The following is a 55,820-nucleotide window of genomic DNA, read 5'->3' as shown; positions in this document are numbered from 1 at the left end:
TGGCGAGGAGTGTCCTGATCGCAACACACATCCGCCCACCCGGTCAGGTACGGCATGATGGAGTAGATGTCCACGAACGCCCAACGGTTTCGCTCCGGCGGCCCGACCTTGAGCACACGCCTGGTCATGGCCGGTGCGTTCGTCGGTGCGCTGCTGGTCCTGACCCTGAGCATGGTTTTCTCCTGGCCGGTCGCCGGTGGCGGTGGCGGCGGCAGGTCGACCGCGACCGACGACGACGCGGCCGCCAACCTGGCCGCCGCGTTCGAGGCGCCCGCGGGCAGCTGCCTGACCTGGAAGCCGGACGGCTCGGACATGAAGCCGGTCGGATGTGATCAGCCCCACCTTTTCGAGGTGACCGGCGACGTCGACATCTCGGGTGAGTACAACGACAGCGCGCCGTCACCGAGTGAAGAGGTGTGGCGTGACATCGCCAAGCAGAAGTGCACCACCGGCGCGGCCGGGTATCTCGGCGGCAAGCTCGACCCGTTCGGCAAGTACAGCGTCGGCGCGCTGAAGCCGAGCGACGAACAGTGGCGGGACGGCGACCGGAAGCTCCGCTGCGGCCTGCAGCGCGCCACGCCGTCCGGCAAGACGCTGGTGGCGACCACCGGCTCGGCCAAGAACCAGGACCAGTCCGACATCTACGACGTGGGCACCTGCCTGGCGCTGGTCGAGAAGAACGTCGGCGACCCGGTGCCCTGCGAGAAGGAGCACGCGTACGAGATCGTCGGCGTGATCGACCTGTCGCAGACGTTCACCGACGGCACGTTCCCCTCCGAGGAGCAGCAGCAGACCGCGATGCTCGACCAGTGCCCGAAGCTGGCCGCGGAGTACTCCGGCAACCTGGACCTGGCCGCCCAGGGTCTCTCGCTGACCTGGGACACGCGCAAGCAGGAAAGCTGGGACGCGGGCTCGCACCGTGCGGTCTGCAAGGTCGGCGCGCCCCTCAAGGACAACTCCGGCCTCGCGCCGATCAGCGGCAGCGTCAAGGGCGCGGGCCAGACCGGCCAGCCCGCCACCCCGCCGCCGAGCGGCAGCACCACCCCGACCTCCACGCCCGGCGGGTGACCTGGTGCCGGTGGAGATGTCACGGGCAAGGTTCGAGGAACTCGTCAGCGACGCGTTGGACCTGGTGCCCCGCGAGTTCGCCAGGGCCATGGACAACGTCGTGGTGCTGGTGGAGGAGTACAACGAAGAGGCGCCGTCGATCCTCGGCCTGTACCACGGGATCGCGCTGACCGAGCGGACCTCCAGCTACGGCGGCGTCCTGCCGGACCGGATCAGCATCTACCGCCAGCCGATCCTGGAGATCTGCGAGACGGAGGACGACGTGGTCGAGGAGGTGGCTGTGACCGTGGTCCACGAGATCGCCCACCACTTCGGCATCGACGACCACCGCCTGCACGAACTCGGCTGGGGTTAACCCTTGGCCCGGGGGACCACCTGGTCGGCCACGTAGCGCGCGATCTCCAAGGCGCTCGTCGCGGCGGGTGACGGCGCGTTGAGCACGTGCACCTGGTGTGGCGCGGTCTCGATGAGGAAGTCGTCCACCAACGACCCGTCCGGCAACAAGGCCTGCGCACGGACACCTGCCGTGCAGCGGACCAGATCCTCGGCCTGCACCGCGGGGACGAGCCGCGCGAGGCTCGCGGCGAAACGCTTGCGCGACAACGACCGCAACACTTCGTCGACACCGGTGCGACCGAATTTCCTTGCCAGCCGCCAGGAACCAGCGAACCGCGCAGTGTCGAGCAGGTCACCGACGGACACGTCACGCCAGCGGTATCCTTCGCGCCGCAACGCAAGCACGGCATTCGGTCCGGCGTGCACACTGCCGTCGAGCATCCGCGTCAGATGCACACCGAGGAACGGCAACGCGGCATCAGGCACCGGGTAGATCAACCCGCGGACGAGGTGCCGTCGCTCCGGCTTGAGCTCGTAGTACTCGCCCCGGAACGGCACGATCCGCGCCCGTGGCGTCAAACCCGCCAACCGGGCGACCCGATCGCTGTGCAGCCCGGCGCAGTTCACCAACGCGTCGGCACGCAGAACCTCCTGGCCCGTGGCGATCTCCACGCCGCCGTTCCGGCCGGGGCGGATGCCCAGGGCCGGAGTGGACAGTCGGAGGTCCGCGCAGGCGAGCTGCTTGACCAAGGCCTCGCAGACACCGGGGAAGTCGATGATCGCCGTGCTGTGCACACGAAGCGCGGCGACACAGGACACTTCGGGCTCGTACTCGCGCGCCTCGGCGGGCGAGATCAGATCCGCCGGAACACCGTTGGCCTTGGCCCGTGATTCCAATGTGTACAGTGCGGGCAGTTCGTCCTCGGACGTGGCGACCACGAGTTTGCCGCACACCTCGACGCCGACACCGTGATCACGGGCGAACGCGATGACGGACTTGTTGCCCGCCACCGACATCCGGGCCTTGAACGAGCCGGGCTTGTAGTACAGCCCGGCGTGCACGACGTTGCTGTTGTGGCCCGTTTGATGGGCCGCCCAACGGTTTTCCTTCTCCAGGACCGTGACCCGGTTGCCGCGCGTGGTCAGCTCGCGCGCGACCGCCAGCCCGACGATCCCGCCCCCGATGACGACTACGTGGCGCGCCACTAGGCGACGCTGGCGACCGGACGAGCGCCCTTACGGTGCCGCATCCGGACCGTCACCAGACCGAGGCCCATCTTCCACACGTCGCTGATCCGGATACGGCTGCCGTGCGCCCCGTGCGACTCACGCAGGCGGACGGGGACCTCGATGGTCTTGATGCCGCTGCGTTCGGCCAAGTAGGTCAGCTCGGTGGTGAGCAGGAAGCCCTCTTCGGTCAGCCGCGGCCCGACCGAACGCACCCAGTCGCCGTCGATGGCGAACGTGCCCTGCGGGTCGCGCGTGCGCATTCCGAGAACGATGAAGCGCAATGTGAGGAAACCCCAGGTGAGAACGGCACGCAGGACACCGCGGCCGACCTCGGACTCCGGGTGGGCCTTCGAGCCGATCACCATCTTGTGCTGGTGGTGGTCGATCTTGTCGGCCTTGTCCAGGTCGTCGAACCCGAACGGCAGGTCGTCCGCGCCGAAGAAGACCCGCGCCCCGCGGCTCTCCGCCACGCCGTGGCGCAGCGCGTTGCCCAGGCCCTTCTTGCTGGTCAGCACCCGCAGCTCGACGCCGTCGGTCTGCCAGTTGGCCTCGATCTTGTGCAGCATGTCCAGCGTGCCGTCGGTCGAGCCGTTCTCCACCACGAGAACCTCGGAGTTCGTCCCCGCGAGCCGGTCACGCAGCTCCTTCAGGGTGCCCTCGATCGTGGCGGTGCTGTTGTGTGCGGGGACGATGTAGGTGAGTGACACCGGGTGGTCGGTGGCCATCGTGAACTCCCTGACGAACTGCTCGGTTGAGGGCGACACGCACAGTACCGAACAAGCCGGGACCCCGTTCCCCGGGATGACCTCTGGCCCCGGCCGTACGAACGGTCCGTTCGCGAATCCAGTTGTCCACAACTGGCCGGTAACCCTTCTGACCTGCCCTTTTCCCGGTAGACTGGGTCCGGGGTCGCCCCCCAGGGACGGGTGGGGGCCTGTTGTTTGTGCTTGGGGTGTGGTGCGGTCCTTCAGGTTGCTGGGTTTCCAAAGGTGTTTCGCCGACGGGCAGGCCGCCAAGGGGTGGCACAAGGATCTCGCCACTTGCCGCTTTTCGCCACCTGTGCTGGTCGGTGTCGGGGTGCCCTCATCTGCTTGCGCACGGCGGAATGATGGGACCTCTGGGTAGGCGAAGGCGCCCGGGACTTCGCGTCCCGGGCGCCTTGAGGTGGACTCTCAGTGGTGGCCGTTGGTGGCCGACAGAGAGGCCTGCTCGATCGCCAGGTGGGCGGGGAGGATCGCCTCCCGCTCCTTGATCACGTCGGCCGCTCCCGCTCCCGCCTCCAGCAGGTTCAGGAAGTGGTCCAGCTGCGCCGCCAGCGGCTCGCCGCCGGGCATCAGGGTCGGGATCTCGATGATCGTCTGCTGCTTGTAGCCGACGCCGTCACGGGCCGGTTCGTGCTCGACGTGGCGGTAGACCGTGATGTCGCGGCGGAGGAGGTCGATCTCCGTCAGGCGGTCGATCTCCAGCACGTGCAGCTGGCGGACCTTGCGCTGGCTGATGCGGCTCGCCGAGATGGTCGCCAGCGCGCCGTTCGGGAACGACATCGTGGCGTCCGCGCTGTCCTCGGAGTTGTTCTGGCGGGACTCCTGGTGGAAGTAGCCGAACGAGCCCTTCACCGCGCTGGGCACCTCGCCGAGGAAGCGGATCGCCAGGTCGACGTCGTGGATCAGCAGGTCCGTCGCCACGCCCGTCTTGATCCGGGGCACGAACGGCGAGTGCCGGACCGCGTGGATCTGGGCGATGTCGCTGACGAACTGGCGCGCCGTCATCACCGCCGGGTTGAAGCGCTCGAGGAAACCGCACACGAGCGGCAAACCGCGCGTTTCGGACTCCTTCACCAGTTCCTCCGACTGGGCGAAGGTCGGCGTGAGCGGCTTCTCCACCAGCAGCGGCTTGCCGAGCTCCATCACGCGCTTGGCGATGTCGTAGTGCGCCTCGGTCGCCGCGGCGATCACGACCGCGTCGATGCCGTCGAGCGAGTCCAGCTCGGGGACCCATTCGACGTCCCACTTCTCGGCGACCGCGCGACCGGTCTCCTCGTTCTTCTCGATCAGCCGGACGAAGTCCGCGCGGGGCGACTGAGCCAGCACACGGGCGTGCAGCGAGCCCATCCGGCCGGAGCCGACCAGTGCGATACGGGGCGAGGCCGTCATGCGCCCAGCACCTCCCTGATCGTCTCGACGATGGTGTCCACATCGGAGTCGGTGAGCTTCGGGTGCACCGGCAGCGACAGGACTTCCCGCGCGACGCGGGTGGCGACCGGCACGTCCTCGAGCGCCGCCGTGATCTTCGGGTTGTCCCGGTAGCAGTCGTAGTCGAACACGACCTTCGGGTAGTAGATCCCGTTGCCCACGCCCTTCTCCGTCAGCTTCGCGGAGAACTCCTCGCGGCTGATCGGCGCGTCCTCGGTGATCCGCACCGTGTACTGGTGCCACACGTGGGTACGTCCAGGAAGGACGGCGGGCAGCTCCAGCCCTGGCAGCCCGGCCAGGCCCTTGGACAGCGCCTCGGCGTTGCGCTGGCGTGCCTCGGTGATCCGCGGCAGCTTCTCCAGCTGCGGGATGCCGACGGCAGCGTGCAGGTCGGTCAGCCGGTAGTTGTGGCCGGCCATCTCGTACTGGTAGCGGGCGCGCATGCCCTGGTTACGCAGCACGCGCAGACGGTCGGCCAGCGCGGCGTCGTTCGTGGTGATCACGCCGCCCTCGGCGGTGGTGATGTTCTTCGTCGCGTACAGCGAGAAGCAGCCGAGGCCGTAGCTACCGGCCGGCTTGCCGTCCAGCGTCGCGCCGACGGCCTGGGCGGAGTCCTCCACCACAGCCAGGCCGTGCTCGGCGGCCAACGGCATGAGCCTGGTCATGTCGGCCATCTGGCCGTACAGGTGCACCGGCATCAGGACCTTGGTACGCGGGCTCAGCGCGGCGGCCACGGCGTCCGGGTCGATGGCGAAGTCGTCGTCGCGGATGTCGGCGAACCGCACCGAGGCGCCGGCCTCCAGGATCGCGTTCAGCGTCGCGACGAAGGTGAACGGTGAGGTGATCACCTCGTCACCCGGCTGCAGGTCCAGTACCTCGATGGATGCGACCAGCGCGGTCGTGCCACTGTTCACGCCGACCGCGTGCTCGACGCCCGCGACCTCTGCGAACGCGTCCTCGAAACGCTTGACCATCGGGCCTTGCGCGATGACGCCGGAGCGAAGGACTTCCAGTACGTATGGCTCGGCGTCGGCGACGTCGACCACGGTGATAGGGATCATTCTCCATCTTCCGATTGAGGCTGGTCGTCCCCGGTCTGGTGGACGTGCCTGAGCGGACTTCGTGGGCAGGCTACCCGTCCACGGGGCAAGATCCTTTTGCGGGATCAGCCGGTGGGGGCGATGATCGACCCGGTGGCGTTGCGGGGCGGTTCGAAGCCCGCCTGTACCCTTGAGCCGCCTAGCCGATGCCCGACGGTCATCAGTCAACCTTTCCGGCCGTGCGAGCGTCCTCTACCAAGTCCACACAGGCGCGTTTCCAGGCCCAACGCCGTCGTCGAGCAAGGCGCCAACCCAGCACGGAGACCATATGACGAGCATCGAGGACGATGCCAAGAAACAGGACGAGGAAGCTCCGGTGACCCCGCCTGCCAAGACCACGAAGCAGATCTTCATCGCGTGGGCGCGGCGTGTCCTCGTCGTCGTGGTGATCGGCTTCGCCGGTTGGCAGGTCGCCAAGAGCTGGAACGAGGTCTGGGCCACGCTCAAGACGCTGTCGTGGAGCGCGGTGCTGATCAGCGAGCTGTTCGTGCTCGCCGGCATCTTCCTGGGCGCGTACGCGTGGCAGATCATGGTCGACGACCTGGGCAAGCCGATCGGCTTCCTGCGCGGCTCGCAGTTCTACCTGGTCGGTTCGCTGGGCAAGTACGTCCCCGGCTCGGTGTGGGCGTACCTGCTGCAGATGGAGCTGGGCCGCAAGGCCGGTGTGCCGCGTGCCCGGATCTTCGTGGGCACGCTGATCTCGCTGGGTGTCTCGGTCGTGGCGATGTCGCTGCTGGGCCTGCTGTCGCTGCCGAGCGTCCTCGACCACGCGCCGAATGCCGTATGGCTGTTCGCCCTTTTGCCGATCGGCGTCATCGCGCTGCACCCCAAGGTGCTGACGTGGGGCACCTCACTGGTGCTGAAGCTGCTGCGTAAGGCGCCGCTGGACCACGAGCTGCGCTACAGCGTCATCGGCAAGCTGCTGGGTGTCCAGGTTGCCTCGTATGTCTGTTATGGCACGCATCTGTGGGTGCTGGCCGAATCGGCCGGTTCGCCCACCTTCCGCGACTGGCTGCTGACCATCGGCGCCATCTCGGTCGGCCTGCTCGGCGGCATCTTCGTGTTCATCCTGCCGTCCGGCGCGGGTGTCCGGGACGCCATCCTGGTCGGCGTACTGGCCAGCACGCTGCCCGCTTCGCAGGCGCTGGCGTTCGCGCTGGTCTCCCGTCTGATGTTCATCGTCGGCGAGGTGCTGTCGGCAGGCATCGGCTGGGTGCTGCCGAAGCTCAAGAGGCAGCCCGCCGAGGTCGCGGCCGAGTCCTGAGCCACCCGGGACCCCGGCGGCCCTGGCAGCCGGGGTCCCGGCGTGTCTGCCAGGCACAATGGCCGGTCCAGGAGTGATCCAGGCCGCGCCGCGGCGTCCGGTACAGTGACTTTCCGGTCCCGCCTCCAGCGCGCGGGTCCACACGTTGCCTTCGCCGCGCCACGGACGCGTTCTGGGGTTGCGCGGCGGGAACGTGCGTGACGACCAATACCCGGGGCAGGACTGACATCCAGTGGCGAACCGAATCCATTCCACGGCGATCATCGGTGCGGGCGTAGAGCTCGGCGACGACAACGTCATCGGCCCGTACACGGTCATCGTCGGCCCGGCCAGGATCGGCGACGGCAACTGGATCGGCCCGCACGTGAGCATCGGCGGTCCCGCCGAGTACCTGCGCGGCCCGCACCCGGTCGGCTGGGAGGGCGAAGCCGAAGGCCCCGGTGTGGTGATCGGCAACGGCAACAAGATCCGTGAGTTCGTCACCGTGAACCAGGGCGTGCACGAGCCGACCAAGCTCGGTGACGACTGCTACGTGATGGGCCGCGCGCACGTCGCCCACGACTGCACGATCGACGACGGTGTGATCCTCACCAGCGCCGTGCAGGTCGCCGGGCACTGCCACGTCTGGGCGGGGTCCAACCTGGGCCTCGGCACCGTCGTGCACCAGCGCACCACGATCGGCCCCGGCGCGATGGTCGGGATGGGCTCGGTGGTCCGCAAGGAGGTGGGCGCGTTCACCATCACCCTGGGCAACCCGGCCCGCACCTCGGGCATCAACGTGGTGGGCCTGCAGCGCAGGGGATGTGACGAAGAGGCCATCGCGGCACTGCAAGGTTTCCTCACCGGCAAGGACGACGACGTGCCCGCCGGTCTGCCGGACGAGGTGGCGGCCCTGCTCAAGGCATGGGCCGGCCGGACACCCCAGGACTAAGGAGAGTCATGTCACTCAACGACCGGCTGCGCACCGTCTTCATCGAGACGATGCAGCTCGACGCCGACTTCGACGTCGAGAACCTCAAGTACCGCGACATCGAGGAGTGGGACTCGGTCGGGCACATGGCGCTCGTCGCGGCCATCGAGGACGAGTTCGACGTGCAGTTCGACACCGACCAGGTGATCGACATGAGCAGCTTCAAGGTCGCCGCCGACATGCTCAACGACATGGGGGCGAAGTAGTTTTGACCACCGGCACGCCGCTCGCGCAACGGGTTGCCCTGGTCACGGGCGGGACCAGGGGGATCGGCCTGGCCACCGCCAAGGTGCTGGCGCAGGCCGGGGCCACCGTGGTGCTCACAGGCCGGGACGAGGCCGTCGCCAAGCAGGTCGCCGAGGAGTTCGGCGGTACCGGGCTGGGGCTGGACGTCGCCGACGCCGACGCCGTGGGTTCGCTGGTCCGTTCGGTGGCCAAGGAGCACGGCAGGCTGGACATCATGGTCGCCAACGCGGGGATCATGGAGGGCGGCCTGCTCGGCATGGTCAAGGCTGAGGCCGTCGACCGCACCCTGGGCGTCAACGTGGCCGGCACGCTGCACTCCGTCCAGGCCGCGGCGCGCGTGATGATGCGCAAGCGCACGGGCTCGATCGTGGTGCTCGCCTCGATCGCCGGTGAGCAGGGCAGCGCGGGTCAGACCGTGTACGCGGCGTCGAAGGCGGCGGTGAGCAGCATCGCCAAGTCCGCGGCCAAGGAACTCGGCAGGCACGGGATCAGGGTGAACGCGGTCGCGCCCGGCGTGATCGAGACCCAGCTGACCGCCGAGCTGAGCGAGGAGGTCCTGGCCGACCGGGCCAAGCAGACCCCGCTCGGCCGGCTCGGCCGCCCGGAGGAGGTCGCCGCGGTGATCCGGTTCCTGGTCAGCGACGAGGCGTCCTTCATCACCGGGCAGGTGCTCGGTGTCGACGGCGGGCTCGTGCTGTGAACTCGCTGGTCCACTCCCAGGCGCGGCTGATCGACGCGCTGGACGGTTCGGTGCTCGCCGGCGCCGAACTGTCCGCGCGGGTGACGGCGGCCGCGGACGAGTTGTCCGCGCTGCCGGACGGCGTGCTGTTCGCCCGGATGTCCCAGGACGTCCCGAGCGTGCTGCGCTACCTCGGCGCTTTCGAGTCCGGCCGGGCGATCGCGATGATCGACCCCGCGCTGGACGCGGACGTGCTGGCCGGGCTCGTCGCCCGGTTCCGTCCGGCCGCTGTGCTCGGCGCGGAAGGGGATGCCCCTGAGGGGTATCGCCTGACGGGCACCTCCTGGGAGCGGATCTCCCCGGAAGGCGTGAAACCGCATCCGGACCTGGCGGTGTTGCTGCCGACGAGCGGCTCCACGGGCAACCCGAAACTGGTGCGGTTGAGCCGTTCGGCGGTCCTGCACAACGCCGAGTCGATCGCCCGGGTGCTCGGGATCGACGCGGACGAGGTCACCGCGACCAACCTGCCGTTGCACTACAGCTACGGGCTCTCCGTGCTGAACAGCCACCTGCTGCGCGGCGCGACCGTCGTGGTGGAGGCCAACGGCGTCATGGCGCGTCCTTTCTGGACGACCGTGGAGACGTACCGGGTCACGTCGTTGCCCGGCGTGCCGTACCACTACGAGATGTTGCGGCGCCTGCGGTTCGACCCGGCGAAGTACCCGAGCCTGCGCACGTTGACGCAGGCGGGCGGAAAGCTGCGGGTCGAGCTGGTCACCGAGTTCAACGACAAGATGCGGGCCGTCGGCGGGCGGATGTTCGTGATGTACGGCCAGACCGAGGCCGCGCCGCGGATGTCCACAGTGCCCGCGGAGCGGCTCGCGGACAAGCTCGGCTCGGCCGGGCCCGCGCTCCCCGGCGGATCGTTCAGCATCCGGGCCGAGGACGGCTCCGAGATCACGACGCCCGGTGTGGACGGTGAAGTCGTCTACCGCGGCCCGAACGTGATGATGGGCTACGCCGAGAACGAGGCCGAACTGGCGGGCGGCGACGAGGTCGGTGGCGTGCTGGTCACCGGCGACCTCGGGCACCTCGACGAGGACGGGTACCTCTACATCACCGGCCGGTTGAAGCGGATCGGCAAGGTGTTCGGGAATAGGGTCAACCTGGACGACCTTGAACAGGTCGTGAAGGGATACGGCCCGGCCGCCGCGGTACCCGCGGGCGACAAGGTGGTCGTCTGGCTGCAGGACGCCGACGCCGAGGCCTGCAAGGCCGCGGCCAGGACGCTGTCCGAGCGGCTGCACCTGCATGTCACCGGCTTCGACGTACGGCAGGCCGGCGACTTCCCCCTGCTGCCCAGCGGCAAGATCGACTATCGGTCCCTGGAGGCCCGGGTATGACCGCCCTGTTCGAGCTCAGCCAAGCCCAGCGTGAAGCCACTCTGCTGCCACAGCTGACCGAATTGACCGAGCACCACCGTGCCCACTGCGAGCCGTACGAGCGGATCCTCGGCGCGCTCGGCATCGAGCGCGGCCGTCAGTTCGGCGCCATCGCGGACCTGCCGTGGCTGCCGGTGCGGATGTTCAAGAACCACGACCTGAAGAGCGTGCCGGACGACGAGGTCTTCAAGGTCCTCACGTCCTCGGGCACGACCGGGTCGGGTGCCTCCCGGATCTACCTGGACAAGGAAGCGGCGGGCGCGCAGACCAGGCAGCTCGGCGCCACGTTGCAGACCGTGCTGGGCGGCAAGCGGCTGCCGATGCTGATGGTCGACACGGTCTCGATCATCAAGAATCGCCGGTCCTTCTCCGCCCGCGGCGCGGGTGTGCTGGGCATGGCGACGTTCGGCCGCAACCACGTCTACGCGCTGGACGAGAACGACCAGCCGGACGTCGAGGCGGTCAAGGGCTTCCTGGCCAAGCACGGCAACGAGCCGTTCCTGATCTTCGGCTTCACCTTCATGGTCTGGCTGTACCTCTACGAGGTCGCCAAGGAACACAACCTGGACCTGTCCAACGGGATTCTGATCCACTCCGGCGGCTGGAAGAAGCTGATCGACCGCGCGGTCGACAACACCGAGTTCCGCCGCCGGTTCGCCGAGGACACCGGGCTGACCCGGATTCACAACTACTACGGCATGATCGAGCAGATCGGCACCGTCTTCCTGGAGGGACCGTCCGGGAACTCGTTGTACTGCCCCGATTTCGCCGATGTGGTGATCCGCAACCCGGAGACGTGGGAAGAGCAGCCGATCGGCGAGCCCGGCGTGATCGAGGTGATCAGCACGTTGCCTCGCTCCTACCCGGGGCACGTCCTGCTGACCGAGGATCTCGGTGTGCTGCACGGCATCGACGACGGCGACTGGCCGGGCAAGCGGTTCTCGGTGCTGGGGCGGCTGCCCCGCGCCGAGGCACGGGGTTGCTCGGACACCTTCTCGGGAGGTCAGGCAGCGTGAAGTTGCGGCAGCGTTTCCCCGCGGGCGCGGACATCGAGGCCGACGCCCTGCTGGCCGAGCTGACCGGCGAGCCGGACGGCGGTCCGTTGAAGGTCGGCGACGAGCGGATCATCAGCTTCCTCACCACGTTCGCGCGCAAGCTGCTGGCACCCGCGGTGGCCCGGCGTTACCCCGAGCTCGCGTCGCTCGGGTTCTTCCTGCGCAAGGCCGAGATCGCGAAGGCGTTGGCGCGCCTGAGCGACGGCGACGCGTCCACTTTGCGCTTCCCGCGTGGCCTGGTGTTCCACATCCCACCGGCCAATGTGGACACGATCTTCGTGTACTCGTGGGCGCTGTCGGCGTTGGCGGGCAACCGGAACGTCGTGCGGATCTCGCCGCGTTCGGCCGGTGCCGCCGAGGCTGTCGTGGACGCCCTGAACGAGGCGCTGGCCGACGCGCACCCAGCCGTGGTGCAGACGCAGCGGATGGTCACGTACGACCGCGACGACGCCGTCACGGCAGCCTTCTCGGCCGCGTCGGACCTGCGCGTGATCTGGGGCGGCGACCGTTCGGTGAACGAGGTGCGCAAGCTGGCGCTGGCGCCGCACGCGCGTGATCTGACGTTCCCGGACCGTGCGTCCTTCGCTGTGATCTCTGTGGACGGTTGGCAGGCGGCTTCGGCTGAGGCGCGCAAGGAAGCCGTTGTCGGCTTCTACAACGACTCGTACTGGTTCGACCAGGCCGCGTGTTCGTCACCGCGCGTGGTGTTCTGGGTCGGCGACTCGGATGCGGCCGCGCGCGGCCGGGAAGAGTTCCGTCAGTTGCTGGCCGAGGTGCTGGCGGCGCGCGGCGAGGTCATCGAGCCCGCGATGGCCGTGCAGAAGCGCGTGTCGACCTATGGCGCGGCGGCGGACGGCCTGGCGACGTCGATCCGTTTCGACGGCAACGCACTGGCCACCATGGAGCTTGCCGAACCGACGACGCTGGTGCGGGAATGGCTGGGGACCGGCACTTTCCCGCAGGTGACGGTCGACCGGCTGGCTGATCTGGTGCCGGCGATCCAGCGCAAGGACCAGACGCTCAGCGTGTTCGGGTTCTCCCGGGACGAACTGGTCGGCCTGGTGAAGGCCTTGGCAGGGCGGGGAATCGACCGTGTCGTGCCGTTCGGCTCGGCGCTGACGTTCTCGGCCATCTGGGACGGTTTCGACCTGCTGCACGAGTTCACGCGGCTGACCACCGTTTCGGTGTAGGTCGACCGCGGCTCAGAACCAGCGCTCCAGCACCTGCGCCACGCCGTCCTCGGAGTTGGCCGCGGTGACCTCGTCGGCGACGGCCAGCACCTCGGGGTGCGCGTTGCTCATCGCGACACCGTGGCCTGCCCAGCTGAGCATCGGGATGTCGTTCGGCATGTCGCCGAACGCCACCACATCGGCCTGGGCGATGTCGAACAACTCGGCGGCCTCGGCCAGACCGGTCGCCTTCGTGACGTCCTTCTGCGCGATCTCCAACAGGCCCCGGCTCGTCGAGAACGTCATCGACACGACGTCCTTGAGCAACGGCACGGCCGCGGCCGCCATTTGTTCGCTGGTCATGTCCGGGTGCCGGACGAGCAGTTTCACCGCCGGGTGGCCGAGCACTTCCGCGCGCGGCTTGGAAAGCTTTTCCGCGTCGCCCCAGGGATTGATGTAGTCACGTTCACCGACGAAGGACTCGAGGCTGCCGTTCGGGCTGTACCGCTCAGCGGCAAGCGCCATGCCGGGAAGCGTTTCGTCGAGGACACGCGCGACATCGTTGAGCAGGATCGGGTCCAGCGTGTGCGCGGAGATCACCCGGTCCGCCGCGATGTCGTAGAGCACCGCGCCGTTCGCGCAGACCGCGTACCCCTTGAGGCCCGCCTGTTCGGCCACGGGCGGAATCCACCGTGGCGGACGGCCGCTGACCAGCAGGAACGGGGTTCCGGACGCGATCACCCTGCCGAGCACGTCCTGGGTGCGCCGGGTGATCCTTTCGGCGACGTCCAGCAGGGTCCCGTCCACGTCCGAGGCGATCAGCAGGGGTTTCTCCACACGATCCATCCTGCCTGATCCACGGCCGGGCTCCGAAGGTTGTGATCGCCGTCATCTTGAGCGCCCGAATGGCCGTAAGCCGGGCGTCGGACAGCCGAAGGCGCTACGGTCGATCATCGTGCGAGTAGGTATCGAAATCCTCCCCGAGCACCGTTGGTGGGCCGCCGAGCCCAAGTGGCGTGCCGCGGAGGAATACGGCTTCGACCACGCATGGACCTACGACCACCTGGGCTGGCGCACACTCGTGGACGGGCCGTGGTTCGGTGCCATGCCGACGCTGACCGCGGCCGCGATGGTGACCACCAACCTCCGCCTCGGCACGTGGGTCGCCTCACCGAACTTCCGTCACCCGGTGCCGTTCGCCCGGGAACTCACGGCCGTCGACGACGTGTCGGACGGCCGTTTCATCCTCGGTGTCGGCGCGGGTGGCAGCGGCTATGACACGACCGTGATGGGAACGCCCGCGCCCCACAGCCGCGCCGATCGCTTCGCCGAGTTCGTGGAACTGCTCGACCTCCTGCTCCGCCAGGACCGGACCACGTGGCGCGGCGAGTACTACGAGGCCATCGAGGCGCGGAACGCTCCCGGCTGTGTCCAGAAGCCGCGCCTGCCGTTCGTGGTGGCCGCCAACGGCCCCAAGGCCATGCGCGTCGCGGCCCGCTTCGGCACGGGCTGGGTGACGACCGGAACCAACCACGACGACATGGACTCGTGGTGGTCCTCGGTGGCCGAGGTGGCCACCCGGTTCGCGGCGGTCCTGGAGGGCGAGGGACGCAACCAGGCCACGATCGACCGCTACCTGAACCTGGACGCCGCGCCCGAATACGTGCTGACGAGCGTCGAACGCTTCCGTGACGTGCTGGGACGGGCCGGCGAGCTGGGCTTCACCGACGTGACCGTGCCGTGGCCGCGCCACGACGGGATCTTCGCGGGGTCGGAGCAACTGGTCGAGGACGTCGCCGCCGAGGTCCTGCCGGCGCTGCGCTGATACCCAGCCGTCACCTGGGTAAACCCCGAACCGTTAGTCCATTCGAGTGACGTTGTGGAACCGGTTGGTCACCACGGACGTCTCTTTGAACGTGCTGGTGAAGCACACCGGAGGGGGTTGGGGGCAACGCCCTCGTGCGATCGGGTGGGGGAGCCCGCGCACGGGGGCCGACCCCGCGGCATCCGCGGAAGTGCCGGGTGACGCCCAGGTGAACGACACGCCTGGGATGATGCTTGCGCAGGCGTTCTTCCTCGGTTAAAGGGGCTGGTGGCAGATGGCCGCAGTCGAGTCGGTACCCTCAGCGCCCGTGAACTTCGATGGCTATGACCTGGTAATCGTCGGTGCCGGATTCTTCGGCCTCACGGTCGCTGAGCAGACCGCGACGAAGCTGAACAAGCGGGTTCTGGTGCTGGAGCGCCGGTCGCACATCGGTGGTAACGCGTACTCGGAGGCCGAGCCGGAGACCGGCATCGAGGTCCACAAGTACGGCGCCCACCTGTTCCACACGTCCAACAAGCGGGTGTGGGACTACGTCACCCAGTTCACCGAGTTCACCGACTACAAGCACCGGGTCTACACCAACCACCAGGGCCAGGTGTACCCGATGCCGATGAACCTGGCGATGATCAACCAGTTCTTCGGCCGGGCGTTCACCCCGGACGAGGCCCGCCAGCTGGTCGCCGAGCAGGCCGCGGAGTTCGAGACCAAGGACGCGCAGAACCTCGAGGAGAAGGCGATCTCACTGATCGGCCGCAAGCTCTACGAGGCGTTCATCAAGGGCTACACCGCCAAGCAGTGGCAGACCGACCCCCGGGAGCTGTCGCCGGGCATCATCACGCGCCTGCCGGTCCGCTACAACTACGACAACCGGTACTTCAACGACACCTACGAGGGTCTGCCGAAGAACGGTTACACCGCCTGGCTCGAGAAGATGGCCGACCACCCGAACATCGAGGTCCGGCTGAACGTCGACTACTTCGAGGTGCGTGACCAGATCCCGGCGGGCACCCCGACCGTCTACACCGGTCCGGTCGACCGCTACTTCGACTACTCCGAGGGCCGCCTGGGCTGGCGCACGGTCGACCTCGAGCAGGAGGTCGTCACCACCACCGGTGACTTCCAGGGCACCTCGGTGATGAACTACGCCGACGAGGACGTCCCCTTCACCCGGATTCTGGAGTTCCGCCACTTCCACCCGGAACGGGACTACCCGACCGACAAGACGGTCATCGTGCGGGAGTACTCGCGGTTCGCCAAGGAGGACGACGAGCCGTACTACCCGATCAACACGCCCGAGGACCGCAACAAGCTGGAGCGCTACCGCGAGCTGGTCAAGAACGAGGCCCACGAGCGCAACGTCATCTTCGGCGGCCGTCTCGGTACCTACAAGTACCTCGACATGCACATGGCCATCGGCGCGGCGCTGAGCACGTTCGACAACAAGGTCGCGCCCCACCTGACCACGGGCGCGCCGCTCGACGGGTCGTTTGATGCCTGATTCGAAGGAGATCGCGGTCCTGGCGTCGGTCCAGGGCGCGATCGCGACTCCCGCGGTCGTCAAGGTCGCCCGCGGGATGTCCTTCTTCGGCGAGCACAGCCTCGGGTGGCTCGCGGTCGGCGCGGTGGGTGCCGTCGTCGACCGTGAGCGCCGTAAGGACTGGATGGTCGCGACGGGTGCCGTCTTCGCCGCCCACGCCGCGTCTGTCGTGGTCAAGCGGGTCGTCCGGCGCACCCGGCCGCACCATGAGACCGTTCAGGTGCACGTCGGCACGCCGTCGCGGCTGAGTTTCCCCTCGGCGCACGCGACCTCGACGACAGCGGCCGCTGTTCTCTACGGGGGATTGACCGGCAGGCGGCTATCAACGGTGCTGGTTCCGCCGATGTTGCTGTCGAGGATGGTGCTCGGCGTGCATTACCCGAGCGACGTGGTGGCGGGCTCGGTGCTCGGCGCCGCGATCGGCGGGATGGTGCGCCGGAAGCTGAACGGCCGGAAGGGACGCCATGGGCAACAAAGTGGACGAGGCGACTGAAGCCGCGCCCAAGGCACCGGCCAACGTGGTCGTCGGCCTGATCAGGACCGCGCGGCCACGTCAGTGGATCAAGAACATCCTGGTGCTGGCCGCGCCGTTCACCGCGAGCCGGCTCACCGACACCGCGGTCCTGGCGGACGCCGGGATCGCGTTCGTCGCGTTCTGCATGGCGGCCTCGGCCGTCTACTTCGTCAACGACACGGTCGACGCGGAAGCGGACCGCGCTCATCCCACCAAGCGCAACCGGCCGATCGCGGCCGGGATCGTGCCCCCGCAGGTCGCCGTCGTCATCGCGATCGTGCTGTTCCTCGGCGCGCTGGGCGTGTCCACGCTGGCGAGCTGGGAACTCGTGATCGTCATCGGCGTGTACGAGGCGGTGCAGCTGGGCTACTGCTTCGGCCTGAAGCACCAGACCGTGATCGACCTGTGCATCGTGGCCTCCGGCTTCCTGATGCGCGCGATCGCCGGTGGCGCGGCCGCCGGTATCCCGCTGTCGCCGTGGTTCCTGCTGGTCACCGCGTTCGGCTCGCTGTTCATGGTGTCCGGGAAGCGCTACGCCGAGATCACCCTGTTCGAGAAGACCGGTGCGAAGATCCGGGCGTCGCTGGCCAAGTACTCCGCCAGCTACCTGCGGTTCGTCTGGGCGACCTCGGCCGCGGTCGTGATCATGACGTACGGCCTCTGGGCGTTCGAGATCCGCCAGGGCAACCACAACTCGGTCTGGTCCTCGGTGTCGATGATCCCGTTCGTCATCGCCGTGCTGCGCTACGCGGTCGACGTCGACGGCGGCACCGCCGGCGCACCTGAGGACATCGCGTTGAAGGACCGTGTCCTACAGGTGCTCGGCGTCACCTGGGTGGCCTGCCTGGCCTTGGCCGTCTACATCTAGAACGGCAGCTTGCGGAAGATCGGCCGCGGCACGTGCCGCAGGACCGACATCACGCCGCGGAACGCCGCAGGAGCCCAGACCTGCTCACGCCGGTTACGCACCGCGTTGACGACGATCTCGGCGACCTGGTCGGCGGTCTGCGACAGCGGAGCGGGCTTCAGGCCCTCGGTCATCTTCGTCCGGACGAAACCGGGCCGGACCACCGTGACGGTCACGCCGTGCGGCTTCAGGGCGTACGTCAGGCCCGTGTAGAAGGCGTCGAACCCGGCCTTGGTCGAGCCGTACACGAAGTTCGACCGACGAGCCCGCTCACCGGCGGCGGACGACAACGCGACGATCGAGCCGTGGCCCTGCTTGCGCAGGCGCTCCGCCAGCGGCACGCCGATGGTCAGCGCGGCCACGTAGTTGATCTCCGCGAGCTCACGTGCCACGTCGACGTTCGTCCAGGCCTCCTCCTGGTCGCCGAGCACGCCGAACGCCACGACCGTGACGTCGATGTCGCCGTCGGCGAACGCCTTCTCGATCACCTCGGTGTGCGTGTCCGGCTGACGGGCGTCGAACGGCACCGTGGTGACGGTCGCGCCTGCGTTACGCAGCCGCGCCGCGGCCGCGTCCAGACGGTCGGACGGGCGCCCCGCCAACGTGACCCGCAGCGGGCGCTGACGGGCGTAGCGCTCGGCGACCGCGAGGCCGATCTCGGAGGTGCCGCCGAGCAACAACAGGGACTGTGGGCTGCCAACCGCGTCGATCACGTGAGCCTCAACCTTCTGGCCATATCGGAGACAAAGATTCCCTTCGGGTCGACGTCGGCGCGCACCTTTCGCCATTCGTCGATCCGCGGGTACATGCGCGTGATCGCCTCGGGCGTGGTCCTGGACTCCTTGGCCAGGTACAGCCGCCCACCGGCGGCCAGCACGAGCTCGTCGAGTTCCTCGCACAGTTCACCGACACCACGCCGGACCGGCAAGTCGACAGCCAGAGTCCACCCTGGTCGGGGGAACGACAGCGGTGCCCGGTTGCCGTCACCGAACCGCTTGAGGACGTTCAACAACGACACGTGACCCGCGTCCACCATCAGCCGCACACTGCGTTTGACGGCCTCTTCCTGCCCGAACGGGATGACGTACTGGTACTGCAGGAAACCGTGCGGCCCGTAGGCGCGGTTCCACTCGCCGAGGATGTCCAGCGGGTGCAGGAACATCGTGATGTTCTGGATCGCGTTCCGCCTGGTGGGTGACTTGCGGTACCACAGCTCGCAGAACATCCGCGCGGTCAGCTTGTTCAGCATGCCCGGCGGGAAGACGTCCGGGATGGTCAGAAGTCGCGGCGCGTCGAACTTCAGCGGGTCGGCCCGCAGTTTCCTCGGCAGGTCGTCCAGGGTCGCGTGGTTGGCCCTGGTCAGGATGCCGCGCCCGAGGTGCGGGCCGGTGACCGTGGTGTCGAACCAGGACACCGACTCCAGGTACTTGTCGTCGTCGACGGACTGCCGGGCCATCAGCTCGTCGAGGTTGTCGATCTGGTCGACGTCGACCTTGAAGTACGCCGTCTCGACCCGGTTGAGCCGCAGCTTCGCCCGCACGACCACGCCCGTCAGGCCCATGCCGCCCGCGGTGGCCCAGAACAGCTCGTCGTCCGGAGTGAGCGTGTGGACCTCGCCGTCCGCCGTGACCAGGTCCATGGCGGCCACGTGGTCACAGAAGCTGCCCTCGACGTGGTGTGCCTTGCCGTGGATGTCCGCGCCGATCGCGCCGCCCACGCTGACCTGGCGCGTACCCGGCAGCACCGGCAGCCAGAGGCCGAACGGCAACAGCCTGCGCATCAACGTGTCCAGGCTGACGCCCGCGTCGGTGTCCACGATCGCGGCGTCTGCGTCGATGAAGTGGATCCGGTTGAGGCCGGTCATGTCGATGACCAGGCCACCGGCGTTCTGCGCGGGATCACCGTACGCGCGGCCCAGGCCACGGGCGATGACGCCGCGCTCGTCGGCCAGCCGCAGCGCTTCGATCACTTCCTGGACCGTCCGCGGGACGACGACTCGCGCGGTACTAGGCGCGGTCCGTCCCCAGCCGGCCAGCGTTCGCAACTCGGCATCCACCCGGCTGAGCGTACCGACGGCCGACTTTTAGACTGCTTGGGGCGCCGAGCAGTGAGGAATCATGGTGACAGCAGTGGACGCTGGATCTCCCACCGGTTCTCGCAGTGTGGGTTTGCTCACCCAGCTCACCCGGTTCGTCCTGGTCGGCGGACTGGCCGCGATCGTGGACTACGGCAGTTACCAGGCCCTGGTCGCACTGGGCACGTGGGTGCACCTGGCCAAGGCGATAAGCTTCATCCTCGGTACCACCACCGCCTACCTGCTCAACCGGCGTTGGACGTTCAACGCCACGGGCGGTGCCGCGCCGGTCGCGAAGTTCATGCTGCTCTACACCGTGACGTTCTTCGTGAACGTGGGTGTGAACGCGCTGATGCTGCACCTGCTCGGTGACTTCCGGTGGCACCTCACCGTGGCGTGGGTGATCGCCCAGGGCACGGCGACATTGATCAACTTCGTGATGCTGCGGACAGTGGTGTTCCGTCACTAGAGCACTAGAGCCGTCCTGGAGGACTGAGGCGCGATGCCCGGTAAAACCGCACCGGCCCGGGGTAAGACGACGACCGCGCGGGCGCGGACGAACGGACGCGCTCCGGCGGCGCCCAGCCGTCTCGTCACCCAGCGCGCGTTGTTCGGTGGTCCGTCCCCGCTGGTCAGCGACGACCTGTACGCCCAGGTGACTTCCGGCGCGGCCGAGCGCACCCGGGACGGCGTGACAGTCGAGCCGTCGTCGCACGTCTCGATGAACACGTACTTCGGCCGTTTCCCGGCCAGCTACTGGCAGCGCTGGACGGTCGTGCGCGACGTGGCCGTCGAACTGGTCGCTTCAGGCAAGGGCCGGGTGACCGTGCACGCGTCTGACTACGAGGGCGTGTCCCGGACCGTCGCGTCGGCCGTTGTCGCCGCCGACGGGCCCGTGCAGCTGTCGGCCAAGCTCGACCGCTTCATCGACGGCGGCGCGTTGTGGCTGGACATCGAAACCGGCGTCGGGGAAACGCTGTCCGTGTCGGAGGTCCGCTGGACCGTCGAACCGCCGGAGACCCTGCGCCCGACGGCAGTGGTCATCTGCACGTGCAACCGTGCCGACGACTGCCTGAACACCTTGGAAGCGTTGGCTTCGGACCCGGACGCGCTGTCCGTGGTGGACACGATCTACGTCGCCGACCAGGGAGCCGACACGGTCGACTCGCGCCCCAGGTTCGCGGCGGTGTCGAAGAAGCTCGGCGGCAAGCTCGCGTACATCCAGCAGCCCAACCTGGGCGGCGCGGCCGGTTTCACCCGCGGCCTGTTCGAGGCGGCCAAGAAGTCCGACCACGCCAACGTGCTGTTCATGGACGACGACGTGCTGATGGAGCCGGACATCGCCATCCGGCTGACGGCCTTCGCCAACCGCACGGCACACCCGGTGATCGTCGGCGGCCAGATGCTGAACCTCCTGCACCCCGACACCTTGCACGTGGGCGCGGAGTACGCGGACCTGGAAGGCCTTGCCGCGGGCCGCGTTTCCGAAGGCGCGCTGTCCAACGCGGACCTGCTCGGCGTCGATCCCGCCACCGGCAGGCCGAACAGGCAGGAAAGGCGCGTCGAGGCGGGCTACAACGGCTGGTGGTCCTGCCTGATCCCCACCGAGATCGTGCAGGCGATCGGCTACCCGTTGCCGGTCTTCTTCCAGTGGGACGACGCCGAGTACGGCTACCGGGCCAAGGCCGCGGGCTTCGCCACGGTGACGTTGCCGGGCGCGGCCGTCTGGCACGCGGACTTCATGTGGAAGGACTGGGACGACTGGCACAGGTACTTCAACCTGCGCAACTCGATGATCACCGCGGCGCTGCACAGCCCGTTCAACACCAAGCGCGTCGCCCGCGTGATCGCCGCCCAGCTGACCCGGTACCTCTTGTCGATGCAGTACGGCCTCTGCGCGACCATGCTGAAGGCCGTCGAGGACTTCCTGGAGGGACCGTCGGTCCTGCGGGACGGCGGCGCTTCGGTCGTGCCGGAGATCCGTGCCCTGCGCGCCCAGTACCCGGACACGTTCCGGCACAGCCCGGCCGACGTTCCCGAGATGCGGAACGGTGAACTGCCTCTGATCCCCGCGGGCCCGTCGCCGAGGAACAAGCCGGTGCGGTTGCTCAAGCAGATCACGAACCAACTGCTGGGCAAGCATTCCCTTGAGCGCGGCGCGGTCAGCCTCGAGGACGCGACCTGGTGGCACGTGTCGAGGTTCGCCAACGTGGCCGTGACCGACGCGTCGCAGGAAGGCGTCCGTCTCCGCAAGTACGACCGCGACCTGATGATGAAGCTCGGCAAGCAGAGCGCCGCCGTGCTGCGCCGTTTCATGGCCGAGGGCAACCTCGTGCAGCAGCAGTACATCGCGGCCATGCCGGAACTCACCAGCCGCGAGAACTGGGCCCGCCTCTACAACCTCTCGTGAGTGTTTATCAGGGTTAGAACCCCGATAAACGCTCACGAGAGGGTTTTCAGCCCTTGAAGCCGCGACCGCCCTTGGCCGCGCTGCCGTAGACCCGCGAGAGCGGCGGCAGCTCGTCGAAGTGCGCGGTCGCCACGTGTGCGAAGTTGATGGTCACCCGCGCGCCGTCCTCCAGCTCCGGGGTGTCCACCGCGCCGGAGGTCATCAGCGTCTGGAGCCTGCCCGCCAGTTCCTTGGCGGCGGCGACCGACAGCGCGTACACCAGTGGCTCCCCGCCGCTGGCGAGGTGCAGCACCAGGGCGTTCTTCTTGGGCTCGCTCATGAACCCACTCCAGCACCGGGCCGCCCGGCCGGCAACGAGGGTTCACCCTGAGCTGATCCGCTCTCAGCGGAATAGTTCACGACCAGTGCCAGGCCGAGCAGGACCGCGCCGACGACACCGACGATCCCGAGCGACTCGGCGAAGAACGCCACTGACAACACGGTCGCCGTCAACGGTTCGAGCACCGCGGCCAACGCCGCGGCGACCGCACTCGCACCGCGCAGGCCGATCAGGTAGACGCCGTACGCCACGGCCGTGGGCACCAGTCCCAGGAACAAGGCGGTCAGCAGCACGTCCGGCCGCAAAGGCAGCGCCATGCCGAGCGGCAGTGCGAACGGCAGCAGGACCAGACCGCCGATCAGCAGGCCCAGGGAGATCGTCGGGCCGGCGGGCAGCACCGGAACCCGGTTGATCACCGTGAACGTGGCGAAGCCGGAGGCGGCGACCAGGCAGAGCACGATCCCGAAAACGGTGTGCCAGACATCCCGTGTGGACGGTGTCCCGGCGAGCAGCGCCAGGCCGACCACGGCGAGCACGACGCACAGCGACGTCCGCAGGCCCGGCAGCCGCCGTGACCGCACTGCCGTGAAGATGGCCAAAATCACCGGCGAGCTGCCGATGGTCACCAGGGTGGCGAGGCTGACCGACGTCATGGCGACGCCGCCGAAGTAACTTGCTTGGAAGAGCGCCAGCAAGGCCCCGGCAGCCAGCAACCGGCGCACTACTTCCTTGGTGAATCGCAGACGGCGGATCTGGACGGCCAGAGCCAGGGTGGCGATCGCGCCGCCGAGCAGCAGCCGGTAGGTGGCGACGGCGAGCGGGTGCAGACCGGCCAGGTTCTGCAGCAGCGCGCCGGACAGGCCGCCGGTTCCCCACAGGACACCGGCAAGGATCAAGAACAGCTTGGTAGGCAACGGAAGACGCTCCAACGCAGGAGGAACAGGTGCTGTTCTGCTGCGGGGCGATCAGGCATGGTCCACAGCGCGCGGCCACCAGCCGCGCGTGCGAGAGAGCTCGGCCCCGCCTAGGCGGCGGGCGGCGGGGTGATGGGGAACATGCGATGCACGACAACGACACTAACCCCGCTGTCAAGCGTCATTGGAGTGAACCTCCTATCGGAAGAGACACTCTCGGTAGATCCGCTACGCTGAGTAGCGGTCGATGGTCCGAGACGGACCGTTGGGCAATGCTGCATCCGGTGGAGCGACCGGCGGCATCCGGGCGTTTTTCGTCATTTTCTGACAGACCACTCTCGGATACTCGGGAGTAGGGGTAGCCGAGCGTCGGCTAATTGGCAGTCTGAACCCTCGAACGGCGGATCGACCCGCTGATGTTTTCGTGCGGAAATTAATTCCTACTTGGGGCGCGGGACGGAATTTCGACGGGGAGGCGCTTGCCGGCATGGATCTGCGTTATGAGGCGTTCTGTTTCGCGGATCGTTACTTCTACGATGCCGATGGTTATGGGACCGAGACGGGGGAAAGTTGGGTCAGCACCCTTTCCGGTTGCTCGTCCGGCTGGCGCCGGCTCGACCGCGGCGACTGGCATGTCTGCCTTCCCGACGGCGTCGACCTGCCGATGCAGGGGTGGAAAGTACACGTGGCCGCGACCGGCGCCGATGTCGTCAAGGTGCTCGAGACCGTGCGGCCGTACTGCGTCACCGCGCGGCTGCCGTTCAAATTCTTGCGGTCGCCGCGTATTTACACGAATCGGAACGCGAAGTACGCGGACCGGTCCGTGAGTGGTAAATTGATCACCATTTACCCGCCCGGAGACGTCGAACTGAAGCGCGTCCTCGAAGACCTGAGTTCGGCGTTGACCGACGTGTCAGGGCCGTATATCCCGGGCGACTTGCGGTATGGCGACGGACCGCTTTACGTCCGCTTTGGCGGATTTGTCGAACGTGTGATCACCGATTCACAGGGCGCGCTCATACCGGCACTGGAACGACCGGACGGCGAGATCGTGGCCGAGCCTGCCGGCCTGCCCGACTGGGTCGAAGTGCCCGGCTTCCTCAAGCCGCACCTCCACGCACAGCAACCAGGCGACGGGGCGCGCTACCAGGTCATGAAGGTCTTTCAGCAGACCAACGCCGGCGGGGTGTACCTGGCCAACCGCCGCTCCGACGGCCGCCAGTTCGTGCTCAAGGAGGCTCGTCCGCACACCGGCCTGGACCCGGACGGCGCCGACGCCGTGACGCGGCTCGACCGTGAGGCCCGCACGTTGATCCGGTTGGCGGGCGTGCCGGGCGTGCCCGAGTTACAAGGGCGCATCCGCGCCGCGGGCAACGAAGTCCTGCTGCTCAGCCCGATGCCCGGCGTGCCGATCTCCCGCTGGCTGGCACGCAACTATCCACTGACACAACGGGATCTGACCAAGTCCGACCGCACCCGGTACGTCGAACGCGTGCTGGCCCTGCTCGGCCGGGTCGAACGGATCCTGGCCGACGTGCACCGCCGGGGCCTGGTGCACGGCGACCTCAACGACCGCAACATCCTGGTCGACGACGACGATTCGGTGTCCCTCGTGGACTTCGAGCTGACGTTCCCTGCGGTCGACCGGCGCAGGCCGAGCGGCGGCACACCGGGCTTCAGCGCACCGGCCGACCGCAGCGGGTTCGAAGTGGACCGCTACGCCTTCGCGGTGTTGCGGCTCTGGATGTTCCTGCCGTTGACGATGGTGCTCGACCTCGAACCGGACAAGCTGCCCGACTTCGTCCGCCAGGTCCGCAAGAAGTTCGACCTGCCCCTCGGCTATCTCGAAGAGGTGCTCGCCGAACTACGGCCGCGGGCGGCGCGCTCGGCACGCAGGCGTACGGCGCTGGACCAGCCGGAGATCAACTGGCAGGCGGTCCGCAAGTCCATCGCGGACGGTGTGCTGTCCAGTGCGACACCACACCGCGAGGACCGTCTCTTCCCCGGCGACATCCAGCAGTTCGCGACCGGGGGCACGGGCTTCGGCCACGGCGCGGCGGGTGTCCTGCACGCGCTGGACGTCAGCGGTTTCGGCCGGTTCCCGGCGTACGAGCGGTGGCTGGTCGACGCGGTTCGCCGAGAACCGCCCACGACCGCGGGATTCTGGGACGGCGCGCACGGCGTGATCCACGTCCTGGACAACTTCGGCTATCACGACGAGGCCGACGAGTTGATCGAGAAGGTCGAGCCGCAGTTGTCGTCGATCACGTCCCACGGCCTGCGTAACGGACTGGCCGGGATCGGGCTCAACCTGCTGCACCTGGCGGCCAACCGGCAGGACGCCGGGCACCTGTGGCACGCGATCGAGATCGGTGGCCGGCTGACCGAGATGCAGGAACAGAGCTTGTTGCCGGCTCGCGGCCGTGCCGGGCTGATGCACGGCTGGTCCGGACCGGCGCTGCTGTTCCTGAGGCTGTTCGAACGCACCAGGGACCGTGCCTGGCTCGACTACGCCGACCTGGCGATCCGCCGTGACCTGCTGGAGTGCGCGCGGACACCGGACGGCTCGCTGCAGGTCCGCGACCGGCAGAACACGTTGCCGTACCTGGAAGTCGGCAGCGCGGGCATCGCGATCGCGATGGAGGAACTGCTGACCGCGTGGCCCGGCGCCTCCGTGGCGACGGAACTACCACGGTTGCGCCGGGCGCTGCTGGCGGAATTCGTGATCCAGCCAGGTCTCATGCTCGGCCGGGCCGGTCTGATCGGCGCGCTGGCGGCGGGCCTGCGCCGCGACCCGGACCCGCTGGCGTCGCGGGCCCTGGACCAGCACCTCGAATGGCTTGCGCTGCACGCGGTGCCGTACCAGGGACATGTCGCCTTCCCTGGCACGCACCTGTTCCGGCTGTCGATGGACGTGGCGACCGGCAGTGCGGGGGTGTTACTGGCGCTGGCGTCCGCTTTGGACGGCGTGCAGCTGTTGCCTTTTCTGAGCGACAACACCGCGCTCGCCGTCTTCGGGCTGGCGGGCGTCAGTACCGGAAGAAGCGTTCGCGTTGGCCCTGGCGGACGAGCTTGAGCCACTGCAGGAACGCCTTGGGGTCCTTGCGGACGGTCAGGAAGTACAGGCCGAACCGCAGCACCTCGAGCGCGCCGATCTTGCGCATTCCCGGGCGGGACAACAGGTATCCGCGGTTGCGGTACGTGTAGTAGCGCTTGACCTCGTTGTCCGGGTCCTGTGCGTGGAACCGGCCGCCGAGCATCGGCTTGAACTCGTCCGAACCGTCCGGGTGCAGGTACGTCACGCGCAACGACGTGCCGAACGGCAGCCCGGAGCGCACCAGCCTGCGGTGCACCTCGACCTCGTCGCCCCGCACGAACAGCCGGTAGTCCGGCACCCCGACGACGTCCAACGTGGACGCACGGAACAGTGCGCCGTTGAACAGCGACGCGATCCCGGGCAGGAAGTCCGTGCCCAGCTCGGACTTCTGCCGCTTCCAGGTCAGGCCGCGGCGCAGCGGGAACGCGAGCGTCTCCGGGGTGTTGATGTTCGCCACCACCGGCGAGATCTCCGCCAGACCGCGCCGCTTGGCCTCGCTCAGCAGGACCTCCAGCACGGTCTCGTCGGCCGGACGGCCGTCGTCGTCGGCCAGCCACACCCACTCCGCGCCCATCGCCAGCGCGTGCAGGATCCCGAGCGCGAAACCGCCCGCGCCACCGAGGTTCCGGTGCGACGGGAGGTACGTCGACGGCACGGCGGCCGCGTTGACCAGGTCCTCGACCGGCTTGTCCGGTCCGTTGTCGACCACGATGAGGTGGTCCGGCGGGCGGGTCTGCGCGCCGAGGATCTTCAGCGAGTCGACGAGCAGGTCACGCCGGTGCCGCGTGACCACGACGGCGACCACGGAGTCCGGTGCCAGCCCGGAACTCTTCGGCGCCGCGGTCATCGGGAATCGCCACCAGCGGTCACGCCCAGGCGGGCGAGCATCTCCGGGCTGAGGTTCTCGTACGGATCTCTGCCCTTGTACGCGGTGAGGACCTCACGCAGGCTGCCCTGCATCTTCATCCGGCCACCGTCCATCCAGATCGCCGAGTCGCACAGCTCCATCAGCAGATCGTCCGAGTGCGACGCGAAGACCAGCAGGCCGGAGCGCTTCACCAGGTCGGTCAGCCGGTCGCGGGCCTTGTCCATGAACGCCGCGTCCACCGCGCCGATGCCCTCGTCCAGGATCAGGATCTCCGGGTCGATCGAGGTCACGATGCCCAGCGCCAGCCGCACCCGCATACCGGTCGAGTACGCCCGCAGCGGCATCTGCAGGAAGTCGCCGAGCTCGCTGAACTCGGCGATGTCGTCGATCTTCGACTCCATCTGCTTGCGGCTCATGCCGAGGAACAGCCCGCGGATCATGATGTTCTCGATGCCGGAGATCTCCGGGTCCATGCCGACTCCGAGGTCGAAGACCGGGGCGATCTTGCCGACGATCCGCGACCCGCCGGTGACCGGCTCGTAGATGCCGGAGAGCAGCCGCAGCAGAGTGGACTTGCCCGCGCCGTTGTGGCCGACCAGCGCGACGCGGTCGCCGTCCTTGAGCGAGAGGTTGATGTCCTTGAGGGCCTCGATCACCGGGATCTTGCTGTCGGTGCCGATCGTGCCGCCGACCTTGCCGAGGACCGCCTTCTTCAGCGAGCGGCTCTTGGCGTCGAAGATCGGGAAGTCGACCGAGGCGTTCCAGACGTCGATGCTGACCATGTGCTGTCCTGCCTCACTCAGACCCAGTAGGGGACGCGTGCGCGGTAGTTGCGCATCGCCACAAGTGCCAAGAACCAGCCGACGATCGTGACCACGCCGACCACCGCCCAGTGGTGCCAGCTCTGCGTGTTGCCGATCAGCGGCGCCCGCAGGATCTGGATGAAGTGGTAGAAGGGGTTCAGCTCGGCGATCAGGTGCCGCCAGTCCCCGCCACCGAACCGGGTCAGCAGGTCGGGCGTCCACACGATCGGCGTGCCGAAGAACGCCAGGTTGATCAGTGCGCCGATGACCTGCGGGATGTCGCGGTACCGGGTGGAGATGACGCCGAAGAGCAGGGCCACCCACACGCCGTTGATCGCGAGCACGAAGAACGCCGGGATCGCCAGCACGACGGTCCAGTCCAGACCGGTCTGCGGCTGACCGGGCGTGCTGATCATGTAGCCGGGCGTGGTGAGATCCCCGAAGAAGATCACCAGGATGATCGCGTAGACGAGCAGGTTGTGCGCCATCATCAGGGTCAGCCGCCACACCGTGCGCAGCGCGTACACCGACAGCGGCGCGGGCAGGTGCTTGATCAGGCCCTCGTTGGCGATGAAGGTCTCGGTGCCTTCGGTCACGCAGCCGAGGATGTACTGCCAGACGATGAACCCGACCGTCAGGTACGGCAGGAATGTCCCGATCGGGGCGCCGAGCAGCTGCGAGTACAGCAGGCCGAGGCCGACCGCGGTGACCGCCATGCTCAGGGTGATCCAGAGCGGGCCGATCACCGAGCGGCGATAGCGCTGCTTGATGTCCTGCCAGCCCAGGTGACCCCACAGGTCACGCTGCCGAAAGCCGTTCCGGATGTCCTCCCAGGCCCGGCCGAAGGTCCGGCTGGGGTTGTCGAGAGGGGTGTCTGCCGCCGTCATCGGTCGGTCGATCGTGCTCGTCGCATGCACGGTTGATGAGCGTACCGGCGGCCAGTTGGCCCGCCTCTTACTGGTCGGTCACCACGTCGCCGAACACCTGTGCTGCGCATGGAAATGCATGGTATGTCCGTTAGGCGTGCGGCAGCAGCGCCGGGCATCCTTTGCGGTATTCCGGGTCGTACTCGAAGTGCCATGGTTCGTTCTCATATCGTCTGCACCAGCCATGGGCGCCGGCGCTGCGTTCCAGCCAGCCCGACGCGGACAACGGCTGGACGTCGATCGCGACGCCTTTCACGTGCATCGATTCGTCCGGCGGAAGGACATATTTGCGCGCCAGTTCACGGGTGCCGTAGCGCCGGACGTAATCGTCGAACTGGGCTTGTTGCTGGCGGGCGCTGCGTTTGCCGTCGTGCAGGCACAGCGTGACGTTCTGCCTGGCCGCCTCCGCCCTGAGCTGCTGGTACGCCGCCAGCACGTCGTCGCGCAGCCCGGCCGGCTGCTCGTCGACATAGCGTTTGTCGGCCGGGCACGTCGAGCCGGTGTCCGGCCCGACGACCCCGTTGATATCGAATGTCGCCTGGCCGCTGATCCGGTCGTAACCGATCACCTGGAAGCTCCACAGCCCGAAAAGTGAGCCGGAGAACACCACGAGAACCCCGGCGACCAGGACGGCTCTTATCCATCCCCGCACATCACCGAAGACGCCCGGCGCCCCCGCGGAGTTGCCTCAGAGATATTGGCCACGCGTCGCGTCGTGCGACTGCTGCTGCTCACCGAGACCGGGCGGCAACGCGCCACGGCGAATTTGCTCGAGCTGCACGCGCGCGGACATCTGCTGGGCGAACAAGGCGGTCTGGATGCCCGCGAACAGGCCTTCCAGCCAGCCCACCAGCTGTGCCTGCGCGATCCGCAGCTCGGCGTCCGACGGGACGCTGTCGTCGGTGAACGGCAGGGTCAGCCGGTCCAGCTCGGCCCGCAGCTCAGGCGCCAGGCCCTCCTCGAGTTCCTTGATCGAGGAGGCGTGGATCTCCTTGAGCCGGGTCCGGCTGGCCTCGTCCAGCGGAGCGGCCCTGACCTCCTCGAGCAGCTGCTTGATCATGGTGCCGATCCGCATCACCTTGGCGGGCTGCTCCACCATGTCGCCGATCTGCTCGGGCTTGTCACCCTCCTCCGAGCCGTCCGGGATGCGCGCGGCGCCCAACGGCGAACCGTCCGGTCCGACCACGACCACGTGGTGCGCCTCGTCTTTGCCGTTCTGTTCTGGCTGGCTCATCTGTCCCATCCTGACCCGCTCATGGAAGCCGTCGTGCCCCCCGAAAGACCACATACCCGAGGGTAGCGGTCGCGACACTTGGGCCGGTCCGTACGGTGTGGCCATGGCGTTCGACGTCGCTCGGATCCGTGGGCTGTTCCCCGCGTTGGGTGACGGCTGGATCCACCTGGACGCATCGGCCGGTATGCAGGTGCCTGAGCAGGTGGCGATGGCCGTCGCCACGGCCATGCGCGCACCCGTGTCCGGACCTGGTGGCGCCTTCCCGGCGTCACAACGGGCCGAGGCCATCGCGGAGGCCGCCCGCCGGGCGGTCGCCGATCTGGTCGGGGGTGATCCCGCCGGGGTGGTGCTCGGTCCGAACGTGCCCGTACTGCTGCAACGGCTCGCCGAGGCGATGGGCAGCGGCTGGCTGATCGGTGACGAGGTCGCGGTGTCCCGGCTGGACCACCAGGCCAACATCGCCCCCTGGCTGCGCGCGGCCCAACGGCCGGGCGCGGCGATCAGATGGGGCGAGATCGACATCGAGACCTGCGAGCTGCCCGCGTGGCAGTACGAGAGCCTGATGTCCCGTCGCACGAAGGTCGTCGCGGTCACGGCCGCGTCCGGTGCCGTCGGCACAAGACCGGACGTCCGCAAAATCGCCGACATCGCGCACAGCGTGGGCGCGTTGATGGTGGTCGACGCCTCGGCAGCGGCCCCGTACATGCCGCTGGACATGGAGGCGATGGGCGCGGACATCATCGCCGTGTCCGCCTCGGCCTGGGGCGGCCCGGCAGTGGGCGCGCTCGTGTTCGCCGACCCGGACCTGCTCGACCGGTTACCAGCCAGCTCACTGGACCCGGGTTCCCGTGGCCCGGACAGGCTGGAGCTGGGGGCCCACGCGTACCCGCTGCTGGCCGGCCTGGTCGCCTCGGTGGACTACCTGGCGATGCTGGACGACACGGCGACCGGAACGCGCCGCGAGCGGCTGCTGACATCGATGTCGTCGGCGAAGTCGTACCTGGCGGGCCTGCTGGCCAAGCTGATCTCGGAACTGCGGGCGGTCCGCAACGTGATGGTGATCGGCGACGCCATGCGCAGAATCCCGGTCCTGGCGTTCACCATCGGCGACATGAAGGCGTCGGACGCGATCGTGGCGCTGGCGGACCGGGGAATCTGCGCCTTCGCCGACGACGTGCCGAGCGGTGTCTTCTCGGCGCTGGGTGTCAGCGAAGTCGGCGGCGCGGTACGAGTCGGCCTGGCGCACTACACGACATCGAGCGAGGTCGACCAGCTGGTGGACGCGGTGGCGGACCTCCGCCACTAACCGGACGCTCGGCCGCTAGCCGGGCGCTGGTCGACTGGCCGGACTGGCGGGCCTGGGGCGGGCCAGGGGCGACAAGGCAAACCTTCGCCACCAGGCGGACCTCGGCGGTGATCAGGTGGACCTGGGCTACCAGGCGGGCCTGGCGGCGAGCCGGACGCTGGGCCAATGAGGCCGACCTGGCGACAAGGCAAACCTTCGCCACGAGGCGGGCCTCGTCGGCCAGCTGGACCTGGGCCGCTAGCCGGACCTGGCGGCGAGGCGGGCCTGAGCGAGTGGCCGGACCTGAGCGACTGGCCGGGCTGAGCGGCTGGCCGGGCTGAGTGATAAGCCGGACGCCGGGCCGCTAGCCGGACTCTCGGCCACTAGGGCGGACGCCAGGCGACCACGCGAACCCTGGGGCCACCAGGCGGGCCTGGGTGACCGGCCGGACCCTCGGCGACTGGCCGGACCTGGGCCATGAGGCGGACCTGAGACGCGAGGCAAACCTTCGCCACCAGGTGGGCCCTGGGCGACCAAGCGGGCCCTGGGCCATCCGGGTGATCCCCGTGCGAACGGACCGTTCGCACGGGTTCGCCCCTTGTTTCCGCTGCTCAACCGCCCATTCCCGATAGAATGGAGCGGGGCCGGCCCCCGGGATGGGCGGGGGAATGCCTTCAGGTAGGGCGGGGAAGATCCGGTGGGGTCAGGGCTTGAGGATGATCTTGCCGAAGACCTCGCCGCCGGCCTCCAGTGCCGTGTGCGCGCCTGCCGCGTCCGGCATCGGGCGGACTTCGTGCACGATCGGTTTGACCTTGCCCTCCGCGATCAGGGGCCACAGGCCTTCACGGACGCCCGCGACCACTTCGGCCTTGCTGCCCCGGCCGCTCACCGGACGGCCGCGAAGCCCCAGTGACGTGACGCTTCCGCGCTTGGGCAGCAGCTTCGAGAAGTCCAGTTCCGCCTTCCGTCCACCTTGGAAGCCGATCACCATCAGCCTGCCGTCGTTGGCGAGCGCGGTGACGTTCCTGTCCAGATAGGACGCTCCCATGTTGTCGAGGATCACGTCGGCGCCGCGCTTCCCCAGTACTTCCACGAAATCCTGGGTCTTGTAGTTGATGGTGATGTCCGCGCCCAGGGCTGCGCACTTGGCGAGGCGCTCGTCCGATCCGGCGGTCACGGCGACGGTCGCCCCGAGGGCCTTGCCGACCTGGATGGCGTGCGTGCCGATACCGCCCGCGCCGCCGTGGATGAGCAGGATCTCGCCGGAGCGCAGGCCCGCGTGCTGGACGATGTTCGACCACACCGTGCACGCGACCTCCGGCAGGGACGCGGCCGTCACCAGGTCCACACCCGCGGGCAGGGGGAGTACCTGGGCTGCGGGGACGGCGACGCGCTGGCCGTAGCCGCCGCCTGCCAGCAGCGCGCACACCTCGTCGCCGACCTGCCAGTCCGTCACGCCTTCGCCCAGCGCCGCGATGGTGCCGGAGCATTCCAGGCCGATGATGTTCGGGGCGCCCGGCGGCGGCGGGTAGAAGCCCTGGCGCTGCAGCAGGTCCGCACGGTTCACCGCGCTCGCCGCCACCTCGATCAGCACCTCGCCCGGCCCCGCCTGCGGGTCCGGCACCTCGGTCCATTCCAGTACGTCAGGTCCACCCGGCTCGCGGGCAACGATTGCATACACATCACCACGGTAAACCGCTCGCGGGCACGAATACGCTCGGGGCATGGATCCTTGGCCCTTCCGGAATCTCGTTATCCGTACACCACGCCTTGAACTGCGCCCGGACGACGACGCGGGACTGTTCGAACTGATCGAGGTCGCCAAGGCCGGGGTGCACGCGCCCGACAAGATGCCGTTCGTGGTGCCGTGGACCGACCGACACCCGCGGGAATGGGCCCAGTTCTACTGGGCGACACGGGCGTCGCTCAGCCCGTCGGACTGGACCCTCAACTTTCTGGCCAGAGTGGACGGCCGGGTGGTCGGCATGCAGGGTGCGACCGGCAGGGACTTCGCGATCACACGCGAGGTGCACACCGGTTCCTGGCTGGGCATGGCCTATCAGGGCAACGGATACGGCACCGAGATGCGCGCCGCCGTGGCCATGTTCGCGTTCGACCACCTGGGCGCGGAGGTCATGACGTCGGCTGCGTTCAGTGACAACGCGGCTTCACACAACGTGAGCAGCAAGCTCGGTTACCGGCCGGACGGCACGCAAAGGCTTGCCATCAGGGGAAAGCTCGGGATCAACGTCCGGCTGGCGATGACCCGCGAGCAGTTCGTCCGTCCGGAGTGGTCGATCGAGGTCGATGGGCTGGACGGGTGCCGTCACCTACTCGTTTCGGACGGTTCGGACACCTGATAAATGCCCATATTCGCATGTAACTCTTGACCCGCGACGTGGCCGGAGAGAGGGTGACGGCCCACCATCGCAGGGAGGACGTTCATGCCCGTCAAGGCGAAAACCCGGTTAGCGGCGGTCATCGCCGCCGCGACCGCTGGGTTCGCGCTCACCGCCGTGCCGGCCACCGCCGCTCCGCAGGGTGACGCGCTGCCCGAGCGGATCTCACGCAAAGTCACTGTGGACGGTGTGCACCGCCATCTGATCGCGTTCCAGCGCCTCGCCGACCGGACCGGTGGCACCCGGGTCGCGAGCAGCGCGGGGCACCAGCAGTCCGCCAACTACATCGCGGACAAGATGCGCGCCGCGGGATTCGACGTCACGACGCACGAGTTCCCGTTCATCTACTTCGTCGTGCAGAACGAGACGCTGACCGCGGACGGTCGCTCCGTGCCGACGCACATGTTCACGTACAGCAAGTCCACCCCGGCAGGTGGCGTCACGGCGCCGCTCGTGCCCGTGCCGGTCGACGACACGCCCGGCTGCGAGGCGACCGACTACACGAGCCTCGACGTCGCAGGCAAGGTCGCCCTGATCAAGCGCGGCGGCTGCACGTTCGCGCAGAAGCAGCAGGTCGCGGCGGACGCCGGGGCGATCGCCGCGGTCATCTACAACAACGTGCCCGAGTCGGCGCCCCTCGGCGGAACGCTGAGCGACCCGGCGAACGCCCGTATCCCCACGGTAGGCGTCACGCTGGCCGACGGCGAGGCGCTGGCGGCTGATCCGCCTGCGTCGGTCACCGTCGACGCGCGGGCCACCGAGGAAGCACGCCGCAGCTTCAACGTCCTGGCGCAGACCAAAACCGGGCGCAAGGACAACGTCGTGATGGCCGGTGCGCACCTCGACAGCGTCGCGGCGGGCCCGGGCATCAACGACAACGGCAGCGGCTCGGCCGTGTTGCTGGAGACGGCCCTGCAGCTCGGCGGGTCGCCGAAGGTGAACAACGCCGTCCGGTTCGCGTGGTGGAGTGCCGAGGAGTTCGGCCTCGTCGGCTCGACGCAGTACGTGCGGTCCCTGACCTTCGAACAGCAGCTGGACATCGCGCTGTATCTGAACTTCGACATGGTGGGCTCGCCCAATGCCGGGTTCTTCGTGTTCGACGGCGACAACTCCGACGGCGTCGGTGCCGGTCCCGGACCGACCGGGTCGGCGGCCATCGAGTCGGCGTTGCAGGCCCGGTTCGCCGCGAACGGGGTGCAGACCGAGGGCACGGACTTCGACTCCCGGTCGGACTACGCGGAATTTGTCCTCCAGGGCATCCCGGCGGGCGGCACGTTCACCGGCGCCGAGAAGCTCAAGACCGCCGCGCAGGCCGCGAAATGGGGCGGACAGGCCGACGTCGCCTACGACAAGTGCTACCACCAGGCGTGCGACAACCTGTACAACCTGAACCGTGGCGCGTTGGCCAAGCAGGCCAAGGCGATCTCGTACGTCATCACGGCGTACGGCATCAGCACGGAAGCCGTCAACGGCGTGCCTCCGCGTACCCAGCGAGCCGAGATCCGGTCGGCAGCCAGGACCATGGCGGCCCCGGCAACACACGACCACGACCCCGCCAGCTAGTTCCCCCCTCGTGAGTGTTTATCGGTGTTCTAACCCTGATAAACACTCACGAGGGGTTCAGCCGAGGTTGGTGGTGCGGAACGTGTCGCATTCGGCCGGGTTGCCCGACCGGATGCCGGTGGTGAACCACTTCTCCCGCTGCTGGGAGGTGCCGTGGGTGAACTGGCTTTCGTCCACCTGGCCGCCGCCCAGTTCCCGCTGGATGAAGTCGTCGCCGATCCGGGCGGCCGCGTCCAGCGCACGCCGGATGTCGTCGTCGGTAATGGTCTTGATCAGCGGCTGGCCGTTGTTCGCGCTCGGCGTGGTCGTCGCGTGGTTGGCCCAGACGCCCGCGTAGCAGTCCGCCTGCAGTTCCAGCCGGACCGCGTCGGAGGTCGGGCCGCGCTGGGTCCGTACCCGGTCGGACGTGCCCAGCAGGTTCTGCACGTGGTGGCCGTATTCGTGCGCGATGACGTACGCCTCGACGAACGTGCCGCCCTGCGCGCCGAACTGGCTCTGCAACTGGTCGAAGAACGAGAGGTCGATGTAGACCTCGGAGTCGGCCGGGCAGTAGAACGGGCCGACGTCGGCGGTCGCGCTGCCGCAGCCGGTGCGCACGCCGCCCTTGAAGAAGTTGGTGGGTGCCTGCTGGTACGTCTGGCCGGACCGGGCGAACTGGTCACGCCAGTAGCCCTGCACCGAGTTGATCACCGCGACCAGCGCGCAGTCGTGGTTGGTGTTGGCGTCCCGGCCGGTCCTGCACTGCTCGGAGATCCTGGCGTTGTCCACGCGCTGGCCCGAGCCGACATCGCCGAGCCCGCTCGCCGAGGTACCGTCCAGCCCGCCGACCCCGCCGAGCTGGGACATCACGAAGTAGATGATCAGGCCGACGATGCTGAGCCCGCCGCCGCCCAGCAGCACCCGGCCACCGACGCCACCGCCGCCGGATGACCGCATGTCCTCGACCTGAGAGGTGTCCAGTCCCGCGTCGTCGTTGAATTCCACGTCGCCTCCGTGGTGTGTGGACGTCAACGATATATAGCCGGGTGCGGCGTACTCTGAAACGCCGCACCCGCATCGGATGGACTTGTCTGGCCGCCACGCCCGCACCCGGCTGGCGCGGAGTCCCGAGCGGGAACTCAACGCGTCGACGCGCGATGCGCAGATCGAGCGGGCTGGACCCGCCGCTCGCAGTCGCGACCGGGCCGATGTCCCTCAGCTCAGCCGCGGGGATGCGGCAGGGAGCGCGCGACCTTCTCGCTTAAGCGCTGTGCCACGGCATCACCTACCCTTTCCGGCTGGTCGCCGCGCCTCGGCTGGCACGGCGTTACACGTTCGGACCAACCCTGCCTTCGAGCATGCACCTTTGTGTCGCCGGTCACAAGGGGCCTGAACCGGTGAAATGTCCCGTCACTGTCCGAACAGGACGTTTTCGGCGCCGTGCCGGGCCGAACTGGCAGACTTCCGGTGTGGGCGACACGGTCGACGAGATCATTCAGCGGTGGCGCCGGGAGAGACCGGACCTCGACCCGGCGCCCCTGGCCGTCACCGCCCGTATCGCCCGCCTGGCGGCCCTGCTCGAACGCCGCGTGGACGACACCCTCGCCGACCACGGCCTGGCGAGCTGGGAGTTCGAAGTCCTGGCGTCCCTGCGCCGCAGCGGATCGCCCTTCGTGCTGACGGTAGGACGATTACAGGCCGCCATGATGATCAGCTCAGGCACGATGGCGCACAGGCTGGACCGGCTGGAGAAACGCGGCCTGGTCGCCCGCGCCAAGGACCTCGCCGACCGCCGCGGCACCCAGGTCCAACTCACCATCGAGGGCCGTTCCCTGATCGACAGGGTCGTCGAGGCCCGGCTCGACTGTGAACGCGAACTGCTCTCCGGTCTGCCCGAGGAGCGCCGGACCCACCTCGTCGCTCTGCTCCGCGACCTGCTCACAGCCCTGGAGCGCTAATACACCGAACCGGGGTTGGGGTGTCCAAGGGGCGGAGCCTCTCGGCGTGGGGGTCTGGGGGCCGGGCCCTGAGAGGACACGTCTGCCGCGACGTGGTCTGCGCTTTCGGCGGACACAGGTCACGTGAGCGGCATGGTGGTGAGTTGGGGGTGGGGGTGTCCGAGGGGCGGAGCCTCTCGGCGTGGGGGTCTGGGGGCCGGGCCCTGAGAGGACACATCTACCGCGACGTGGTCTGCGCTTTCGGCGGACACAGGTCACGTGAGCGGCATGGTGGTGAGTTGGGGGTGGGGGTGTCCGAGGGGCGGAGCCTCTCGGCGTGGGGGTCTGGGGGCCGGGCCCCCAGAAGACACATCTACCGCGACGTGGTCCGCGCTTTCGGCGGACACACGTCGTTCAATCGGGGGTTTGGGGGTCGTCCCCCAAAGATAGCGGCGGACGACCCGGTCTGCGCTCTTCGCAGACACAGGTCGCCCGAGTCCGCGGTAGCGGTGGGATTCGAACCCACGGAGGGCGTGAACCCTCTCATGTTTTCAAGACATGTTCCTTCGGCCGCTCGGACACGCTACCGCCGCCGAGCCTAGCCGATGGCCGGGTCCGAAATGACCTCGGGCGTGCGGGTTCAGCTTCTGCCGAGGTGGGTCAGCACGCGTTCGAAGACGTTCGCCAGCACCGCCCGTTCCTCCGGGCTGATCAGGTCGATGAGGTGGTCACGGACGCCTTCCACGTGTGTCGGCGCCGCCGAGCGCAGTTGGTCCATGCCTTTGTCGGTGATCTCGGCGAGCACGCCGCGCGCGTCGCTCGGGCAGTGCGTGCGGCGGACCAGCCCGGCGGCTTCCAGGCGGGAGATCTGGTGCGACAGCCTGCTCTTGGACTGGGCGACCTCTTCGGCCAGCTGGGTCATCCGCATCCGGCCGTGCTCCTGCTCGGAGAGCCGGACGAGTACTTCGTAGTCCGCCAGCGGCAGGTTGTGGTTGTCCTGCAGTTCGGTGTTGAGGCGTTGACGCAGCCGCTCGCTGCCGATCACGTACGCGCGCCAGGACCGCAGTTCGGTGTCGGTCAGCCAGCGGGGTTCAGCGGTCACCACCTAAGGCTAACCGCCGTTGGCGGCGTTATCGCAGTCCAACGGGCGGTCCGGCCCCCCTGCGAAGCCGGACCGCCTGGCTTTTCAGCCGAGAACCGTCAGACCGGTCGTGCGCATCGCGTGCTCCGCGGTGCCCGGCGCCGGCGGGGTGGTGTTCGTCGGAGAAGCCTTCATCGGCACGGGCCACGCGTACGGCATCATGCTCGTCCCGAAGCCCGAGATGGTGGGCCCGTCGGTGCTCGTCCACCCGGACTCGTAGCGGTCGACCCAGAGCAGCTTGTCGTCGCAGATGTAGCACGGGACGGCGTTGGCGTACCCCATCACCCACAGCCGCCGCTGGGTCTGCGAGCGGAAGAACGTGTCGTAGCGCGAGATGACTTCGCCGCCGATGCCCATGATCGCGAAGTCGGTGCCGAACTTCCAGCACTGGATGGGCACGTCGACGTGGTTGGGCGAGGTGTTGTCGCCGAGTTCGGCCAGCATCTGGTCGCAGAACCGGACGTTCTGCGGTTCGAGGCCGGGGATGTTCTTGCGCGCCTTGTAGGCCTGGATGAGCGCCTCGCGTTCGGTCGCGTTCTCCGTGTCCCGGACCAGCGGCAGTGAGGCGGTCTCCAGCTCGCGGACGACGTCGCCGTCGACCGATTGCAGCCCGTTCTGGAGCCTGTTGAGCACGGCGTGGGCAATGGCGTTCCCGGTCGCCACGGTCTCCGCGTTGCCGCCACGGATGAGCGGGTTCTGGTCACCCGCGCAGCCGAGGAAGAACAGGGCCGGGCAGCCGAGCGCGTCCTCGATGACCTTGGTGGCCACGCCGGGGTAGTCGCTGTCGTAGAAGCCTTCGTCGCCACGGCACACCGGGTGGGCGGCGTAGCCGAACAGGACGAACGCCTTGGTGGTGCCGCGGTATCCGGCCAGGATCGGCACCTGGGGGAGCGTGTCGGGGAAGCCGCTGCGGTTGTCGACCAGTCCGCTCGTGGTGCCTTCGTCGTACTTCAGGGTCACCGGCTCGGTCTGGCCCGCCAGTTCGACGATGGTGTCGTCGACGAGCTGCTTCACCGCGGCGACCAGCCAGTCGCTGTACGCCTGGACACGGACCAGGCTTGTCGGGCTCAGTCCGAAAATGATGTACGGATCGGGCGATTCGGGCAGAACCGGCCCGGAATGCGTGTGACTGGACACCATCATGAACGACTGCACGTTCGTGTGTCCCTGGGTCACGACGTGGTCACGAATTTCGTTGTGCACGACCGGCGGAATGCTGACGACATCAAGACGAACCATCACCAGCGGCGGCGCGGAGTCCGGTTTGATGGCGATGCAGTCGGCGTACAGTTTCCGGTTCGCGATGTAAAGCCGGCTGGCCCTCGGGCGCCAGCCGTACCCGGCCATCCATGGATTGCCGCCGTTGTTCTTGGTCGGCGTGATGTCGATTCGGTTGTGTGCGAACGTGTAGACAGTCATTTGACCCCCCTCAGGTCGTGACCAGGATGGCGCACCGCGCTTGCGTAAATCTTGCACTCCTGCCGGAAACATCGACTATACGGCCGAAATGTTTCACTCCAGGCCGGGTGAACACACGTAGTGCATCAGCGGTTCCCTACGGTGACCAATGCTGACAGTAGGCTTGGAGAGATTGCCCTTATGGGCGGAAACTGGACATTGAAGAGGAGGGAAACCGGTGGGCAGTCTGGACGGCAGGCGGTTCAGGGCGGTGGCCGACACGGTCGGTGGCGAGGTCGAGGCGTCGACGTTGTTCACGTACCACGAGAAGGACGGCGAGATCTGGGCCGAGTACTCCGGCGGAAAGATCAGCCGCGGTTACCTGGTCGGCACAAGGGACGGCGATCGACTGGATTTTCGGTACACCCAACTGAATACCGAGGGGGAGACGAATACCGGCCACTGCGTCGCCACGGTCGAGACTTTGCCCGACGGCAGGCTGCGGCTGAACGAGAAATGGGAGTGGGAGTCCCGCGACGGTTCGGGCACGAGCGTTGTCGAGGAAGTCGGCTGACCATTGCGGACGCGTTGCCCCCCAGCCAAGATCAATGCATGAGGATACTGGGGCCCGGCGACATCGTCGGACTGGTGAACAGCACCTACGCGGCGGACTTGTTCGTGGCGGTGGTGACCGAGTTCGACCTCTTCACCCGGCTGGCCGAGCGGGAGTCGGCAACCGCCCGTCAGCTCAGCGAACTGCTCGAGATCGACGAGCGTGCCGCGGACGTCACCCTGACATACCTTGTGGCACTGGGACTTCTGCGACGCCTGCCGGACGGCGCCGTGCAGCCGGCCGAACCCGCGACGCGGTACCTGAAGGCTGGTGCGAGCGTTGACCTGCGGCATTACGCGGGCTCGGTGAGCAACCGGCCGGGCGTGAGGGAAGTGGTGCAGGTGCTCAGGACCGGCCGTCCCGCGCCCTGGGAGGGCGAAGGTGGCGACTGGCTGGACCGGATGGCGGAGAACGACTTCGCCGACACGTTCAGCGCCGCGATGAACGCCCGTGGCGTGTACCTGTCGCCCGCGCTGGCCGAGGCGCTCGGCGAAATCGGGCGGCCTGACAAGATTCTTGACATCGGGGGGAGTTCGGGCGTCTACGCGTGCTCTCTGGTGGAGGCCCTGCCCGGCACGTCCGCCGCCGTGCTGGACCTGCCCTCGGTGGTGGACGTCAGCCGTGAGTCGATCGCGGCCCGTGGCCTGTCCGACCGGGTCGACGTGATCGCCGGCGACATGTTCGGCGACCTGCCGCCCGGGTTCGACCTGCACCTGTACTCGAACGTCTGGCACGACTGGGATCCGCGGGCGATCGCGAAACTGGCCGCGGCCTCCTTCGCCGCCCTGCCGCCCGGCGGCGTGCTCGTCGACCACGACATGCACCTGGACGACACCAAGTCGGGTCCGTTGCGGCAGGCCGAGTTCTCGGTGCGGATGATGCTGATGACGACCGGCAAGTGCTATTCGACCCCGGAACTGGCCGAGATCCTGGTGCCGATCGGGTTCGAGGACGTCCACCTCCGGCCGACGACCGCGGGCTACAGCGTGGTCGTGGCCAGAAAGCCGGCGTGATGGACGTCGTGTACGCGGGCCAGGAACCGCCGGACGAGTGGGATGCCTCGATCTTCCTGGCAGGTCCGACGCCGCGCCGTGACGACGTGGCGTCGTGGCGACCGGCGGCCATCGCCGAGATCCAGCGACAGTGGACCAAGGACGCCAGCCTCGTCGTGTTCGTGCCGGAACCTCAGGACGGCAGGCGATACCCGTCGTACGACAACCAGATCGCCTGGGAGGAGCGGTGGCTCGACGCGGCGGACGTGATTCTCTTCTGGGTGCCCAGGGAGATGTCCACGCTGCCGGGGCTCACCACGAACATCGAGTTCGGCCGGTACGAGTCCTCCGGCCGGGTGGTGCTCGGGGCGCCACAGAACGCCCAGCACGTGCGATACATGCAGCATCGCGCACGACAGCGCGGCGCACAGGTGACGTCGACGTTGCCGGAGACGATCGGGGCGACTCTCGCGTTATTGGGCGAAGGCGCACGCAGGCGCGACGGTGAGCGGCACGTGCCGTTGCTCGCGTGGCGGATTCCGACGTTCCACAACTGGGTGTCCGCCCAGCAGAAGGCCGGGAACGTCCTGCTGGGTGGCCGTTTGCTGTGGATTCACCGCCAGTTCCTCTGGGCGTTCCACGCGCGGGTGCGGGTGGCCGCGGAGGACCGGGTGAAGCACAACGAGATCGTGCTCGGCCGTCCGGATGTCGTGTCCATTGTGGCCTATCGGCCGGGTCCGACCGCACGGCAGAACGAGGTCGTGCTCGTCCGGGAGTTCCGGTCGCCGTCGTGCTCGGCCGACGGATACGTGCACGAGCTGCCGGGTGGCGGAGTGGTCCAGGGCGACCCGGCCACCCAGGCCGTGCACGAACTGGCCGAGGAGACCGGGTTGCGGGTAGCGCCGGAAAGGTTGCGGCGCGACCAGGTTCGGCAGGTGATCGCCACACTGTCCGCGCATCGGGTGCACGTCTTCTGTGTCGAGCTGACCGACGGCGAGATCGCCCAGGCCCGTGCGAATCCCGGGCCGCACGGCGTGGCCGAGGATTCGGAACGAACATTCGTCGAAGTACGCACGTATGGGGAGATTCTGGACAACGGCCGCGCGGACTGGGCGACCCTCGGTGTGCTGGCGGCGGCGTTCACCGGACCCGGACGGTGATCCAGGCGTCCAGTCCGACGGTCTGGCCGGCGCCCTCGACCGACACGACGGTCCATTCCGGACGGACGACGGCCGAGCCGCCGATGTCCGACATGTACATGATGTTGGCGAATCCCAGTTTCCGCAGCTGGTTGTCCGCCACGACGGCGGTCTTGCCGGGCAGGTCACCGGGGATCGTCGACTGTGGCTTGCCGTCCTCGAAGAAGAAGGTGAGGAAGATCGCCAGCACGGCGACCAGGCCCACCACCCATGCCGCCGTTTTCGATTCCGTCGTCATACCTTCACCTCCGGACACCTGCTTGTCCCCGCTGTGCCGGAGCGCGTTACATGGGCAGTGGCGCCTGTGGTTCTACCGCTCACAAGCGACACCGTCACGGTCGTTGTCGAGCTCCTCGCGGTAGCCCGGATGGCCGCGGTGCATGGGTGCCGCGCCAAGGAGCCTGGCGGTGTGGCAGTTCGGGAAGTACACCGGAATCCGCGGGACGGTGATGGTGATCGTCCACCGCCGCGCGTCCGGCGGGTCGTTCCTGGACGGCGGCGCCGACGGCGGACGTTGCCGCGGCTGCGCGTTCGTCGGTGTGGCCGCCGGTGGCGGAGCCGAGGTGGCCTGGCTGATCGTGGTCGCGTCCAGCGTCGGCGTCGCGATGATCGGGCTGCCCACCTCGGGGACGTGGTCAACTGTCGCGAACGGCTGCGACCTGAACCTGTTGACGCCTGACGGGTCGTTCATCAGTACCGCGCCGACGACCGCGACCGCGGCCGTTCCTGCGGCGATCCAGTGCCACGGTCTGCCACCCATAGCCGTCCTAACCGGTTTGGTTACCGGACAGATCCCCGGCAGGGGTCCCAGCGTTACAGCGCGGATCTCCCTCCTGCGAGGGATTGCCCTCGCTCCACCGGCCGATGTGCCGGGACCTGCGGCAAGGTGACCGTGAACGCTATGAACACAACCGCCGCGGCCCGGCTTTCCAGTCCACGCGCGATCATCGAAGCGGTCGACGACGAGCTGGCCGCAACCCTGCGCGGCCAGCTTGACCAGGTCGAGGTCCGGCTGCGGGACACGTTGCGGGATTCACAGAACGCGTTTCTCAGCCAGGCCGCGGCGCATCTCATCGACGCCGGTGGCAAGCGGTTCCGGCCGATGATGGTGTTGCTCGGGGCCCAGTTCGGTGAATCGCGCACGGACAAGGTGCTGGACGCGGCGGTTGTGGCCGAACTCGTGCACGTCGCGACGCTGTACCACGACGACGTGATGGACGAGGCGCCGATCCGGCACGGCGTGGTCACCGCCAACACCAGGTGGAGTAACACCGTCGCGGTGCTGCTCGGTGACTATTTGCTGGCCAGGGCGGCAGATCTGGGCGCGAGCCTCGGTGATTCCGCACTGCGCCTGCAAGTTCGTACGCTCGGTCGGCTCGTTCGGGGCCAGATGGCCGAAACCGTCGGCGCCCCACCGGGGGCGGATCCGGTCGGGCACTGCCTGCGGGTCATGTCGGACAAATCGGCTTCCCTGATCGCGATGGCGATCCGGCTCGGCGCGATGGTCGCCGGCGCGGACCCCGATGTGGTCAGCGCCTTGGACCGGTACGGCGAGCTGATCGGCATGGCGTTCCAGATCTCCGACGACGTCCTCGACATCGAGGCGCACGAGCGTGATCTCGGCAAGGCCCCCGGAACCGACCTGCGCGAGGGGATCGTCACACTGCCGGTGCTCTATGCGATCGAGCACGATCCGGCCATCGCCGCACTGGTCGCCGAACCGATCACCGACGACACGCGCCGGGCCGAGGTGATCGGCATCCTGCGGGCGTCACCCGGGTTACGGCGGGCGCGGCAGGAGGCGGATCTGCATGTCCAGCGGGCCAAGGACATGCTCCACGACCTGCCGGACATCCCCGCGCGGGCGGCGCTTCTCGCGTTGTGTGAGTTCGTCACGGGAAGAACTACTTGAGTTCCAGGTAATTGCTGTCGATGTTGATCGTCACGCCGTTGTACGACTCGTCGTGCCCGCCGAGGAACTGGTGGGTCCGCCGGTCCGGCCACAGCTCGGCGGGCAGGAACCGGCCACCGTCCACATTCGCCTGGCCGTTCCACCAGGCGAACCAGATATGGTCCGGCCGCGAGTACGCGCGGTTGTCGTAGTTGCGCACCAGATCCGAGATCCCCGAGCCGGCGCTGCTGTACACGCCGGACTGGTAACCGAGTTCCCGCAGCTGGTCCGTCCAGCCGCTCAAAAACGACATCACAGCGGCGCTGCACGGCTCGTCGCCCATGTTGTACGCCTCCATGTCGTTGTAGATCACGGTGCCTGGGCTCATCCCCAGCTTCGCCGCGTGCGCGACCGCGTCGGCCGCGCCCTCCCGGCCCTGTCGGCGCGCGATGTCCTGGTCCAGGTCGACCCGGTGCCGGTAGGACGTACAGGGTGCTTGCAGACCGACGTAGGTCGGAATCAGGTGCCAGCCCTTGCCGACCTGTTTGCCGACCCAGCCCGGGGTGAGGTTCGGCTGAGCGCACGCCCGGTGGATGCCGCCGATGTACACGCCGATCGCGCGGAACTGTGAGCCGAGCCACGCGTCCATCGCGCTCTGCGACGGTGCCGCGCACGCGTCGAACCCCAGTCCTGTGTAGACACCGGGCTGGACGGTCTTCACCCCGCCGGGCGGAACGGCTTCGTCGGCGCGCTTGGCCAGCGCGGCGTAGCGCTCACCCGTCACCGTGACCCGCGTCCGGTCACCCACCGGTTCGATCAGCACGGCGTCGGTGACATGGCCCGCTCCGCCGGCGGCACAACGCTGGTCCGGGCCCGGGGTGCCGAGGTACACCGCGTTGCGGTCGAACCGGACGCATTCGGCCGGGTGCTCGGCCAGGTCGATCACCGCCCACCCGGCGGGCACGTCCAGTTCGTACCCGCGGTAGCTGACCGTGCGCTCGGCAGTGGCGGCGGCAGGGCCGGTCAGAGTCGCGGCGAGCGTGATCACGCCCACAACGGCGGTCGACGCGCGCATGCAGATCACTTCCCGATGGTCACTCTCCGTGTAGTCCTCTGGCCATCTTCGGTGATCCTCACGACCTCGGCCACTCGGGAGCCCCGGGCACGTGTCACGATCCCCGGGATGACTCCCTTCGAGGCGACACTGGTCGCACTGGCCGGCGTGTGTGCCGGGGCGATCAACACGGTCGTCGGTTCCGGCACGCTGATCACCTTCCCGGTGCTGCTCGCGCTCGGTTATCCGCCGGTGGTGGCCAACGCGTCCAACAGCATCGGGCTGGTGCCGGGCGGTGTGGCCGGGGCGATCGGCTACCGCAGGGAGCTGGCCGGGCAAGGCAAACGCTTGCTCCGTCTGGGTGGTGCGTCCTTGCTCGGTGGTGTGACGGGAGCGTTGCTGCTGCTCGTGTTGTCACCGGACGTGTTCGAAGCGGTCGTGCCGGTCCTGATCGTGATCGCGTTGAGCCTGGTCCTGGCGCAGCCGTGGTTGTCCCGCAAGCTCGCCTCGATGGAACGCCACGAGCACGGCGGTGTCAGCGCCATCGCCGCCACGTTCGGCGCGGGCGTGTACGGCGGCTATTTCGGTGCCGCGCAAGGAGTTCTGCTGGTCGGCATGCTCGGCGTGCTGATGGACGAGCGGCTGCAACGGCTGAACGCGCTGAAGAACGTGCTGACCGCGGGCGTGAACCTGGTCGCGGGCATCGTCTTCGTGGCGATCGCGGACGTCGACTGGTGGGTGGTGCTGATGATCGCGGCGGGCTCCACCGTCGGCGGCGTGCTCGGGGCCAGAATCGGCCGGAGGCTGCCGCCGACGGTCCTGCGCGGGCTGATCGTCCTCGTTGGACTGGTCGCCGTGGTGCTGCTGGTTATCGACTGAAGGACTTGGCCGCGGTGAGGAAAACGTCGTTCTCCTCCGGTGTGCTGATCGTCACGCGGGCGCCGTCGCCGACGAACGCCCGTACCACGACCTTGTGCTCAAGGCAGTGGTCGTTGAACTCGGCGGTGCGTTCACCGAGCGGGAGCCACACGAAGTTCGCCTGCGTCTCAGGCACTTCGTAACCCGCGGCGATCAGCTCGTCGCGTACCCGGACACGTTCGCCCTTGATCTCGTGCACCCGCTGGAACAGTTCGTCTTCCGCGTCCAGCGAGGCGATCGCGGCCGCCTGCGCGAGGTGGTTGACGCTGAACGGCACGTAGACCTTGCGAACACCGGCGGTGATCTCCTCGGAGGCCGCGCAGTAGCCGACTCGCAGACCGGCCAGGCCGTACGCCTTGGAGAACGTCCGCAGCACGGCGATGTTGTCGCGTTCGCGCAAGTAGTCGATGCCGTCGGTGGCGTCCGGGTCGGTGACGAACTCGAAGTACGCCTCGTCCAGCACAACGAGCACATTGGACGGCACGGCGTCGAGGAACCGGTCCAGCTCGGCCTTGCGGACCAGCGTGCCGGTCGGGTTGTTCGGCGTGCACACGAACATCAGCCGGGTCCGCGGTGTGATCGCCGCGATCATCGCGTCCAGGTCCAGCGCGTGGTCGTCGGTCAGCGGCACGCGGACCTGCTTCGCGCCTACGACCTGCGTCACGATCGGATACGCCTCGAACGACCGCCAGCCGAACACGACCTCGTCCGCCGCGGTGCAGGTCGCCTGGATCAGCTGCTGGCACAGGCTCACCGACCCGCACCCGACGGCGATTTGTGTCTCGGGCAGGCCGAGCTTGGCCGCCAGCCGCGCGGTGAGCTCGCCCGCGCCCATGTCCGGATAGCGGTGGGCCTGCATGGCCGCGTCCGCGATCGCCTTCGCCACGCTGGGCAGCGGCCCGCCGGAGACCTCGTTGCTGGCCAGCTTGATCGCCCCGGGAATGCTCCGGCCCGGCACGTACGACGGCAGCGTCGCCAGATCGGCACGGGCCCGAACGCTCGTCACTTCAGGTTCACGCACACGCGCACGGTAACCCCCCGGCGGCGGGCGACGCGCCGAAATTTGGACTGGGAGGCGATATTCCGGGCTCTTGCTGGACGGTCTATCGTGATTGGCTCGTCTGTTTGGTCACGTTGACTGATGTTCACCCCTACGTGATTGGGTGGAGCCATGACCGAGACACGCACGGAGAAGTTCCAGCTCAAGGACGGTCGGTCGGCTGTGCTGACCGTCGCGGAGCCGGAACAGGTCGTCCGGGGCGGCCTGGTGGTGTTGCACGAGGCCGGCGGTGTGACCGGCACAGTGCGCCTGTTGGCGAGTGCCCTCGCCGCCGAGGGGTGGCTGGCCGTCGCGCCGCACCTCTACGACGACTCCCTGCCACAGGAAGAGCAGGTCAGACAGCTTTCCGGGGACGCGGTGCTGGCCGCGAGCGACATCGCCTTCGCCGTGCTGGCCGAGCGTGGCATCACCGCGGACCTGATGGGCGTGGTCGGCTTCGACCTCGGCGGTACCGCCGCCATGGTGGTCGCCGCCGAACGGTCCATCGGCGCGGCCGTGAGTGTCGGCGCCTCCGGCGTGATCCAGCCGGTCTCGACGGCTCTGCCGCCGTTGGTGGAGGTGGCCGGTGACCTGAAGTGCCCGTGGCTGGGCATCTACGGCGACCAGGACGACGTGATCCACTCGTCCGAGGTGGAGAAACTCCGTGATGCGGCGGCCGGTGCGCAGGTGGCGACCAACGTGGTGCGCTATCCCGGCGCCGGGCACCGGTTCGACGCGGACCCCGGCGCCGGGACCGAGGCCTGGCACCGGACACTGAACTGGTTCGATGCGCACCTGAGGTAGGCCCTTCCTGGGTATCGTGCGCGACATGGCGGAGAAACCCAAGCCGACACCCGCTTTCTCGGCACCGGCCGCCGGGCTCGCCCCGGTCGCCGGCCAGGTGCAGGAGACCAAGCGCAAGGCCGAGGTCGAAGGGCTGACGCTGGATCCCGCGGCGGCCAGTGCGCTGCTGGCGACCGTCGCCCGGCTGCGGGAACGGGTGGACGACCTGGTCGTCGAGTGCGCCGACCTGGACCAGCCGTTGAAGTTCGGCGCCAACTTCGTCGGCCGGACCGTGGCGGACCGCTTGCAGCACACCGCGTCCGGCGGGAACTCGTCGGTCACGCCCGTGCTGACGGCGTTCAGCAAGGTGCTGGCGGATCTGCAGTCGGTCATCCAAGTCGCCTCCGGCCGGTACCTGGTGACCGACGAAGACGCCGCCAAGAAGCTGCGGACGTTCATGTCGCCGTTCGGGCTGGAGGCACGATGACGATCCAGCCGATGCCGTGGCCGGAACCCGAACCGCAGCCGAAGCCTGGCGAAGACGCGTTGTACGACGACGTGGACTGGATGACCTTCAGCCACGAGCAGCTCTACGACATGGCACACCAGGGGATCGACGTCGCGGGCGCCAACGCGGTCGCCGCGAAGTGGTCGGTGCTCGGGATCGCACTTCAGGAGATCGGCGACGAGCTGGCGCAAGCGCTTGCGATGTCACTCGACGCCTGGCAGGGCGCGGCCGCCGACCAGGCACGTGGCAGCCTGGCGGCGCTGTCCTCGTGGGCCACTGACGCGGGCATCACCGCCAAGGACGTCTCCGGCCTGGTGGCGCAGGAGGCGAGCAACGCGGAGAACGCGCGGCGCCACATGCCCGAGCCGGTGCCGACGTTCCGGCCCACCATCCCGCCGCCGCCACCGTCGACCACCAGCACGTCCCCGATGAGTGCGGCCTTCGAGTCCGCCCCGGACATCGTCAGGGACCCGCACGGACCGACTCACCAGCAGCACGCCGCGCACCAGGAAGCCGCACGCGTGATGCAGCAGTTCCAGACCGCCTCGCAGGAGGTCTACGGGACCGTGCCGCAGTTCTCGCCGCCGGTCACCCGCGGCGTGTACCGGGCTCCTGAGGAGCCTCCGGTGCCACCACCGCCCCAGCCGCCCCAGCCTCAGCCGCCCAACCCGCCGCCTCAGCCGCCGGCGCCTCCGGTCACGCCTCCGGCCGGTCGTGTGCCTGCCGGAGGCGGCGGTCCGTCCGCGCCGATCACCCCTGTTTCCCCTGTTTCGCCCGGTGAACAGCCTCCTGCCAGGCCGCTGACGCCGCCGCCCGGGGGCGTGGGAGCTTCGCCTCCTCCGCCCGCCGAGGAGGGGCGACCGGCTCCACGCGTGGCACCGGCCGCCGCATCCGCGGCGGGTGGTGGCATGAGCATGACGCCGATGGGTGGCATGGCGGGTGGTGGGAAGGAAGAGGACCAGGAGCGCAAGGCGCCGAAGTACCTGGAAGGCGACGCCGACCTGTTCAGCATCGCCGACCGGCTCGCGCCGCCCGTGATCGGGGAGGACACCAGCGGTGCGTGATCCGCGTTCCGGGTGGATCCAGTTGTCCGCGGCCGAGTTCGTGCTGCTCTGGACCGCCCTCGGGTTCGGCCCGGTCCCCTTGGCGCTGGGCATTCCGGCGATCGGCCGGACCACCAGGTCCCGGAAGGTCCTGATGGACGAGGCCTCGGCCACTCTCGTTGCCCGTGACCTCGGCACGGTGCAGGCGCCTGCTCGTGATGTCGTGGGTGTGCTGCGGCTGCTGGCCGAGCACCACACGCTCGTGGACATGACCGTCGACGGCCAGGATTCGTCGCTGGCTGCGATCGGTGCCTCTGGCCCTCGTGGCCACGCCGTGGCCGCACGCGTGAGCGACGAGGTCCGTGTCGGGCCGGTGGAGCGAGTCGTCGGCGCCCTGCTGGACGCCGTGATCCCGTTGCAGGCCGGTCCTGGCGCACCGACGAACATCCGTGCCGCGGACTACGAAACCGCGTGCGCTGAGGGCGTGTACGACGGGGTGTCCGGGTTCGTGCGGACCCTGACGGACAGCGGTGTCCGGCATACGGACGCCAGCATGGTCGCGCGGGCGTTGACCACTCGGCTGGGGGGTGGCCGGATCGGCGTCAGCCGTGGACGTGACCGAGCCCATATGTCCTGGGTGGACACTCCGGACGGGCGGTACGCGCTGCGTGCGGTCGCGGGATGGGTGAGCGTCACACCTGTTGACCCGTATCGGCTCGGTGCTATGGCTGACGAGATGGTGGTTTCCGTGTCGGCCATGAGCTAAGAACGGGGCATGACCACTCCAGAGTTGCTGTGGCAGCCCGACCCCGCAGCCGAGACCCGGCTGGCGGAGTTCCGTGCCTGGTTGCGCGCCAACCGTGATCTCGACCTGCCCGACTACGACGCGTTGTGGCGCTGGTCGACGACGGACCTGACCGGGTTCTGGGGCGCGGTGGCCGAATTCCTCGGAGTGATCTTCCACTCGCCGCCGACAGCCGTGCTGGGCTCGTCCGCGATGCCCGGCGCGTCGTGGTTCCCCGGCGCGACCGTGAACTACGCCGAGCAGGCGCTGACCGGCCAGCCCGACGACGACCTGGCCGTGGTGTTCCACCGCGAGGACGGGAAGTCGTCGCAATTGACGTACGGCCAGCTGCGGGCCCAGGTGGCCGCTGTCCGGGCCTCGCTGATGTCACTCGGCGTCAAACGCGGGGACCGGGTGGTCGCGTTGGCGCCCAACTGCCCGGAGACCCTGGTCGCGTTCCTCGCGGCCGCGAGCCTCGGCGCCACCTGGTCGTCCTGCTCGCCGGACTTCGGCCCGCGCGCGATCGCCGACCGCTTCACCCAGATCGAGCCCGTGGTGCTGGTCGCGGTGAACGGCTACGTCTACGGTGGACGGTCGTTCGACGTCCGGCCGACGATCGACGCCCTGCGCGCCGACATGCCGAGCCTGCGCGCCACCGTGCTGATCGACTACCTGGACAACGCCGCGACCCTGCCGGGCACGGTTTCGTGGTCATCCCTGGTGCGGACCGAAGCGCCGCTGGAATTCGACGCGGTCCCGTTCGACCACCCGTTGTGGGTGCTCTATTCGTCGGGCACGACCGGCCTGCCGAAAGGCATCGTGCAGGGGCACGGCGGAATCGTCGTCGAGCACCTGAAAATGCTCGCGCTGCACAGCGACCTGGGACCGGGAGAACGTTTCTTCTGGTTCACCACGACCGGCTGGATGATGTGGAACTACCTGATCTCCGGCCTGATGGTGGGCTGCACGATCGTGCTGTTCGACGGTAATCCCGGATATCCGGACCTGACGGCGCTGTGGCGGCTGGCCGAGCGGCACAAGGTGACCTATTTCGGCACCTCGGCGCCGTTCATCCAGTCCTGCCTGAAGAACGACGTCAAACCGGCGGCACGGTTCGACCTGAGCGCGTTGCGCGCGATCGGCTCGACCGGCGCCCCGCTGGCGCCGGAGGGCTTCCGCTGGCTGGTGGACGAGATCGGCGGCGACGTCCAGATCTGCTCGGTCTCCGGCGGCACGGACCTCTGCACGGCCTTCGTGGCCGCGGCCCCCGAGGTCCCGGTGTGGCTCGGCGAGCTGTCCTGCCGGGCGCTGGGCGCGGCCGTGGCGGCGTACGACGAGGACGGCAAGGAAGTGATCGACCAGGTGGGCGAGCTCGTGATCACCGAGCCGATGCCCTCGATGCCGGTCTCGTTCTGGAACGACCCGACCGGTGAGCGGCTGCGCGGTTCCTACTTCGAGCCGTACCCCGGCATCTGGCGGCACGGAGATTGGATCAAAATCACACCCAGGGGCTCGGCGGTGATCTACGGCCGCAGCGACTCGACCCTGAACCGGGGCGGGGTCCGGATGGGCACGAGTGAGTTCTATCGCGTCGTCGAGGGCTTTCCCGAGGTCGCGGACTCCCTTGTGATCGACACCACGGGCGTCGGCCAGCCGGAGGGCGAGCTGCTCTGCTTCCTGGTCCTGACCCCCGGAAGCACCCTGCCGGACGTCGAACCCCGCCTGCGGGCCGAGCTGCGTACCGCGCTGTCCCCCCGGCACGTGCCCAACAGGTTCATCGAGGTGACCGAGGTCCCCAGGACGCTGAACGGCAAGAAATGCGAGGTCCCGGTCAAGAAGATCCTGGCCGGAGTGGCCCCCGACAAGGCCGTGAGCAGGGACGCACTGGCCAACCCGGACTCGCTGGCACCGTTCGTCACCCTGGCCTCCGGGGGCCGATGAGGGGGCCGCTTTATGAGCCTCCCAGGGCCCTGTAGTACTCTTCTCGCCGAAGCGGCCGAGGGCCCCGGGAGGCTTCGCCTAGTCTGGTCTATGGCGCCGCACTGCTAATGCGGTTGGGGATAACACCCCTCCCGGGTTCAAATCCCGGAGCCTCCGCAGGACGTTCGGCCTCGGCTGAGCGACAACTGAACATGCACCCGTAGCTCAACGGATAGAGCATCTGACTACGGATCAGAAGGTTAGGGGTTCGAATCCCTTCGGGTGCGCCACATATTTCCGCAGCTCACGCTCGCCTTCTGTTGAGGGCGAGCGTGTGGCTATGACAGCGGTGTAGCAACAGGGATGCCAGGCCGCGTTAAAGGGACATGGCGGTGCTCAGTCCCTAGCGGTTGCAGCTAACCGGCGTTCGAGACCTCCTTTCTCACCTGTTGGTGTGTCGACAGCGGTCACTGCACGATCGGGTGGTCTGCGGTGTCAGGTCTTGCGCTGCGCCACTTGTGCGTGAACGGTATGCGGCCGAGGCGACACGGCTACGGTTCGTGGTCGGGCGCTGCTCGTCCGGTTACCGATTGCGATGTGGAGAGTGCTCGTTGGGAGCGTTGCGAGCCGTCGACGAGCGCTGGACGGTGTCGGCGTTGCTGCAGCGATTCGAAGAAGCCCCGGTTACGCCAGTCCGATGACGCTCGACGGACGGCTGACGATCGCAGCGGCGCTGAGGTCTGATCGTCTTGCTGCGTGGCAATCGGTTCAGGTTTCATGCTGTTGCCGAGTGAGGGTGCGTTGGTGAGCTCGGCGCAGCAGGGCTACAAGGTTGTTTACCCATGTGACACCGAGTGTCCGAATCACTTCGAGGATGGCGTGTCCTGGCCGATTCTGCCTATGTCACTCGGTGTGGGCCTGGTCGCTTCCGGTGCTGCTGCGTGGTATCGCAACCGGCGGGCGACCGCCTCGCCGCGTACTCAGTCGACCGGCCAGAGCTGAATCAGCCATTCTTCCTGGATGTCGGTTTCGTACTCTTCTTCGTTGTCGGTGTCCAGGGTGGTGCGAAGCGACGCGCGGATGTGATGGGGCCCGGTCTTGACGAGGGTGAGTTGTTGCTCGGTTGGCTCGCCAGTGACCTGCCGCAGGCCAATTTCAGCGGAGTCGGGCTCGATGATGCCCTGGGCGACAGTCTGCCACGAGGTGTCGGGCTTGTCCGGTTCGACGTCCCATGCCTCCAGCCGCACCGGCACGTCCCGGTCGTTGGAGTCACTGTGGAATCTGGCGCCGCCGCGGCCGGCGACCACGCGCCATGGCGAGGTGGCGTCGACGTCGAGGGCGCCAGCTTGATGGAAACCGGCTGAATCTTGCAGTTGGAACTGGCTGTACTCGATGACGATGTGGTCGTTGACGACGGTGGTTGGGGGCACGGGTACCTCTGAAACTTCCGCGGTCCTGGGTTGGTGGGCGCCCACCTTTGTCGTCAGGTTATCGGACGACTACGTAGAAGGGATCGCCGTCTAGGATGTGGTCGCTGCCGAGCCATGTTCCGTAGAGGTTTCCTGCTGTTCCGTTGTGTGATGCGGTAATCGCTCGTACCGCAAAGGAGTCGAGCGCGTGTTCGTTGACCTTTGCCGCATTTTGGTACGTCGTCGCGAAGGGATATTCGTCGCACTCGCGTTTCGTGTTGTTGGGGCCGGACGTGTACTTTGCGCCGAAGTAATGACGACACGTCCTGCGGACCTTTCGACGGGACCCCGGGATGTTGCTGTTGATGTCGTATCGTGGCGCCAGCCGGTGTAGGGGCGAGTGACCTAGTCGGCCGGGCACCTGCTTTCCCTTGATGCCTGGTTTTGTCAGTGTAATATCGGTTTGGGCATCTCGGATGAATCTCGCAGACTCTCCGTATGTGGGGTCGTTGGCGTAGAACGTAACTGCTCGACTGGGACGCTGTGAAGTGGCGAACGGTCGAGGATGAGGTACGGCGGCTGCGGCAACGCGTCCTCGCTACCCGACGAGGCCCACTTCGGACCGCTGCGGCAGTTCACCCTGGCCAACTCCCAGCACCCCAACCACACCGTGCAAACCCGCGCGTTGCACGCCTATCTGCGCTGGCGCAACGCCAACGCCCGCCATCCCGAGGTGCTGGCCGCGCAACGCCGCGAACGCGCTCGCATCCGCAGCGAGAAGCACATCCGCTGGGGGCGGCCGCCCCATCCACGCAGCGGCCTGACACCCCGGCGAACGTATCCGGTCACAGCACTAGTCTGACCACATTCGTTCTTGGCACCTGGCCAAGAACGTTGCGGTTCCTGTGCCTGACGGCAACCGTGGCCGGCTTGGCGATGCTCGCCCTGTGGCTGCTGCCTATCGAGTTGCACACTGGGCCGATCCAGCTCAAGCGGCCATAGCCGCAGTACCTACGTCGCCGGCGTTTGCCTGGCGACGGTGAGTGAGTGGACCATGGTGTGTGTCGTCGCGTGCGGGCGGTACACCATGGCGTCACCTAGTTGTTGCGCCTGTTAGTTCGTCGGGTTTCGGCCATGCGCTGGTGTCGTTGCTATAGAGCCCGCAGGCGCCTTCCGGGGGCCCGGCATGCGCGCTACTGCGACTGCTTCCGTGCGTGTCGCCTGATCGTCACGAGTGACGTCACGAAGAGCACCGCCAGCAGGACAGCCATGATGATGAGGAACGGTGTCCGCTCAATGGCCGCCATGACGACAACGACCATCGTGGCCACCGCCCCGACGGTCAGGAACGCAATTCTCGTCTTCTTGTCCATGTGCAGACACCGCTCCTCACGTGGTTCTCATCTGGTTACGAACATGCCGATATCACTCCAGCCAGAGCGCCTATAAAGGCGTTCGTCGTGCCCACTGCCAAACCTGCGGTCACCCCAGCTGTGGCCGCGGTGGCCACATAGGTCGCGGTCGTCCCCAATATGGCCACGATCGCTACGGCGCCCGCTTTCTTGCAGGCGGACGATGCCGCTCCGGTCGGGTCGACGTTGTTGATCGGGTCGCACGTTGCGTAGTTGTAGGGGTTCCGTTCCTGCCCAGTGGGGTCCGGTTGGGTGAAGCGGCCCCAGTCCGGCTGGTAGTACCGGTATCCGAACAGCAGCGCACCGCGTTGGGTCTGGTACTGCCCGAGGTACTTCAGGTTGTTCGCGGCCGCGGCCGCCCCACTCGCGGTGGA

Annotated in this window: 57 protein-coding genes and 3 tRNA genes; 33 read left to right on the top strand and 27 right to left on the bottom strand. The window is 68.1% G+C overall.

What is annotated here, in order from left to right:
- Positions 1–66 precede the first annotated feature (66 nt).
- Together GC106_RS39100 and GC106_RS39095 are read left to right on the top strand one after the other, a co-directional pair.
- The gene (locus tag GC106_RS39100; protein ID WP_173141033.1) at positions 67–1,068 is read left to right on the top strand and encodes a septum formation family protein; all 1,002 of its coding nucleotides are present in this window, start codon (positions 67–69) and stop codon (positions 1,066–1,068) included.
- A 4-nt stretch (positions 1,069–1,072) separates the two neighbouring features.
- Positions 1,073–1,423 (top strand): metallopeptidase family protein, encoded by a 351-nt coding sequence (locus tag GC106_RS39095; RefSeq protein WP_173141031.1) that lies wholly within the window; start codon positions 1,073–1,075, stop codon positions 1,421–1,423.
- On the opposite strand, the gene lhgD is transcribed toward GC106_RS39095, so the two are convergent.
- The 4 genes from lhgD to GC106_RS39075 form a co-directional block, all read right to left on the bottom strand.
- Positions 1,420–2,610 carry an L-2-hydroxyglutarate dehydrogenase gene (lhgD, locus tag GC106_RS39090; protein WP_173141029.1) on the bottom strand — a complete coding sequence of 397 codons (1,191 nt, stop codon included), beginning with the start codon at positions 2,608–2,610 and terminating at the stop codon, positions 1,420–1,422. The genes GC106_RS39095 and lhgD overlap by 4 nt on opposite strands.
- A complete protein-coding gene (locus GC106_RS39085) occupies positions 2,610–3,398 on the bottom strand; it encodes a glycosyltransferase (RefSeq protein ID WP_217281507.1) in 789 nt (262 codons plus the stop codon). Before GC106_RS39085 ends, lhgD begins: the two co-directional genes overlap by 1 nt.
- Before the next feature lie 408 nt (positions 3,399–3,806).
- Positions 3,807–4,787: a Gfo/Idh/MocA family protein gene (locus GC106_RS39080; RefSeq protein ID WP_173141027.1), complete on the bottom strand. Its 981-nt coding sequence runs from the start codon at positions 4,785–4,787 to the stop codon at positions 3,807–3,809.
- Complete coding sequence (locus GC106_RS39075; RefSeq protein WP_173141025.1) at positions 4,784–5,887, bottom strand: DegT/DnrJ/EryC1/StrS family aminotransferase; 1,104 nt, start codon at positions 5,885–5,887, stop codon at positions 4,784–4,786. Before GC106_RS39075 ends, GC106_RS39080 begins: the two co-directional genes overlap by 4 nt.
- Before the next feature lie 307 nt (positions 5,888–6,194).
- Between GC106_RS39075 and GC106_RS39070 the strand changes: the two genes are divergently transcribed.
- From GC106_RS39070 to GC106_RS39040, 7 genes are all read left to right on the top strand, one after another.
- Complete coding sequence (locus tag GC106_RS39070) at positions 6,195–7,190, top strand: lysylphosphatidylglycerol synthase transmembrane domain-containing protein (RefSeq protein ID WP_173141023.1); 996 nt, start codon at positions 6,195–6,197, stop codon at positions 7,188–7,190.
- Between the two features lie 232 nt (positions 7,191–7,422).
- Complete coding sequence (locus GC106_RS39065; protein ID WP_173141021.1) at positions 7,423–8,121, top strand: acyl-ACP--UDP-N-acetylglucosamine O-acyltransferase family protein; 699 nt, start codon at positions 7,423–7,425, stop codon at positions 8,119–8,121.
- Positions 8,122–8,129: 8 nt separating this feature from the next.
- Entirely contained in the window at positions 8,130–8,366 is a 237-nt protein-coding gene (locus tag GC106_RS39060) for an acyl carrier protein (RefSeq protein ID WP_173141019.1), read from the top strand.
- A 2-nt stretch (positions 8,367–8,368) separates the two neighbouring features.
- Entirely contained in the window at positions 8,369–9,106 is a 738-nt protein-coding gene (locus tag GC106_RS39055) for an SDR family NAD(P)-dependent oxidoreductase (RefSeq protein WP_173141017.1), read from the top strand.
- Entirely contained in the window at positions 9,103–10,488 is a 1,386-nt protein-coding gene (locus GC106_RS39050) for an AMP-binding protein (RefSeq protein ID WP_312873232.1), read from the top strand. Before GC106_RS39055 ends, GC106_RS39050 begins: the two co-directional genes overlap by 4 nt.
- The gene (locus GC106_RS39045) at positions 10,485–11,543 is read left to right on the top strand and encodes a LuxE/PaaK family acyltransferase (RefSeq protein ID WP_173141015.1); all 1,059 of its coding nucleotides are present in this window, start codon (positions 10,485–10,487) and stop codon (positions 11,541–11,543) included. The genes GC106_RS39050 and GC106_RS39045 overlap by 4 nt, the downstream gene beginning before the upstream one ends.
- Positions 11,540–12,772 carry an acyl-CoA reductase gene (locus GC106_RS39040; RefSeq protein WP_173141013.1) on the top strand — a complete coding sequence of 411 codons (1,233 nt, stop codon included), beginning with the start codon at positions 11,540–11,542 and terminating at the stop codon, positions 12,770–12,772. The genes GC106_RS39045 and GC106_RS39040 overlap by 4 nt, the downstream gene beginning before the upstream one ends.
- A gap of 12 nt (positions 12,773–12,784) precedes the next feature.
- Here the strand turns inward: GC106_RS39040 and GC106_RS39035 are convergent, their stop codons facing one another.
- Positions 12,785–13,588, bottom strand: a complete 804-nt coding sequence (locus tag GC106_RS39035; RefSeq protein WP_173141118.1) for an HAD family hydrolase — start codon at positions 13,586–13,588, stop codon at positions 12,785–12,787.
- Positions 13,589–13,706: 118 nt separating this feature from the next.
- On the opposite strand from GC106_RS39035, the gene GC106_RS39030 reads away from it, so the two are divergent.
- The 4 genes from GC106_RS39030 to GC106_RS39015 all read left to right on the top strand — a co-directional run bounded on the left by GC106_RS39030 (position 13,707) and on the right by GC106_RS39015 (position 17,495).
- Positions 13,707–14,576, top strand: coding sequence for an LLM class flavin-dependent oxidoreductase (locus GC106_RS39030; RefSeq protein ID WP_173141011.1), 870 nt, complete (start codon positions 13,707–13,709; stop codon positions 14,574–14,576).
- Positions 14,577–14,883: 307 nt separating this feature from the next.
- Positions 14,884–16,074: a UDP-galactopyranose mutase gene (gene glf, locus GC106_RS39025; protein ID WP_312873231.1), complete on the top strand. Its 1,191-nt coding sequence runs from the start codon at positions 14,884–14,886 to the stop codon at positions 16,072–16,074.
- Positions 16,067–16,606, top strand: coding sequence for a phosphatase PAP2 family protein (locus tag GC106_RS39020; RefSeq protein ID WP_173141007.1), 540 nt, complete (start codon positions 16,067–16,069; stop codon positions 16,604–16,606). The genes glf and GC106_RS39020 overlap by 8 nt, the downstream gene beginning before the upstream one ends.
- Complete coding sequence (locus tag GC106_RS39015) at positions 16,578–17,495, top strand: decaprenyl-phosphate phosphoribosyltransferase (RefSeq protein WP_173141004.1); 918 nt, start codon at positions 16,578–16,580, stop codon at positions 17,493–17,495. Before GC106_RS39020 ends, GC106_RS39015 begins: the two co-directional genes overlap by 29 nt.
- On the opposite strand, the gene dprE2 is transcribed toward GC106_RS39015, so the two are convergent.
- Both dprE2 and dprE1 read right to left on the bottom strand, forming a co-directional pair.
- On the bottom strand, positions 17,492–18,247 hold the full coding sequence (dprE2, locus tag GC106_RS39010; protein ID WP_173141002.1) for a decaprenylphospho-beta-D-erythro-pentofuranosid-2-ulose 2-reductase: 756 nt from the start codon (positions 18,245–18,247) through the stop codon (positions 17,492–17,494). The two genes, GC106_RS39015 and dprE2, sit on opposite strands and share 4 nt — an antisense overlap.
- Complete coding sequence (dprE1, locus tag GC106_RS39005; RefSeq protein ID WP_173141000.1) at positions 18,244–19,590, bottom strand: decaprenylphosphoryl-beta-D-ribose oxidase; 1,347 nt, start codon at positions 19,588–19,590, stop codon at positions 18,244–18,246. Before dprE1 ends, dprE2 begins: the two co-directional genes overlap by 4 nt.
- Positions 19,591–19,651: 61 nt before the next feature.
- On the opposite strand from dprE1, the gene GC106_RS39000 reads away from it, so the two are divergent.
- Both GC106_RS39000 and GC106_RS38995 read left to right on the top strand, forming a co-directional pair.
- On the top strand, positions 19,652–20,077 hold the full coding sequence (locus tag GC106_RS39000; protein ID WP_173140998.1) for a GtrA family protein: 426 nt from the start codon (positions 19,652–19,654) through the stop codon (positions 20,075–20,077).
- A gap of 33 nt (positions 20,078–20,110) precedes the next feature.
- Positions 20,111–22,018, top strand: coding sequence for a glycosyltransferase (locus GC106_RS38995; RefSeq protein WP_173140996.1), 1,908 nt, complete (start codon positions 20,111–20,113; stop codon positions 22,016–22,018).
- A gap of 46 nt (positions 22,019–22,064) precedes the next feature.
- On the opposite strand, the gene GC106_RS38990 is transcribed toward GC106_RS38995, so the two are convergent.
- Complete coding sequence (locus tag GC106_RS38990; RefSeq protein WP_173140994.1) at positions 22,065–22,337, bottom strand: hypothetical protein; 273 nt, start codon at positions 22,335–22,337, stop codon at positions 22,065–22,067.
- A complete protein-coding gene (locus GC106_RS38985; protein ID WP_246367847.1) occupies positions 22,334–23,251 on the bottom strand; it encodes a DMT family transporter in 918 nt (305 codons plus the stop codon). The genes GC106_RS38990 and GC106_RS38985 overlap by 4 nt, the downstream gene beginning before the upstream one ends.
- Positions 23,252–23,738: 487 nt before the next feature.
- On the opposite strand from GC106_RS38985, the gene lanKC reads away from it, so the two are divergent.
- Positions 23,739–26,327 (top strand): class III lanthionine synthetase LanKC, encoded by a 2,589-nt coding sequence (lanKC, locus tag GC106_RS38980; RefSeq protein ID WP_173140990.1) that lies wholly within the window; start codon positions 23,739–23,741, stop codon positions 26,325–26,327.
- On the opposite strand, the gene glfT1 is transcribed toward lanKC, so the two are convergent.
- The 5 genes from glfT1 to GC106_RS38955 form a co-directional block, all read right to left on the bottom strand.
- On the bottom strand, positions 26,281–27,195 hold the full coding sequence (gene glfT1 / locus GC106_RS38975; protein ID WP_173140988.1) for a galactofuranosyltransferase GlfT1: 915 nt from the start codon (positions 27,193–27,195) through the stop codon (positions 26,281–26,283). The two genes, lanKC and glfT1, sit on opposite strands and share 47 nt — an antisense overlap.
- On the bottom strand, positions 27,192–27,998 hold the full coding sequence (wzt, locus tag GC106_RS38970; RefSeq protein WP_173140986.1) for a galactan export ABC transporter ATP-binding subunit Wzt/RfbE: 807 nt from the start codon (positions 27,996–27,998) through the stop codon (positions 27,192–27,194). Before wzt ends, glfT1 begins: the two co-directional genes overlap by 4 nt.
- A 17-nt stretch (positions 27,999–28,015) precedes the next feature.
- Positions 28,016–28,906 (bottom strand): galactan export ABC transporter permease subunit Wzm/RfbD, encoded by an 891-nt coding sequence (gene wzm, locus GC106_RS38965; RefSeq protein WP_173140984.1) that lies wholly within the window; start codon positions 28,904–28,906, stop codon positions 28,016–28,018.
- Positions 28,907–29,036: 130 nt separating this feature from the next.
- Positions 29,037–29,597 carry a D-alanyl-D-alanine carboxypeptidase family protein gene (locus GC106_RS38960; protein ID WP_173140982.1) on the bottom strand — a complete coding sequence of 187 codons (561 nt, stop codon included), beginning with the start codon at positions 29,595–29,597 and terminating at the stop codon, positions 29,037–29,039.
- A gap of 36 nt (positions 29,598–29,633) precedes the next feature.
- Positions 29,634–30,179: a bacterial proteasome activator family protein gene (locus GC106_RS38955; protein ID WP_173140980.1), complete on the bottom strand. Its 546-nt coding sequence runs from the start codon at positions 30,177–30,179 to the stop codon at positions 29,634–29,636.
- 103 nt (positions 30,180–30,282) lie between these two features.
- Between GC106_RS38955 and GC106_RS38950 the strand changes: the two genes are divergently transcribed.
- Positions 30,283–31,485 carry a cysteine desulfurase-like protein gene (locus GC106_RS38950; protein WP_173140978.1) on the top strand — a complete coding sequence of 401 codons (1,203 nt, stop codon included), beginning with the start codon at positions 30,283–30,285 and terminating at the stop codon, positions 31,483–31,485.
- A gap of 682 nt (positions 31,486–32,167) precedes the next feature.
- Here the strand turns inward: GC106_RS38950 and GC106_RS38945 are convergent.
- Entirely contained in the window at positions 32,168–33,145 is a 978-nt protein-coding gene (locus tag GC106_RS38945) for an NAD(P)H-quinone oxidoreductase (RefSeq protein ID WP_173140976.1), read from the bottom strand.
- Between the two features lie 43 nt (positions 33,146–33,188).
- Here GC106_RS38945 and GC106_RS38940 point away from each other — a divergent pair, with 43 nt between their 5' ends.
- Both GC106_RS38940 and GC106_RS38935 read left to right on the top strand, forming a co-directional pair.
- Positions 33,189–33,824, top strand: coding sequence for a GNAT family N-acetyltransferase (locus GC106_RS38940; protein WP_173140974.1), 636 nt, complete (start codon positions 33,189–33,191; stop codon positions 33,822–33,824).
- An 84-nt stretch (positions 33,825–33,908) separates the two neighbouring features.
- Complete coding sequence (locus GC106_RS38935; RefSeq protein WP_173140972.1) at positions 33,909–35,426, top strand: M28 family metallopeptidase; 1,518 nt, start codon at positions 33,909–33,911, stop codon at positions 35,424–35,426.
- Between the two features lie 57 nt (positions 35,427–35,483).
- Here the strand turns inward: GC106_RS38935 and ypfJ are convergent, their stop codons facing one another.
- A complete protein-coding gene (gene ypfJ, locus GC106_RS38930; protein WP_173140970.1) occupies positions 35,484–36,410 on the bottom strand; it encodes a KPN_02809 family neutral zinc metallopeptidase in 927 nt (308 codons plus the stop codon).
- A gap of 464 nt (positions 36,411–36,874) precedes the next feature.
- Here ypfJ and GC106_RS38925 point away from each other — a divergent pair, with 464 nt between their 5' ends.
- Positions 36,875–37,363: a MarR family winged helix-turn-helix transcriptional regulator gene (locus GC106_RS38925; protein WP_217281503.1), complete on the top strand. Its 489-nt coding sequence runs from the start codon at positions 36,875–36,877 to the stop codon at positions 37,361–37,363.
- Between the two features lie 480 nt (positions 37,364–37,843).
- Here the strand turns inward: GC106_RS38925 and GC106_RS38920 are convergent.
- The 3 genes from GC106_RS38920 to GC106_RS38910 form a co-directional block, all read right to left on the bottom strand.
- Positions 37,844–37,930: transfer RNA gene (locus GC106_RS38920), tRNA-Ser, on the bottom strand.
- A gap of 52 nt (positions 37,931–37,982) precedes the next feature.
- Positions 37,983–38,447, bottom strand: coding sequence for a MarR family winged helix-turn-helix transcriptional regulator (locus GC106_RS38915; protein ID WP_173140966.1), 465 nt, complete (start codon positions 38,445–38,447; stop codon positions 37,983–37,985).
- An 81-nt stretch (positions 38,448–38,528) separates the two neighbouring features.
- Entirely contained in the window at positions 38,529–39,902 is a 1,374-nt protein-coding gene (locus GC106_RS38910) for a hypothetical protein (protein WP_173140964.1), read from the bottom strand.
- A 217-nt stretch (positions 39,903–40,119) separates the two neighbouring features.
- Here GC106_RS38910 and GC106_RS38905 point away from each other — a divergent pair, with 217 nt between their 5' ends.
- Genes GC106_RS38905 through GC106_RS38895 form a run of 3 tightly spaced genes read left to right on the top strand, consistent with a single transcriptional unit; the run spans position 40,120 to position 42,646 of the window.
- Positions 40,120–40,455, top strand: coding sequence for an avidin-fold protein (locus tag GC106_RS38905; protein WP_173140962.1), 336 nt, complete (start codon positions 40,120–40,122; stop codon positions 40,453–40,455).
- A 38-nt stretch (positions 40,456–40,493) separates the two neighbouring features.
- Positions 40,494–41,507, top strand: coding sequence for a methyltransferase (locus GC106_RS38900; protein ID WP_173140960.1), 1,014 nt, complete (start codon positions 40,494–40,496; stop codon positions 41,505–41,507).
- Positions 41,507–42,646: a nucleoside 2-deoxyribosyltransferase domain-containing protein gene (locus GC106_RS38895; RefSeq protein WP_246367857.1), complete on the top strand. Its 1,140-nt coding sequence runs from the start codon at positions 41,507–41,509 to the stop codon at positions 42,644–42,646. Before GC106_RS38900 ends, GC106_RS38895 begins: the two co-directional genes overlap by 1 nt.
- On the opposite strand, the gene GC106_RS38890 is transcribed toward GC106_RS38895, so the two are convergent.
- Positions 42,627–42,923: a hypothetical protein gene (locus GC106_RS38890; RefSeq protein WP_173140957.1), complete on the bottom strand. Its 297-nt coding sequence runs from the start codon at positions 42,921–42,923 to the stop codon at positions 42,627–42,629. The genes GC106_RS38895 and GC106_RS38890 overlap by 20 nt on opposite strands.
- A gap of 72 nt (positions 42,924–42,995) precedes the next feature.
- Positions 42,996–43,445 (bottom strand): excalibur calcium-binding domain-containing protein, encoded by a 450-nt coding sequence (locus GC106_RS38885; RefSeq protein WP_173140955.1) that lies wholly within the window; start codon positions 43,443–43,445, stop codon positions 42,996–42,998.
- Between the two features lie 141 nt (positions 43,446–43,586).
- Between GC106_RS38885 and GC106_RS38880 the strand changes: the two genes are divergently transcribed.
- Positions 43,587–44,597 (top strand): polyprenyl synthetase family protein, encoded by a 1,011-nt coding sequence (locus tag GC106_RS38880; RefSeq protein ID WP_173140953.1) that lies wholly within the window; start codon positions 43,587–43,589, stop codon positions 44,595–44,597.
- Here GC106_RS38880 and GC106_RS38875 read toward each other — a convergent pair.
- A complete protein-coding gene (locus GC106_RS38875) occupies positions 44,590–45,651 on the bottom strand; it encodes a DUF1906 domain-containing protein (protein ID WP_173140951.1) in 1,062 nt (353 codons plus the stop codon). The two genes, GC106_RS38880 and GC106_RS38875, sit on opposite strands and share 8 nt — an antisense overlap.
- A 108-nt stretch (positions 45,652–45,759) precedes the next feature.
- Here GC106_RS38875 and GC106_RS38870 point away from each other — a divergent pair, with 108 nt between their 5' ends.
- Entirely contained in the window at positions 45,760–46,509 is a 750-nt protein-coding gene (locus GC106_RS38870; protein ID WP_173140949.1) for a sulfite exporter TauE/SafE family protein, read from the top strand.
- Here the strand turns inward: GC106_RS38870 and hisC are convergent.
- On the bottom strand, positions 46,499–47,569 hold the full coding sequence (gene hisC, locus GC106_RS38865) for a histidinol-phosphate transaminase (protein WP_376777811.1): 1,071 nt from the start codon (positions 47,567–47,569) through the stop codon (positions 46,499–46,501). The genes GC106_RS38870 and hisC overlap by 11 nt on opposite strands.
- Before the next feature lie 150 nt (positions 47,570–47,719).
- Here hisC and GC106_RS38860 point away from each other — a divergent pair, with 150 nt between their 5' ends.
- From GC106_RS38860 to GC106_RS38830, 7 genes are all read left to right on the top strand, one after another.
- A complete protein-coding gene (locus GC106_RS38860; RefSeq protein ID WP_173140947.1) occupies positions 47,720–48,391 on the top strand; it encodes a dienelactone hydrolase family protein in 672 nt (223 codons plus the stop codon).
- 25 nt (positions 48,392–48,416) lie between these two features.
- Positions 48,417–48,857 carry a hypothetical protein gene (locus tag GC106_RS38855; protein WP_173140945.1) on the top strand — a complete coding sequence of 147 codons (441 nt, stop codon included), beginning with the start codon at positions 48,417–48,419 and terminating at the stop codon, positions 48,855–48,857.
- Complete coding sequence (locus GC106_RS38850; protein WP_173140943.1) at positions 48,854–49,942, top strand: hypothetical protein; 1,089 nt, start codon at positions 48,854–48,856, stop codon at positions 49,940–49,942. Before GC106_RS38855 ends, GC106_RS38850 begins: the two co-directional genes overlap by 4 nt.
- A complete protein-coding gene (locus tag GC106_RS38845; protein ID WP_173140941.1) occupies positions 49,935–50,687 on the top strand; it encodes an ESX secretion-associated protein EspG in 753 nt (250 codons plus the stop codon). The genes GC106_RS38850 and GC106_RS38845 overlap by 8 nt, the downstream gene beginning before the upstream one ends.
- A 9-nt stretch (positions 50,688–50,696) precedes the next feature.
- Positions 50,697–52,646, top strand: coding sequence for an acetoacetate--CoA ligase (locus GC106_RS38840; protein WP_173140939.1), 1,950 nt, complete (start codon positions 50,697–50,699; stop codon positions 52,644–52,646).
- A 67-nt stretch (positions 52,647–52,713) separates the two neighbouring features.
- Positions 52,714–52,802 (top strand) — tRNA-Ser (locus tag GC106_RS38835).
- 37 nt (positions 52,803–52,839) lie between these two features.
- Positions 52,840–52,915, top strand: a tRNA-Arg gene (locus GC106_RS38830).
- 690 nt (positions 52,916–53,605) lie between these two features.
- On the opposite strand, the gene GC106_RS38825 is transcribed toward GC106_RS38830, so the two are convergent.
- Both GC106_RS38825 and GC106_RS49970 read right to left on the bottom strand, forming a co-directional pair.
- A complete protein-coding gene (locus GC106_RS38825) occupies positions 53,606–54,055 on the bottom strand; it encodes a hypothetical protein (protein WP_173140937.1) in 450 nt (149 codons plus the stop codon).
- A 58-nt stretch (positions 54,056–54,113) separates the two neighbouring features.
- A complete protein-coding gene (locus GC106_RS49970) occupies positions 54,114–54,455 on the bottom strand; it encodes a NucA/NucB deoxyribonuclease domain-containing protein (protein ID WP_173140936.1) in 342 nt (113 codons plus the stop codon).
- 144 nt (positions 54,456–54,599) lie between these two features.
- Here GC106_RS49970 and GC106_RS47195 point away from each other — a divergent pair, with 144 nt between their 5' ends.
- Positions 54,600–54,896 carry a hypothetical protein gene (locus GC106_RS47195; protein WP_217281502.1) on the top strand — a complete coding sequence of 99 codons (297 nt, stop codon included), beginning with the start codon at positions 54,600–54,602 and terminating at the stop codon, positions 54,894–54,896.
- 331 nt (positions 54,897–55,227) lie between these two features.
- Here GC106_RS47195 and GC106_RS38810 read toward each other — a convergent pair whose 3' ends face one another.
- Positions 55,228–55,407, bottom strand: coding sequence for a hypothetical protein (locus tag GC106_RS38810; protein WP_173140934.1), 180 nt, complete (start codon positions 55,405–55,407; stop codon positions 55,228–55,230).
- Positions 55,408–55,442: 35 nt separating this feature from the next.
- Positions 55,443–55,820 (bottom strand): RHS repeat-associated core domain-containing protein (locus tag GC106_RS38805; protein WP_173140932.1); only part of this gene is annotated, 378 nt, incomplete at its 5' end.

Origin of the sequence: Kibdelosporangium persicum (assembly GCF_013280595.1) — a bacterium.
GTDB lineage: Bacteria > Actinomycetota > Actinomycetes > Mycobacteriales > Pseudonocardiaceae > Kibdelosporangium > Kibdelosporangium persicum.
This window is presented reverse-complemented; position numbering and strand designations above follow the sequence as displayed.

What these genes read in the sequence shown, in the direction of transcription:
- GC106_RS39100 (WP_173141033.1), top strand. Translation starts at nt 67, where the DNA reads ATGTCCACGAACGCCCAACGGTTTCGCTCCGGCGGCCCGACCTTGAGC.
- GC106_RS39080 (WP_173141027.1), bottom strand. Translation starts at nt 4,787, where the DNA reads ATGACGGCCTCGCCCCGTATCGCACTGGTCGGCTCCGGCCGGATGGGC.
- GC106_RS39075 (WP_173141025.1), bottom strand. Translation starts at nt 5,887, where the DNA reads ATGATCCCTATCACCGTGGTCGACGTCGCCGACGCCGAGCCATACGTA.
- GC106_RS39070 (WP_173141023.1), top strand. Translation starts at nt 6,195, where the DNA reads ATGACGAGCATCGAGGACGATGCCAAGAAACAGGACGAGGAAGCTCCG.
- GC106_RS39060 (WP_173141019.1), top strand. Translation starts at nt 8,130, where the DNA reads ATGTCACTCAACGACCGGCTGCGCACCGTCTTCATCGAGACGATGCAG.
- GC106_RS39045 (WP_173141015.1), top strand. Translation starts at nt 10,485, where the DNA reads ATGACCGCCCTGTTCGAGCTCAGCCAAGCCCAGCGTGAAGCCACTCTG.
- GC106_RS39020 (WP_173141007.1), top strand. Translation starts at nt 16,067, where the DNA reads ATGCCTGATTCGAAGGAGATCGCGGTCCTGGCGTCGGTCCAGGGCGCG.
- GC106_RS39015 (WP_173141004.1), top strand. Translation starts at nt 16,578, where the DNA reads ATGGGCAACAAAGTGGACGAGGCGACTGAAGCCGCGCCCAAGGCACCG.
- GC106_RS39000 (WP_173140998.1), top strand. Translation starts at nt 19,652, where the DNA reads ATGGTGACAGCAGTGGACGCTGGATCTCCCACCGGTTCTCGCAGTGTG.
- GC106_RS38995 (WP_173140996.1), top strand. Translation starts at nt 20,111, where the DNA reads ATGCCCGGTAAAACCGCACCGGCCCGGGGTAAGACGACGACCGCGCGG.
- GC106_RS38990 (WP_173140994.1), bottom strand. Translation starts at nt 22,337, where the DNA reads ATGAGCGAGCCCAAGAAGAACGCCCTGGTGCTGCACCTCGCCAGCGGC.
- lanKC (WP_173140990.1), top strand. Translation starts at nt 23,739, where the DNA reads ATGGATCTGCGTTATGAGGCGTTCTGTTTCGCGGATCGTTACTTCTAC.
- glfT1 (WP_173140988.1), bottom strand. Translation starts at nt 27,195, where the DNA reads ATGACCGCGGCGCCGAAGAGTTCCGGGCTGGCACCGGACTCCGTGGTC.
- wzt (WP_173140986.1), bottom strand. Translation starts at nt 27,998, where the DNA reads ATGGTCAGCATCGACGTCTGGAACGCCTCGGTCGACTTCCCGATCTTC.
- wzm (WP_173140984.1), bottom strand. Translation starts at nt 28,906, where the DNA reads ATGACGGCGGCAGACACCCCTCTCGACAACCCCAGCCGGACCTTCGGC.
- GC106_RS38955 (WP_173140980.1), bottom strand. Translation starts at nt 30,179, where the DNA reads ATGAGCCAGCCAGAACAGAACGGCAAAGACGAGGCGCACCACGTGGTC.
- GC106_RS38950 (WP_173140978.1), top strand. Translation starts at nt 30,283, where the DNA reads ATGGCGTTCGACGTCGCTCGGATCCGTGGGCTGTTCCCCGCGTTGGGT.
- GC106_RS38940 (WP_173140974.1), top strand. Translation starts at nt 33,189, where the DNA reads ATGGATCCTTGGCCCTTCCGGAATCTCGTTATCCGTACACCACGCCTT.
- GC106_RS38935 (WP_173140972.1), top strand. Translation starts at nt 33,909, where the DNA reads ATGCCCGTCAAGGCGAAAACCCGGTTAGCGGCGGTCATCGCCGCCGCG.
- GC106_RS38910 (WP_173140964.1), bottom strand. Translation starts at nt 39,902, where the DNA reads ATGACTGTCTACACGTTCGCACACAACCGAATCGACATCACGCCGACC.
- GC106_RS38900 (WP_173140960.1), top strand. Translation starts at nt 40,494, where the DNA reads ATGAGGATACTGGGGCCCGGCGACATCGTCGGACTGGTGAACAGCACC.
- GC106_RS38895 (WP_246367857.1), top strand. Translation starts at nt 41,507, where the DNA reads ATGGACGTCGTGTACGCGGGCCAGGAACCGCCGGACGAGTGGGATGCC.
- GC106_RS38890 (WP_173140957.1), bottom strand. Translation starts at nt 42,923, where the DNA reads ATGACGACGGAATCGAAAACGGCGGCATGGGTGGTGGGCCTGGTCGCC.
- GC106_RS38885 (WP_173140955.1), bottom strand. Translation starts at nt 43,445, where the DNA reads ATGGGTGGCAGACCGTGGCACTGGATCGCCGCAGGAACGGCCGCGGTC.
- GC106_RS38880 (WP_173140953.1), top strand. Translation starts at nt 43,587, where the DNA reads ATGAACACAACCGCCGCGGCCCGGCTTTCCAGTCCACGCGCGATCATC.
- GC106_RS38875 (WP_173140951.1), bottom strand. Translation starts at nt 45,651, where the DNA reads ATGCGCGCGTCGACCGCCGTTGTGGGCGTGATCACGCTCGCCGCGACT.
- GC106_RS38870 (WP_173140949.1), top strand. Translation starts at nt 45,760, where the DNA reads ATGACTCCCTTCGAGGCGACACTGGTCGCACTGGCCGGCGTGTGTGCC.
- GC106_RS38860 (WP_173140947.1), top strand. Translation starts at nt 47,720, where the DNA reads ATGACCGAGACACGCACGGAGAAGTTCCAGCTCAAGGACGGTCGGTCG.
- GC106_RS38855 (WP_173140945.1), top strand. Translation starts at nt 48,417, where the DNA reads ATGGCGGAGAAACCCAAGCCGACACCCGCTTTCTCGGCACCGGCCGCC.
- GC106_RS38850 (WP_173140943.1), top strand. Translation starts at nt 48,854, where the DNA reads ATGACGATCCAGCCGATGCCGTGGCCGGAACCCGAACCGCAGCCGAAG.
- GC106_RS38840 (WP_173140939.1), top strand. Translation starts at nt 50,697, where the DNA reads ATGACCACTCCAGAGTTGCTGTGGCAGCCCGACCCCGCAGCCGAGACC.
- GC106_RS47195 (WP_217281502.1), top strand. Translation starts at nt 54,600, where the DNA reads ATGAGGTACGGCGGCTGCGGCAACGCGTCCTCGCTACCCGACGAGGCC.
- GC106_RS38810 (WP_173140934.1), bottom strand. Translation starts at nt 55,407, where the DNA reads ATGGACAAGAAGACGAGAATTGCGTTCCTGACCGTCGGGGCGGTGGCC.